Below are 56,072 nucleotides of genomic sequence, written 5' to 3'. Positions count from 1 at the left end.
CGCGGCGGCAGGTCCTTGCGCAGGAACACCGTGAAGGAGACGATCATCGCGAGCAGCGACAGGCTGACGCCGGCGCGCGAGCCGGTCATGAACATCGCCATCAGGCAAATCAACAGCGCTCCGAGATGCGGCAGGATCTGGCGCGGCGGGATCTCGGCCACGTCGCGCCAAACGCGCTGCCACTCGATGTGCCGCTCGGGCAAGCGCCGGCGGACATCCTCCAGGATCAAGAGCATCCAGATCACCGCACAAGACCCGAAATAGGCGGCGGCCGTGTTGCGGTTGATGAAGGTGCCGGTGACGCTGCCCATATAGGCCGTCTTGTCCCGCCACAGGATCATGGTGGGCTCGATCAGGAACGAAGCGACGCCATAAAGCGCGTAAAGGCTCCCGGAGACGGCGATAACCCAAAGCAGACGCCGGGCGCGCTCACGCTCGGCACCGACGGTGATGCCAAGGAGGATCGCCAGAATGTTGGCGAGCGGCGCGCCCAATGCGAAGAACGCCTCGTTCTTGACGATGGACGCCGACGGCGCAATCGGCACGCCGAGGAGGTCGGACGCCTGCTTCCAGATCGGATTGAACGGCGCGATCCAGGGATGATCGGACAGCTGCTCATGCAGCACGAAGGCGTATCCGGCCACGATCACCCCGATGCCCGCGATCATCCAGAAATGGGGCCGCCGCAAGTCGCGCGCGGGCGCCACGATCAAGGCGAGGCCCAGGCACAGGCACCAGAACGCGATCGAGAGGTCGTTGGTCGAGCCGAACGGGAACGGGGCGCCGGCGGCGACGAAGAACAGGATGAAGGTCGCAGGCCAGCTCCACGACCAACGTATATGGGGAAGAAGGCGCATCGTCAGTTAGCCGACCTCGGCTCTAGCTCTAGAGGAAGCAATCGATCGGATAGATCTTCAGATCCACGTTCAAGCGGCTGATCCGGGTCTGCGCCCGGAAGCCGTAGAATAGCCCAACGTTATCACTCCCCGAATCGAGTTTTATTCCAGGTGTTAATTCGTCGGGCGGGACCAGAAGGCCGATGTGACGGTTGATACCGGAAATCTCAACCCGCCCCTCCCCTTCGCCAAAGCGCCCCCGAAGTTGGGTGACCGTCACTTTCGGCAGGCCGCGCCGCTGATGGCAGACGTCCTCCTCCCACAATTTGGTCTGCTGGACCAGCGGCTTGTCAGTTTTGTCAGGGACAACAGCATCCGGGAAGGATGGATGCAGCATCCCGAAGAAGCGACTCTCTTTGGCGTTCGCCGACAATCGGACGGTGAATGAAACTTCGCCCTTAGCACCCCGGAGGCGCTGAAAGATCGGCGCATCGGGCTCGGCTGAGACCACCACGTCGATCCGGTGGCGGACTCCGAACTCCGCAGCCGCGCCGGCAGCCTGTTCGAGCAGAACAGGGCCCGCGATGATGAGCGTTAGAGAACGCCAGAATGCTTGCCGTCGAAAGAGCATGAAGCCTCGCAACCGCGCGGGGGTGACCGATCACCGGCGAACCTTGCTCGGTGGTGCCTTGATCCAAACTCGAACAGCACCCGCCTCGATCGCTAAACGAAAATGGCACCGGGACAAAGCCCCGGTGCCATTCGCTTCGAGCCGCCGATCGTTAAGGCGCCAACTTGACGTTGTTGCGGAAGATCAGAGCGTCGTTGGCGAGGTTCACGGCATCGCTGCCGGTCGCCATGATCACCCGCAGGTAGGTCAGGAACTTGGCCACTTCGACGTTGGTCGAGTTCGAGACGTAGATGATGTCCTGATTCTTCATCATGACCTTGGTGGCGAGGAAGAACCCGCCCGGATCGCGGAAGTTGACGTTGAAGATGACCGGGATCGTCTCGGTGGTGTACTTGCTGACGTCGATGCCAAGCTGAGCAGCGACCTCACGCGGCTCGCGGCGATAGAGGTACACGGCCGCCGGATTGGCCTGGCCGTCGAGAAGACCACCGGACTTGCCGACGGCCTCGCCGAGATTGATGCGCCAAGCGTCGAAGTTGAACTCGCCACTCTGGCCGCTGGCGCCGAACGCCAGGAACTTCTGCTGCTCGCGATAGACGTAGATGCTGTCGTCCGGGCGAACGTAAATGTTGTTCTCGGGCGTCATGACCAGGTTCTCGAACGGCACCGTCGCTCGCTTGCCGGCACGCTCCAGCATGACCCAGGTCTCAAAGCCCTGACCCTTGATGCCGCCAGCGCGGGTGATCGCGTCAAGCACCTTGTCCTTCGCACCCGCGGCGCTCGCCGGATAGCGCGCCGGCGCGTTGACTTCACCCAACACGCTGATGAGCTGCGTCCGCTGCGAGGACATCGCAACCACAACCTGCGGCTCGATGGCGCGGTTGGAGATCTTTTCAACAATTGCGCGCTGGATTTGGACCGACGTAAGGCCCGCGGCCTTGACCTGACCGGCATAGGGCACGGTGATGTAGCCGTCATTGTCGACCGATTGATCGGGAATGGTCACGAAGTTGCCGGGCCTGACGCCGGCTTCCGCCGGGATGAAGAGACCACCTGCCGCGGCTTCGAAGATGGTAACCGCAACAACGTCGCCAATCCCGAACACGATGCTGGCCGGCGGCCGCTTGTCCGTGAACGCACCCGCAAGACCCTTGGGCTCATGGCTGTGCAGTATGTTGACCGTGGCCGGATTGAGCGGCACCAGCTCATAGGCCGGCGCATTCTCGGTCTGGATCTTGTTGTTGACGTCATCTGTTAACGGGCCGGAGCCTGGATTGGTCGAGCACGCCCCGAGCGCCAACGCGACCGCCAGAAACGCCGGCTTGAATACATATGTCTTGGCAAAGGAATGCATGAATCGCCCCGATCGTCCCGAATTACCTCAAAGTGGTACGGTCTAGCGGGCAGCGCGACAAGAGTTCCAGGCTGAAACCGATGGTTAACGGCGCAATGAGTCCGCCGGTGTTGCGCCTGCGCCACTACTTCGGAACCTCGCTAACCCTTTGTGACTGTTTGTTGTAATTCGTGTGCCCGCTCAGCAGGCAAACGCTCAACCGAAGGGCGCGGCGTTCTCATCCCCGCGTGTCTCTGCTAATGCTCCGCTGTCTCATGAGGAGTTCCGGCGTTGCTCTTGTCGCTTCTTTCCCTTGCCCTGACAGGACGGTTGCTCGCCGGACCTGGATACGAACCCCCGGAGCGCCCCTTCGTTGAGATCGCAGCCTCCTCCTCGATTTGGAAATTCACCCGCACCCAAGGCCCCAAAGAGGGCGAGAGCTTCGCTTCCATCTCCAAAACAGCCGAGACGATGCAGTCCGCCCCGGAGTTCGCTGGCCTGATCGTCCGCTGCGCTCCCAAAGGCAAGATCGACGTCTTGGTGGCCTTGATCCGCCCCTTCCCGCCACGGAGCCACCCGCGAGTAACGATCTCCTCAACCGGCGGCGGTACCCAGACGTTCGAGGCCAGCATGGCCGCCGCGGGCGCGGCGGTGCTCTTGCCAGACGAAGTTTCGGCCTTAGCCGCCGGTAAGTGGCAGACGATGCCCTCGCTTTCCGTGGTGGTGAAGGAAAGCGACAGCGAAATCAAAGGCGTGGTGGCCCTGAGCGGGCTGCGGGAAGCCTATAATTCTCTGGCGGCAAGTTGCGGCCAATAGACAAAATTTAGCCATATGACTTAAGGGTCTTTTTAGGGTGCGGAACCTAAGGTCCGGAGCACGGAGTGTTTCGGATGACCGAGCTTTTGATCTTCAGCTTTCTGGTAGGCGCAGTTCTGGGCCAACGCTTTCGCGTCCTGGTGCTGCTGCCGCTGACCTTCGTCATGCTGCTCGCCGCGATCCCGGTCGGCTGGATCGCCAATCTGGGCTTCCTTGACGGCCTGAAGGGCGTAGTGCTCGCGGCCATCGCGCTCCAGGCCGGTTATCTTTTTGGCTCGGCCGCCCGCTTTGCTCTCGCCGCCGGTCGTGCCGCCCGCGTGTTTGCCCGTCCGCTCAAGACGGCCCGCTGACCTCTTTGGCGGATCAAGAGTCCCGTCTGATCCCGCAGGCGACGCTTCGTTGATGTGGGGTTGGGTCGCGTTGGATTGGAGCGGCGTCGGCTGCAGAGCTCTGTTTGAAAACTTGTCTCCGGCTTGTATGGTGACCTGACCCTTTCAGGATTCCTTCCAGGCGCACGTTTGTCCTTCGCTTATTTTGCCCTCATCGTTTGCCTTGTTTCTGCATCCGCTCTCGACATTGCCGGCGCCAAATTCGGCGTACAGCTCGGGATGACGGCTACGGCCCTGGGGCTATTGGCAGCAGTCTTCAGCGCACGAAAGGCCGACTACGAGCACTATTTGCGTGCCACGGTCTGGGGCCGCTGGGTCCTGATCGGCATTCCCCTTTGCGTCGCAACCCAGCTGGCGCCGCTGTGGCTGAGTTGGGCGCATCCGATCTGGGTGAGCAGCCACGATGCTCTCGGTGGCCTGTCGCTTGGGCCAGTGACGGCGGATCTCGGCCTCACCCTGAATGCGCTGTTTCAAGCCCTCGCAGCGATCTCGTTGCTCAGCGTGACAATCGTCGTGGTCCGTGATCGCAGCCGTGCCGAACTGGTGCTATTTGTGCTGAGCGGGGTAACAGCGGTGTCGGCTCTGACCCTGGATTTGCGTCCACTGTCGCCCGCCCTTGCAACCGCCGTTCCTTCCGACCTGGCGACAACGATGGCCGGTCTTGGCGTCATGCTTAATCTGGCCGTCATGCAGCTGGCCGCCGAGCGGGCCGAAACGCGCCACTCGCTCGTTCAGTCGGTGACCATCGGCCTTTGCGGCCTCGTGGGCGCTCTAACCAGCGCAGTTGCGGTTTTTGGCTTGTCCGGGACGAACAGCGCGATCGCCGCGGCCTTTGGCCTCGTGTTGATCTTGCTGATCCTTGTCATTCGAAGGATCGACCTATCGCCGTTGGCCGCAGGCGCGCTGTCCTTAGCCGCGCTGGTCGGAGCGATGATTGTCCTGAGCTTCCTGTTCGAAAAGAATGCGGGGCCGATTCTTTTGCGGCTTGTCCCGGATGTGGGGGCCGAAACCAGAGCCGCGCTGGAGCGCATGTTGGCCGACACCAGGTGGTTCGGTGCGGGCGCAGGCACCTTTTCTGCCGTCGGCAGGATCTACCAAAGCGATGCCGGCGCGGCTTTGATGGCACCCTCGACGGCTTTAGCCATCTTCGCGGATACCGGATGGGTCGGTTTTTCCGCCGCGCTGCTGGCGGGCATGATGACTTTGGGACGCTTATTTTTGGGGGCTTTGCAGCGCGGCCGCGACTCGTTCTTCCCTGCGGCGGCCGCGGCCTGCCTTGTCTTCGCGTTGGTTGAGAGCTTCGCTGGTTCGGGACTGCTGCATCCGGCAGCAATCCTTTGTTTGTCAACGATCGTGGGACTCGGATTGTCCCAAAGCGTCACCCAGTCCTCACGCGGCACGGCTCATTAGTCGCTCATCGTTAGACGTCGCGATCAGCCAGTGACGCCCAGTAGGTCGGGTTCTTGGGCATTTGGATGCGGACCCACCGGTAGGACTTCTTCGACCACGGCAGGATGTGCCCGGTGAGATTATCCAGCACGAGATCGCCGGAGAACGTGCGCACCACGACCACGAGATGATGCTCACCCCAGGTCGTCACGACCTCGCTGAGCAACACCGATCGCGCCGGGAAGCCCTTGGCGATCAGATCGTGGCGTTTTGTCACGGCATAGTCGTTGCAGTCGCCGCTGGCGGGATGCAGCAGCCACTTCTCGCCACGCAGCCCTTCCAAGTTGGGCTCGGGCCGGATCGCGCTGTTGACCCGCCGATTGACCTCCTGAAGCTGGGCCATGCGCTCGGCCGTGAGCTTGAGACGTCCGCCCCTGAACACGATTTGCTGCGGCCGCGGCTTACACTCGCCCACGTACTTCAGGCAAAAGATCGTGAATGCCATCGGCGCCAAGGTCGGCTGGTCGAACTTGATGTACTGGATGGCGCCGCGCAACGCCGACGGCGCACCAACGAAGGCGGCCTCGGCCTTGTGTTGAGCCGCCCCAGCCAATACAGCGGCGGCAATCGCCAGGAACTTTAAAGTCTTGCGCATGTCGCGCTCCCCATTCTTGTTGGGGAAACGCTACGCGAGACGTCTTGAAATCCGGCTCAAAAGCCGAGCAAGCCTTTAATCAAAACCGCCGCGCCTTCGTCAGAAACAATTAAGAATACCGACGCGTAACTTGTTCTGCTATGAGCGATCATGCCCTCTATTCATGATGCCAGACCCGATTCGACCAGCTGATGGGCCTTTCCAAACGCTTTCGTAACAACGTCAAGCCTCGGCTCCCCGACGGCGTGAGGATCTATGCCATCGGTGATGTGCATGGACGCGCCGACCTGCTTCAGTCGCTCTTAACCGTCATCGACGCCGACCTTGCCCGCTCCGCCCCCAAACGAGCAATTCAGGTCTTTCTAGGCGACTATGTCGACCGGGGCCCGGACTCGCGCGCTGTGATTGATCTCCTGATCGAGCGATCGAAGTCCCATGAGACAGTGTGCCTCAAAGGCAATCACGAGGTGTTCCTGCTTGAGGTCCTCAAGGACCCGGCACGGCTGGAGGAATGGCGCCGCTACGGAGGCCTGCTAACCCTCGTTTCCTACGGCATCAACCCGACGATGAATCCGACGCCGGAGCAGCAGATTGAATTGATCGAAGGATTAAGGCGCGCGCTCCCGCCGGAGCATCTTTCGTTTCTTCAGCAGCTCCGCCCGTCCTTCGCGTGTGGCGACTTCTTCTTTGTTCACGCCGGCGTCAAGCCGGGCGTAGCCCTGGAACGTCAGAAGGAGGAGGACCTGCTCTGGATCCGCGAGGAATTCCTCGAGTCAGAGAGACGCTTCGGCAAATATGTCGTCCACGGCCATACCCCGGTCAGCGTCCCGGATATCCGCTCGAACCGGATCAATATCGACACCGGCGCTTACGCGACCGGCAACTTGACCTTGCTCACGATCCAGGGCGATAGTCTGCTCGCAATTTAGGACTTTTGCAGAGTTGCTGGCCGACTCCCGCGCCCTTCCACGCGGACATCGAAATTCACCATGAGCCGCATGATCTTGCTTCGCATCATTGGCGCCTGCATCGCAGTGATGTTGCTGCTTTATGCAGGATTGGGGTTTTACGGCGATCTCACGCGGTCGAACTTTAGGGCGAGCGATTTGTTCTCGGGCGAGTTTCCGCCCGAGAAGGTCAACGTAGCTGCTTCGGGCGTTCTGGCGCCCCTTTCATTCGACGGCGACTTGCTGGCGAATTATGCGGCCGCCAAAGCCGCAGACTTTCTTCACCATCCCGCAGCCGATGCCAACAACAGGGCCACCGAGAACAAGGCGGCCCAAGACGTCGTTGTTGCGGCCCTGAAAGTATCGCCCATCCGGCCTGCGCTTTGGCTCACGCTCGGCACGCTGAAGGCGCAGGCGGGTGAGCTGGCGACGCCTGCAGTGAAAATGTCTTACCTGGCCGGCGCGGTGCCGATCGCCGTCGCATTCGCACGGCTCCAAACCGTCACATCGAACGCGGCAGCAGCCGACGAAGAGATCAAGCTGCTGGCGCAATCGGACGTCCGCGCGGCGCTTGCCAACCGCTCTCGCTACGAGCAGCTCCTGATCGCTGCCTACCTGCAGGCCACGCCGCAAGGCAAGTCGCTGCTCCTGGAGACTACCCAGGGGACCGATCCGAAGTTCAATCAGATTTTGCGGCGGTACTGACGTTCGAGCGCGACTTAGCCTGCTGGCTTGCCGTCAATATCAACGCGTCGCTTTTGGCGCGATCGGCACGAAATCCTGCTCGCGGCGCGGTTGATCCGGTCGCCCGTGGTAGACGAACATGCCCTTCTTGGTCGAGACGATGTCGCCGCGCTGCAGGCTGTCATCGTTGAGGAGACGTTCGGTCGCGACAAGATCCGGATCCTCCGGGACCGGTTTATAGAGCTCGGGATGATCCCGCCGCTCGCGCGAGAGCTCTTTGGATCTTCGCCGTGCATCTTCGATACGCTGACGCCACTCGTCACGGCTGACTTCCGGCTCGCTTGGTGGGAGATAGTCGTTGACCGAGGGCTCCGGCTCGGTCTGGGCAAAACACGAGGGCGGATTGGCGAGACCGAAGCCGATCGCACCGGCAACGGTCAGGACCGCTCCCGACAACGGCCCAAGCCGCCTTGCATGAGCTAGTGAGGTGTGGGGTCGCGCGGTTCGCACGCTGTAACTCCAGGGCAGAGCAACAAGAACGAGCAAGGGCCGGAAACTTCTCGTCTACTCCATTCAATGTATACGTTTGCCGATTGCACGAAAGCCAAATCGCGGGCAAGCTTTGTGCTTTAGCGCGCGAGGGTATTGACCAGTGGTCCGCAACATTACTTTCCTGGTTCTGGCGATCTTTTTGGGGACTCACTTTGCAGCGGCAGGCCAGATCGAATACCCGCAAGTGATCCATACGCAATACGAAGCTGTCGATCAGAAGGCCGGCGGTCACTTCGTGCTGTGGTCAGAGCGGGAAAAGATCTTCTATGGCCTCGACCAGAAGCTTTTCCCGGGAGCTCGGTTTGTCGACATCACCCAGGTAACCCCAAGCGTGGGTTCGATCACGCTGACCTATGTCGAGGTGCGGACCGTCAGCAGCACGACCTCGGATTATTTGTACCTGGCAGGAAATGTCCGCTTTCGCGTCAGTGGAATGGCGCTCAAATCCAGCAACTTCCCCAGCGGCGGCGGAATGACACCCAACGCACAGTAGCCAGACTAGCGCCTGCTCGACCCGCTGCCCCGCGTTCTGTTGCCATAATAGGGACGTGCGCGCCCTCCGCTGGCCAGAGGTGGCTGAATCTGGCTCGGAATATTCCGCGTAGCCGTGCTCGGCGAGGGCTGCGAGGGATTGACGATGATGACATTTCGGTTGGGCGTCGACGGATCATTGACACCCTGGGCCAAAGCGCTTGGGAGCCAGATGCTTGGGCCCAACGTACTTGCTGTTACAAAAAGCGCGACCGCGGTCAGGACTAATCGTTTCATGAGATGTCTCCCGAGCAAGAACATCGGGAGGCGATCACCGTTCCTTCACGCTTGCTTGGGCGTCATTGCCGAGGCACGGCGATCAGCTTGCCATCTCTCCAGACCCCCTGAGCCGCCATCCCGCTCGGCAGCTTGCCCGGCGCCAGGTTCCGGATGGCAGTGGGTCGGGAGGGGCTCTGGGCCGTTTGGGTTTTCTTCGTAGGGGTGGTCACGATGCTGGTGCTCGTCAAATTGGCTTTGTCCTTGGTCCCTTGTGCAAAAGAAGGTTGCACCAGGAGAGCCACAAACGTGAGTGCTATGAAACCGTCGCGCATGATCAAAATACCGGAAAGAGGAGCTCGTCGAACTGTCACAGCTTTCTGCCCAAAAGCAAGCCCCCGAAGCTGTCGACAAGGGCTCTTGCATGATTGGCGATCGGAGCGGCTTTCGTAGCAATGGGACTAGCGAAACAGCCTGTTCCGGGTTACTTGATCGGTCTTGATGACCGACCCTAGCGACACCGCCGCCGGCGCGCCAAATACGCACGCGATCAAGGCCGGGTTTGTGCGCCTCCTGTCCGGGCGGATTCGCGATATATCCGGCGACCCACGGCAGGTCCGCGAAATCGTATACGAGCTTGCCCGGATCAAGCTTCTGGAACAATGCACCCATGGCGACGCACGGGAGTCCCGCGAGCTCCAGCAAGTGCTCGAACGCGCCATTCGGGACGTTGAGCTATCATTTGAACGCAGCGAGCGCGACGCGCTGTCCAAAGCGCCGGACTCGGCTCTAGACGTCGCTTCGCATCCCTCGCCACCCGATCCCCCGGCTCCTCAGGTCGTTCCCCATCTGGCGCCCGTTCCGCCTTCGCCGCCCGTCCCGACGGCGGCGGAAACCAGGCGCGGTTCTGTCGCGCGGCCCAGACCGCTCGACCCATCTCGGCGAAGCCGCATCCTCAACTCCCTCATCCGATTAGCCGCCATCCTGGTCATCATTGCCGGCGCCAGCGCGGCGGTTACTTATTGGCCGCGGTTGAGGACGCAATCCCTCGCATTGTGGCAGTCCGCGACGTTGTCCAAGCGCACCTCGACAAGCCCCGAGCCTCAGCCCACCATGGCTGTGACTCCATCGGGCGGTGAGAGTGTCGAACGGACACCGGATCAACCGAAGGAGCCGACGCCGGCTGCGCAACCCTCGATGCCGTTGCCAACAGCGTTTGGCGTCTACGCCTTGAGCGAGGGCCAGCTCCAGGAGCTCAAGCCGGTCCCCGGAAAGATTCCAGACCGTCGTGTCGCGATCTCAGCGGCAATCACCACGCCCAGCGCGACGACCCTGACAAGCGGAGATGTCAGCTTCATTGTGTTCAGGCCCGACGGTGGCGTCGATGCAACCGGGACCGAGGTTCGGGTGGTCGCAAAAGTCTCCCGAGCGATGGGCGTCGATGCAACCGGCAAAGCGGCCATGGTCACTGCCGGCGACACCTGGGTCATCCGCAGCATGTCGTACCCTTACAAAGTAGGTCCGGTCGAGGATCAGCCGAGAATGCTATCGCTGCAGCCAGAGCAGGACGGCTTTACGCTTTCGCCGGGTCGCTACGTCGTGGTCGTCAAAGGTATGGGCTATGACTTCACGGTCGCCGGGACGCCGACTGATCCCAACCAATGCGTCGAACGCATCAATGCAACGAACGGCGCGTTCTACTCACCTTGCCCGCCACGACGCTAAGGTGGCGCGACGCGGTTCGTTTATTTTTTGGCCTTCGCGTCTTTAGGCGCATCTGCCGGCGCATCATCGACCTTGCCGTTGTTCGCGACGCATTTGCTCAAATATTCGCGCCGCTCCTTGACAGTCCCCGCGCTGCCCGCAGCGGGATTGCCGATTTGCTTGGGCGGAAAGGCCTTGGCCAAAGCTGCGTCGCATGCACGCGCGACTTCTACCGTGACGGCCGAAGCCGTGACTGGTGCGCCAATGGCCAAAACAAATGCCAATCCCATCGACCTTTGCAAATTTCTGGAGATCACGTGGCTCGCTCCTTCAATCCGTCCGAGAACAGGACGGGACCATATCAAAACCGGCAGAAGAGCCAACGGCAAAGCGGCGCCCGAATTGTCCCGTGGCAAAGCTGTTCAGCGAGAGATTATGCTTCTCGGACCGAGATATCCATCGTGTCTGGACCTGCTGCTTTTCACCAGACGGCAGATGCCGAGCCAAAGCCTCGATCCTAGCTATTGAGCTGCGGCGGCTTCAGGTTCGGAAAGCGCGTGAGCATCGCGGTCCTGATAAATCTCAAGTGAGTGATGGTGTTTGCCAATTCCTTGAGCCGCCGCTGGCCGTTGGAGATGTCGGCGGCAAAGAGATCTTGATGATGGCTGTCGATCGGCTCCCGTTCGAGATATTCATCGGTGCCGTTTCCGAAGGTGACGGATGCACGCGCAAGTGCGTCATCAACGCGTCGTCCGAGGCCGACCTGCTCCCTCTCTGCATCGCGCAATGCCGCATCGATCGCGACCATGACGGCATCGATTCGAACGCGGTCCGTCTCCGCATCGCGCTCGACGGTACGGGCCTTGAAGCCCTTGTCCTCACGGCGGGAGCTGAGAAAGTTGTGTGCGCGCGCTCTCAGGAACAGCTGAAACATTTGGGCCATCCCACGTTCGAGATTTGGACCGCTAACATCGGTCAGACATAGTTAACAAAGCTTGAACCTTGTGGCCGCTCCGCCTGGCTTTGTACGATCCACGCCCGCCAGGCTCCTTCGTGTTTGGAATAGAGCTCACGCCATCGAGCTTCGTCCGCCGCGGCGGCTCCGTCGCTCAGACCGATTTCGGCCGCGATTTCAACCGTCTCTCCCGATGTCACATCCAGCGCTTCGAACTCGGCCGTTTCCGGAAGCGACAGCCCTATCAGCACCCATTTCCCTTGCGCATCAACGAAATACCTTCGGGGCGCGTTGTGCCTTGGATCAGTCATTCGAATGAGCCTCGTCCATGATCCAGGGACCTGGACAATCTTTCAGATGTCGATCATAGGCGCGAACGAAAACGATCAAAATAAGGATGCAAATTGTCGCGCCCAGCAATGCAATCAGATACGTCATTTACGCCTACCCTAACGCGGGCCCCTGAAAAATCGGGGCGGCTAAACATTCGTCGTGAATCAATGTGTTCTAGGTGACGTTGGCTAAGCTCTCAAGAGTTGCGACAAGTTAACCTAACCGCACATGGTTATTTCGATCACGCCGCGCACATCGTCCGGCAAACAGGCCACGCGCGAGAGTCCACCATCACGACGGCGACCGACTTCGTCCCGCTCCTGTTGCCGCGGGAGTATAGGGCGCGTAGAGACGATATCTTGCCGATCGCTTGCGCGAGCGCCACGCCCTCGCACCATAGCCGCAAGCAAAACCGCCGGCGAAGATCGAACCCAAAACCACAATTGCCAACATTTGAACGTCCCATTTTTCCGGCGCGTTCCTCCCATTGCATTTCATCTTGTCGTTGTGACGACTTCAAGATCGGCGCCGCTGAAAGTTTTGTCAGGCGATGATGAAGTTTGTGCAAGAGCTGATCGAAGTTTGGTCGTCGCCCGACGGCCGGGGACCCGGAAAGACCAAAACGTCTCACTGTTGAAGTTAAATCCGGCCGGATGTTAATCCGAGTTCACGCCGACGGCCCCAGTCGATGCAGCCTTCAGAATCGCCGGTCGATAAGTTCGGCTTCGAACCACTCAAAACGCGGCGACGGCCGCTGCTGATCAGCATTGAAATCTCCGTGATAATACGGAGCCACGAAGTCCGGATTAGACGCGTTAAGGTTGAGCGGTTAGCTTAATCCGCGTTGTTTGTTGCGAAGTCTCACCGATCGCTTATCCCATCGTCTCACCGGGCTCCCCCAAGCTCGGCCCCACCCAAGCAAAGCCGTCGAGCGACATGGGTCCGCTTGGCGGCTTTGTCTTTGTCTCGACGAGAGGATGATTTCGGTTATGGCGCGCAAGCCCTGGTCGTTCAAGGAAGACCGCCGGCTGATGGAGTTGGCCAAGTCTTCGGCTTCATTGGAGGAGGCGGCGAAACAGCTCGGACGATCGCCCGATGCGATCAAGCGCATGGCCTTGCGCCTTGGTCTTTCGTTGAAAACGAAGGCGAGGAAAAAGGCCTAGGCGTGCGGCGGTGTTTCGCCAACGACGTCATGGATGACCGCGGGCGCGCGATCTCCGATTCTGACGAAGAACGAATGCGACGTGTTGCTGATCGGACTGGAGCCAGGACTCAAGCCAAGGTGAGACCACCGTCCGCTCGAAAGCCTCGAATCCAGCTGCATGAAATAAATGCGCTCTAACCCTGTTCGCCAGGGAACCGAACCAGCGCGCTCGCGTTGACCTCAACTGCATCGCGAGGTCTGGCCGTGGCACATCTTGCCATTTCCGTCGTTCTGGTCTGGTTAGCTATCAATATCGCCTTCGTGGTTTTGCGCTTGCGAGCCACCCGGCCACAGCATGGTGGCAGCACCCGGCAGACTTCCATCGCGCCCTACAATCCCGCACCCGCTTCCCTCCGCCATCGAATGGGCCGCCAGAACTTGGGAGCGGAAGGTTAAGAGGCATTTTTCGATAGGGCCCCCGGTCCGGGGCAGACGGGTTTCTCGCCTGCCCACCCCCCAAAGGCCGGTTCCACATGCCTCGTCCCGCCATTAAACCCTATCTTAGCGCGTCCTGACTAGGATGGGCCGACGCTTCCCTCTGTTCCGCCGGGCCGAATGAGATTGCAGCGACCGACTTTCGCATTTGCGGCGCTCGTGCTCGCGAGCATGGCCGCGTTCGGCGTGGCCGGCCATTTTGCGGCGACTTCGTTCATTCGATACCAGCAGACCCATCAGCTCGACGAATTGACGGAAGTCGTTCTGCGTCGCGCCGAATTTGCGGTCGATTTTGCCGGCGCGAGCCTGGGCGAACTCGCGCGGCGCGATCTTGCCGATTGCGGGCCCGCGACGCTGCAGGCGATCCGGCTCCACGTCTACCAGCGTTCCGCAATCAAGGATGTGCGCCTCGTCAACCCTGATGGCTCGGTGATCTGTTCGGCCTATTCCGAAACGCTCGAATTCGACAAGGGATGGATCGACCGCCGCGATATGCTTCCCTCGCACGACAAGAGCCTCTCGCTCTTCCGTGTTGAGCAATTCGGCGGGGATGCTCTGGGCGTACTCAAAGACGTCAACGGCAATGCCGCACTGGTCGCCATTCTTGGCGTCAACGCCAGCCTGTTCGACATCATGCCCGCCGAGTTGCGCGCCCATAGCGAAGTGATCCTCGCCTTGAGCAACGGCGAGAAACTTGGCGAATTCCTGCTCGATCCCGACAAAGCCTTGCAGGCCCCGATCGATCTCGACAAAAATTCCGCTCGATTCCCTCTCCATGCGACCATCCGCCTCGAACGCGGCATCCTCTCGACGTGGAACAGCGAGGCCTACTGGCCGGCGTTGGCCGTAGCGTTTGCAATCGGCGCGCTTTTCGGCGGGCTTTTGGCGCGGAGCCGCCGCATGGAAGGGCCCGTCGCCGATCTCGATCGCGGGCTGGCCGCGAACGAATTCAAGCCGTACTACCAGCCAATCTTCGAGCTCAAGACCGGTCGGATCCGGGGCTGCGAGGTATTGGCTCGGTGGCTACTCAAAGACGGATCGGTCGTGCCTCCGATGAACTTCATCCCGCTCGCGGAATCCAGCGGCCGCATCGAGGTCATGACCTGGCAGATCCTGCGATCGGCGCTATCGGATCTGCAACCGTTGCTGAAAGCGAACAAGGATTTTAAGCTCTCCCTCAACGTCGTGCCAAAGCATCTCTTGAGTGCAGGCTTCATTGAAACGCTCCGCCGCACAGTCATGGCGGCGCACGTCTCCGCGCGCCAGATCGTCATCGAGGTGACCGAGCGCGACGAGCTCGACGATCTCGCACGCGCCGCAGCTGTCGTCAGCGAACTCAGGGACTACGGGTTTCGCGTCGCCATTGATGATGTCGGCGTCGGTCATAGCGGGCTATCTCGGCTCAAGGGCCTGGGCGCCAATACAATCAAGATCGACAAATTTTTCGTCGACACGATCACCGTGGACGCATCGACTGCCACGATCGTAGAGATGCTGGTCGCACTTGCGAAGGACCTCCAAATGACGGTGGTCGCGGAAGGCATCGAGACGGAAGAGCAGGTCCAGGCGCTTATTTCATCCGGCGTAGAGGAGGGGCAGGGCTATCTGGTCTCCGCCCCACTGCCCTTCCCGCGATTCAGCGAGTTGGTCGAGTCACGCTGCTTGCCGCAGAGCGCTAAATTGCCGACCGACGCGGTGTTGGTGGCCTGACTGGATTGAGCCGTTAACCCGAGACGGCAAGACGCTCCGCACCGGGCGCCCTGCTCAATCAGCCTTAACGATACTCTCATCTTTCAACGCGGCCCGGCTCCCATCCAGCTATGGTCGTCCAATGCGCCGCAACCACCTTATCGCAGCCGCTGGAATCTGCTTCGCGCTCATCGTCTATGCCACGCTTGCGAGACTGGCGGGGAGACCCGTACTTATCGGTCATCACGAGGCTTATTGGGTCGTCGTGATCGAACGCTTCAGCGCCTACGGGTTGCTGGGATTTCTCTTGTCCTTCCTGTTGCCCGGTCGGCTCACCTTCGCCTGCTCGCTTGTCGTGGCCGTCGCGATGGGGCTCGAAATCCTGCAAGCAATGACGCCCGATCGTGATCCGGGTTTCCTGGACGTGCTGCAAAAAGCAGCAGGCGGGACCGTCGGGGTCCTCCTCGCTCAAACAATCCTGGCCTTCTTACCGAGGCCTCCCTCCTGAGCAGATGCATGGCCTGCACGTCTGCATTGGGAAGCTGCCGTCGCTATTTCGTCATTTGTCCGCGTAGTTCACCGCCCGGGTTCGCGGCCGTATGAATGTTCGCGTACCATTTCCCGGCCAGCAGATCCGCAGCCTGAGCTTCGGTGAGCGTTGCGCTCCCCTGAATCGGACTTTGCACCGTCTTGAACGGCAGCACGATGCCGGCGTTCTTGCCGGGCTCCACGGGGCCATGGAAATGTGCCCCCATGACTGCCCCGGTCAAGCCGGAAAAGCTGACCGTATAGGTGAGGGTCTTCGCCTCGGTATCGTAGGTCGCCTCGGCCTTGCCTGTTCCGGGCGAGTTGTTCGGAGGCACTTCATTGCTGCCTTTTAAATCGGCCTGCAACTTCACAAGCTCTGCGTTTGCCGTTGCGGCTGTCATGATGATCAGCCCGCCCAGCATCGCCGCTCCCAACAGTGTCGCGTAGCCTCGATCGCTGTCGTTCCTCATGGCATCCTCCTGCAGGCTCTGCGGCCCGCTGCGGTTAACCCGGCCTGCAATGGAAATTCCGGATGGAGATTTATGCCTGATTCGGAACAATTATCGCGAGAATCTCGGCTCCTCGCGCCCGGAGCGTGATCGATGCGTGCGCGGGCTAAGCCGACCGGCGCCGGCCCTGGAACTGGTTCGGCGACAGGAGTTCTGCCATCTGCCGATGGGTGGCCTGGAGCGCCTCGATGGCGCCGTCCAGATCAAAACCGGCGTCCCGGACAGATGCGAAAAATTTAGCCGTCAGCGCCAGATCGAGCTTAACGCGGGTTGCGCCATCGCGGCTTTTGCGGCGGTCAAGTGACAAATGGATGGCCCGCACTCTGGCCTCGGCAGGCGTGCAGCCACTAAGCCCGGCGAGTTCGTCATAAGTCATCCAGATCTGTGCCATGTTTCCGTCACTCCTTTACTCGGCATCAGCTTATTTTTCGTGCTTAAAGCTTCGGTTGCCGCGATGCGCGCGCCCACCGTTTCGCAGCGATAGAGTCAATGCGAGCTAAACGAAGAAGGACGATCGTGCCGAGCCCCCGGTGGGTTGCATACAGCGAAGATCGATCTATGCTCACCGGATCGATCAACTGTCGAACTGAGGCAATCACATTGGGACAGATCACTTCGGAAGCCCTCTCCTTGAGTGATGTCCTGTCCCATGGCGCCACTCGACATGTCCCCGCCTTCGGCAAGCGTTTCGAATGGTTGACGCTTGCGGTGCTCGTGCTGTGTGCCGATTTGGTGCTGGCCACGGGCGCATCGATGATCGTTGATTTCACCTCGAGGTAAGCTGACATGACCGACCGACCGACTGTCCTCATTACGGGAGGCGCGGGCTATATCGGCTCGCATGCCTGCCGCGCCCTGACCGCGGCCGGCTATCAGCCCGTCGTTTATGACAATCTGTCGACAGGTCATCGCGGCTTCGTCGCCGGCCCGCTGGTAACGGGCGATCTGCTCGACGGCGCCACGCTGGCGCGCGCCTTCGCCGAGCACAAAATCACGGCGGTCATGCATTTCGCGGCGGCGAGCCTCGTCGGCGAGTCCATGACCGACCCGCAAAAGTACTACGTCAACAATGTGCAGGGCACGCTGTCGCTATTGCAGGCGATGCGCAATGCGGGTTGCCATCGTATCGTGTTCTCCTCGACCGGCGCCGTCTACGGCAATGCCGATTCCAAGGAACTGCCGGAAGACTTCCCCTGCGCGCCGATCAACCCCTATGGCGCATCGAAGTGGATGATCGAGCGCATGCTCGCCGATTACCGCGCCGCTTACGGCTTCGGCGCGTTCTGCCTGCGCTATTTCAATGCCAGCGGCGCCGATCCTGCCGGCGGCATCGGCGAATTGCGTGACAATGAAACCCATCTCATTCCGCGCGCCATGATGGCGTTACAGGGCCATGTCGATTTTGCCGTGTTCGGTGAGGACTACGACACGCCCGATGGCACCGCGATCCGCGACTACATCCATGTCACCGATCTCGCCGCAGCGCATGTCGCGGCGCTGAAGCTGCTGGAACAAGGGCATGCCGGCGGGAGCTTCAATCTGGGCACCGGCTCCGGCTTTTCGGTGCGGGAAATTCTGACTGCCATCAGGCAGGAGACCGGGCGCGAGGTGCCCCACACCGTCAAACCGCGCCGCGCCGGCGATCCCACCTATCTGGTCGCCGATCCCTCCGCAGCGCGAAAAGTGCTGAATTTCGTGCCGCGACATTCGGATCTGCCGACCGTGATCCGCACCGCCTGGGCCTGGCACCAGAGGGCTCATCCGCTTAAGCAGCCCTGACGACATCGTCGAAGTCGATCAGGCGGGATGAGACGTGGCCTTATGGTCTATTCCGTTCTGAGCCGAGCGATCCCGGCGCAAACGGATGGCGCGATCGCGAGCGGCCGTCGAGCCCCTTGGGCAGCTTGTCTGCGTTGAGCTTCACGACCGCACCTCTGGCCTCAACGGCGGGCACCTCGTCCTGGCTGTAGATCAGCGTCGCCTCGAAGGTCACATCGGGCGCCTGCTCGGCCGTTCCGGAACAAGTCGCCATCGCGCCGCTGCACACGCCCGAGAGCTTGACCTCGACTTCGTCGAGCCCGAACACGGTCGGCGGCCCCTCGGCATGTCGCCGCGTGGTCAGAACCGCCGTGAAGCGCTGCTCGTCGATTCGGTAAGAGCCGCCATACGTGAAGAAGCTGTCGCTGCCGGAGATTCGTCCCTCCGCCAGATGCACGACGCCCGTGCCCTGACCGCGCGGGGTCCTGAACCAGGCCGCATATTTGCCGTCTCTCAGCATGAAAACATCCACCGTAAAACTCAAACGTATTTGCAACCAACTCTGGGGCGCGACAATGACCCGCGCGGGGAGCATTCCGCCACGGTTAACGCCCTGCAAAGCGAGCCAGTCAAATTGCTGCCGACGCGCAGCGACGCGGGCGGGCGCACGCTCCCCCGTGCAGCGGGCAAGAAAGATGGAGCTCGTTGCATACCGCGCTAAAAACGATCGGCGTGCCGACCTCGTTTGGCAGCACGCATATAACCGCTATCAACTCCAGCCAGCTCGTGACAGCTAGCCTTCCTGTCGCGCTGGGAGGAAGTGGTCGAGATCGCCGACGGTCAGCAGGCGACGCCGTATCAGAAGACCGAGGCCACGCTCGCGCCCATTATTGATATAGAGAGTGCAGCGGAGGGCTACCCGGTCGAGGCCGTCCCAGCCGAATGAAATTATCCATCCGGTCGCCGGTTTGAACCTCTTCCTGATAGAGTGCACCAATAGCTGAGAGTGATTCCGGTCACACTTACCTGGGCGTTTCGCTGCTAAGCATCGGGCCTGGACGGGGACCGGGCAAGTATCGGTCGAATTGGATGAGAATTCCCATGAAAAGCCTGATCGGCGCTGTTGTCGGCGCGTGCTGTCTTGCTGCCCCCGCTTTGGCGGAGACCCCGGCCGCCATCGTCGAGGAGGTGCAAGGCAAGGTCGACGGTGTCGCGTTCATGGATTATGTGGCGCCGGGCAAGATCATCAAGCTGGGGCCCAAGGCAACCATTACGCTCAGCTATCTCAAATCGTGCCAGCGCGAGACCATCAGCGAAGGCGTCGTCATGGTCGGCACCGAGCAGAGCACCGTGCAACTCGGCGAGGTCAAGCGTGAAAAGGTGCCCTGCGATACCAACGCGGCAAAACTATCGGAGCGCGAGGCGAACCAGAGTGCCGCGACGACCTTCCGCACCATGCGGTCGGACGCCAAGGGCAACGCTCCGGCCAAGCTGCCGACGCTCTACGGCGTCGCGCCGTTGGTGCAGGCCAAGAGCGGCAGCACCCTGGTGATCGAACGTACCGATGGCAAGGAGCCCACGATCAGCGTTCCCCTCAAGAGCGAGACGATGGTCGGAGGCAAGTTCTATGACTTCGCCAAGGCCGGGAAGTCGCTGACGCCGGGCGGCAGCTATCTCGCCATCCTCGGCACCAAGCGTTACGCCTTCCAGGTCGATCCCAGCGCCACGTCGTCGCCAACGCCGATCGTCGGGCGCCTGCTGCGGCTCGAATAGGCAGCTAGCGGCGGGGCGATGCGGCGGATCGGCAGACGGGACATCGTTGCAGCGATCCTGATTGCGCTTCTTGCAGGCGCCGTCGTGACGTCTCCACCGTTCCAGACGCTGCAGGGCCTGTCGCTCGATATCCTCACGGCACTGCGCAGCAAGTTCGTCGGCGACCAACGCGATCCCGCGACATCCCCGGTCGTCGTCGTGGCCATCGACGGCGAGACCTACGACACTCCGCCGTTCAAGGGATCGCCAACGCAGACCTGGACGCGCGAGATCGGCCGGGTTCTCGGCAGCATCGACGACGGCGGCGCCCGGGCGATCGGCTTCGACGTCATCTTCCCGAGCTCGATCGAGCAGTCTGAGATTCCCTTCGGCGACGCGTCGCTGGGCACGCGACTCAAGGGATTCGATCGGGACTATCTCATCGCCCTGCGGAAGCTTTCCGACAGCGGCAAGCTGGTGCTCGGCGAGATCCTGAGCAACGACCATCAGGAAAGGCCCGACCGCGCGCAGCAATTGGTGGTGAGAAACAATATCCGCGCCCTCAACGTCCATACCGACACCGACGACGTGATCCGGCGGATGCCGCTGAGCTTCTCGATCGACGGCAAGCCGGTCCCCGCGATGGCGGTCGAGCTCGCCGCGCGCGCGCTCGCTGTAAAGCCCGAGATTGCACCGTCCGGAGCGACCGAATTGTCCGGTTATGCAATTCCGAGTGCGGTACCGAATACACTGGCGCTCAATTTTCGAGGACTGGGCCGCGACATTCCGACTTTCTCCTTCGCCGATCTGCGAGCCTGCGTCGAAAAAGGCGACCGCGATTTCTTCCGTCGCGCCTTCGGCGGCAAAGTCGTGCTGCTCGGCACCGCCCTGAATTTCGATGATCGCAAGCTCACCTCGATGCGACTGTCCGGCGGATATGACGGAACGCCGGGTCCACGATGCGCCCAGCCTGCCCCGGCGAGCACCGTACAAAAGGCCCGCAGCGACATCGCCGGTGTCTTCGTTCATGCCAACGCGGTGCGAAATCTGATCGAACGCGATGCGGTGACCGAGCTCGGCTTTCCACTGCGGAGCATTCTCACCATCGTGTTCGCAGCGATCGTGGCCTGCGCGGCCTGCGTGCTCGCACCGGGTGCCGCACTGATCGCCTGGTTTGGCCTCACCGCCGTATACGCCGCTGTGGCCGTCGGTGCATTCGTCCATGCCTTGGCGCTGCCGCTGACCGAGCCGGCACTCGCAAGCCTTGCCGCACTCGCGATGATGATCGGCTACCGTTTCGTGCTGGCCGATCGTGACGAGCGTTTCCTGCGCAAGAGCTTTGCGTTCTATCTCGCCCCCGAAGTGATCGAGACGATGGTGGCCTCCGGCAAGATGCCGGCGCTCGGCGGCGAAATGCGCAACGTCACGATGTTCTTCTCCGACCTGAGCGGCTTCTCCTCCATCGCCGAGACGATGACGCCGGGCGAACTGGTGACGCTGATGAACGAATATCTGTCGGCCATGACCGACATCATCGAGAGCCATGGCGGCTATGTCGACAAATATATCGGCGATTCCATCGTCGCCATGTTCGGTGCGCCCGCCGACGATCCCGCGCATGCGCGCCACGCCGTCCATGCCGCGCTGAAATGTCACGCAAAGCTGGCGGAGCTTAATGCCGCCAGCGCCGCTTTCGCCGGCCGCGGCCTGTCGCACCGCATCGGGCTCAACAGCGGCGAGGCCGTGGTCGGCAATATCGGCTCCCGCCGCCGCTTCAACTACACCGTGATGAGCGACACCGTGAACGTCGCCTCGCGGCTCGAAGGCGCCAACAAATATTATGGCACCACCATCATGGCCTCAGAAACGACTGTCGCGCAGACAGGCAATACTTTCACCTGGCGCGAGCTCGACGCCATCAAAGTGATAGGACGCGGCGAGGCGATCAAAGTGTTCGAGCCCCTCGCGGAGAAGGGCACGGAGAGTGCCGGGCAGGCGAAGATTGCCGCCGCGTATGCGGAAGGGCTGGCGTGCTGGCGGGCAAGGGAGTTTGCGAAGGCGGCTGATGCGTTCGGGCGAACGGCGGAAATGGATCCGGCGTCAGCGCTTTTTGACAAGCGCGCGACTGCGCTCGCTACAAATCCACCGGGGTCGGATTGGACTCCGGTGAACATCCTAGAAGGAAAGTAGCGCAGCGTCGCACCGCTTTCGGGTTCACTCCACGCTAGAACGGCAACCCCACATAATTCTCCGCCAGCAGACGCTGCGCCGTCTCGGACGACAGCAGATACTCCAGCTCCGTCTGCTGAAGCCTGTTTTCATACTCGGAACGGTCGGGGAAGCGATGCAGCAGCATCGTCATCCACCACGAGAAGCGTTGCGCCTTCCAGATCCGCGCCAGTGCGTTGGCGGAATAGCCCTGAAGCCCGGAATCATCGTCGTTCTGATAGTGCGCGAGCATGGCGTGGTAGAGATAATAGATGTCGGAGGCAGCGCTGTTCAGCCCGCGCGCGCCCGTCGGCGGCACGATGTGGGCGGCATCGCCGGCGAGAAACAGGCGGCCGTAGCTCATCGGCTCGGCGACGAAGCTGCGCAACGGCGCGATGCTCTTTTCGATGGACGGTCCCGTGATCAGGCGGCCGCCGACCTCGTCCGGCAGACGACGCTTCAGCTCGGCCCAGAACGCATCGTCGCTCCAGTCCTCCACCTTGTCGGTGAGCGGCACCTGGACGTAGTAGCGGCTCAGCACTTGCGACCGCAAGGAACACAACGCGAAGCCGCGCTCATGCTTCACATAGATCAGCTCCGGCGACACCGGTTTCGTACGCGACAGCACGCCGAGCCAGCCGAACGGATAGATCTTCTCGTATTCCCGCAGCACGTCCTTCGGGATCGACTTGCGACTGACGCCGTGAAAGCCGTCGGCGCCGACGATATAATCGCAATCGACTCGGACGGTCTCGCCATTCGAACGATAGGTCACGTAAGGCCGGTCGGAGGTCAGGTCATGCGGCGTCACGTCCTCGGCATTGTGCACGACGTTGCCGCCGAGGCGGTCGCGCGCCTCGTAGAGGTCGCGCGTCAGCTCGGTCTGGCCGTAGACCAGCACCGAATTGCCGTCGGAATGCTTGTGGAGGTCGATCTGGGAGAGCACCCCATCATGGGCGATCTCGAATCCCTTGTGGATCTCACCCTCGCGGTCCATCCGCTCGCCGCACTGAGCCTCGCGCATCAGCCTGGCGAAGCCGTGTTCGAGCACGCCGGCACGGATCCGGGCAAGCACGTGGTCGCGGCTGGATTTTTCCAGCACGACCGTGTCGATACCCTTGAGGTGCAGGAGCTGGGACAACAGCAGCCCGGACGGCCCGCCGCCGATGATACAGACCTGAACTTTCATTTTTGCGTCCTCCTCGGCACTTTCTTGCAGATTCAGCGCCGCTGACCGATGGAGGCTTTCGTCTTTGTCTTGTACTATTCGAACATGAGACGCGCAGCCCCCGCCCCGGCGATCCGGGTCTACAATTTGTTCGGCGAGTCCGGCGATCTGCCCGATGTCGTGCATTGCGAGACGATTGCCTCGCGCTCGGTGCTGCACGACTGGACGCTGGCCGTGCACCGCCATGCCCGGCTGCACCAGGTGCTGCTGATCGAGCGCGGCGGCGGCGAAGCCACGCTCGACGGGCGCGTGGTGCAGCTGAAGCCGATGCAGATCGTCAACGTGCCTGTCGGCCACGTCCATGGCTTCCGTTTCGTGCCTGATACCCAGGGCTGGGTGCTGACCATCGCCGCGGAAATATTGGACGAAGCGCTGCTCGCCTCTGAAGGCCTGCGAAGTGCCTTGTCGCGCTCGGCCGTGATACGCGGCACGCCGCAGATCCGGACCACCATGAAGCAGATCTTTGCCGAACACGCCGCGCGCGATTTCGGCCGAGCGCATGTGCTGCGTGCACTGTCGGCGGCGATGATCGGGCTGGTGGCCCGCGCGCTCACTGGCGAGAGCGGTGGCAACGGCACGGCTGAAAGCGGACTATTCCGCCGCTTTGAGGCGCTGCTGGAACAGCATCATCTGGAACGCTGGAGCGTCGCGGACTATGCGGGCGCGCTGTCGATCACGCCGACCCATCTCAACCGGGTGACGCGGACGGCAACCGGCGACACCGCCTCGCACCTGATCCTCAACCGGCTGATCCGCGAGGCGCGGCGCAACCTCGTCTATACCAATTTGCCGGTCTCGACGATCGCCTATGCGCTTGGCTTCGAGGACCCCGCCTATTTCAGCCGGGTCTATGCCGCCGCCACGGGCGTGTCGCCGCGCGCCTTTCGCGCGCAGCTCCACGGCGAGGAAGGCTGACACATCGGCCGATCGATCAGGCGCGCCTGTGGTCGAAGGCCACGCTGGGAACCGCAATGGCCTTTGTTGCCAGCGCTGCCACTTAACCTTCGTATATGGGGCCCTATCCTTTGGATAGGCGCCCTTTACCTCAGTACAATTGAGTAGGGAATGCGCGCGCCTTAGCCTGGCTGCATTCGGCGCCCTGGCGCCGGTGGGCATTGTATCCTCCCTAACCTGGGCGCAAGACGGCCGCCCCTGTCCGGTCGTCTGCGCTGCTTTTTCGGCAAGCCATCGGTGGCTTCAATGTTTTTCCGGCCGACACACCGCCCCCGGCGGTTGGACCGGCCACCTTTCGCGTACAACTGGAGATTTGTGCATAATGTCTTCGATTGAGAAGATCGCACTCTTTATCGATGGCTCCAATCTCCATGCCACCTCCAAGGCGCTCGGCTTCGACATCGACTACAGGCGACTGCTCGGCGAATTCCAAAGCCGAGGTGCGCTGTTGCGGGCCTTCTACTACACGACCGTCGTCGAGGATCAGGAGTATTCGTCAATCCGTCCGTTGATCGATTGGCTCGACTATAACGGATACACCGTCGTCACGAAACTCACGAAGGAATTCGTCGACGCCATCACCGGCCGCCGCAAGGTGAAGGGCAGCATGGATGTCGACCTCGCCGTAAATGCGATGGAACTCGCCGAGCACGTCGATCAGATCGTGTTGTTCTCGGGCGATGGGAATTTTCGTTCGCTGGTGGAAGCCCTGCAACGCCTCGGTGTCCGCGTGACGGTCGTCTCCACACTCTCCACTCAGCCAGCCATGGTCGCCGACGAGCTGCGCCGACAGGCGGACATATTCATCGATTTGGCAGAACTGCAACCAAAAGTGGGGCGCGATCCGGCCAATCGGCCGGGATCGCGCGAGATGCGTCAGTCACCGCAATTCCGCGCGCGCGTAGCGATCGATCGCGGCGACCAGGTGGAGTGAACCTTCGGGCGGCGGCTCTCACACGTCGAAGAACACCGTCTCTTCCGGCCCCTGCAAATTGATCGTGAAGGCATACACGATCTTGCCGCCACGCTCGCTGCGCTTTGCGATCAGCGTCGAACGTCGCATCGGCTGTTCGATCAGGCTGAGCACGGGGTCGGCGGCGTTGGCGGCCTCTTCGTCCGAAAAATAGAGGCGCGTGTTGAGACCGATGTTGATACCGCGCGCGACGGTCCAGACATTGATGTGCGGCGCGCCTTTGCGGCCGGTCTTGTCGATGATCGCGCCCGGCTTGATGGTCTCGAAGGTGACGAGACCGCTCTCGAAGTCGGAGCCGGCGCGACCCCAGCCGCGAAATTCCTCGTCAAGCGGGCCGGTCGACCGATCGGCCGGATGGTTGTAGCGGCCGGCCGCGTTCGCCTGCCAGATCTCCAGCAGCACGTCACGCAGCGGCGTGCCGCTGCCGTCGATCACCTTGCCCTCCAGCGTGATGCGTTCGCCTTGCGTGTTCGGCGTCACCAGCACATTGGAGAAGTTCTTCTCGAAAATGTCGAATCCGGCCATGGCCGGGATCAACCCGATATGCACGTAGGGCCCGGCCGTCTGCGAGGCGGTTTCCTTGAGGTAGTTGAGCGGCTGCGGCATGGACCTAGTTCCCTGCGGTGCGATTTTCAAAGTAAGTGGAGCGCCGGCCGCGCAAGACGATGTCGAAGCGGTAGGCGAGCGAGTCGAACGGGGTCGATGCATTGAGGTCGAGCGGCGCGACCAGGCGCTCCAGCGCATCCTTGTCCGGGATCGTCGTCAGGATCGGGCAGGCCGGGATCAGGGGATCGCCCTCAAAGTACATCTGGGTGATCAGACGCTGTGCGAAGCCCGAGCCGAACACCGAGAAGTGGATGTGAGCGGGACGCCAGCTGTTGACGTAGTTGCGCCACGGATAGGGCCCCGGCTTCACCGTGCGGAAATAATAATAGCCGGTGTCGTCGGTCAGCGCGCGACCGCAACCGCCGAAATTCGGATCGATCGGCGCCAGATACGTGTCCTTCTTGTGCCGGTAGCGGCCGCCGGCATTGGCCTGCCAGAACTCGACCAGCGTGTCCGGCACGCCGCGGCCCGTCTCGTCCAGCACGCGGCCGTGGACGATGATGCGCTCGCCGACGGGATCGCCGTCCTTGGCGTAGTTGCGGATCAAATCATTGTCGAGCGGGCCGAGGTCGTTGTGACCGAATACCGGCCCCGTGATCTCCGAGACCGAGGTCTCAAGCGACAGCAGCGCCTGGCGCGGCGAGCGCAGCACCGAGGATTTGTAGCCTGGCGCGTGCGCCGGCGGATGCATGGAACGGTCGCGCTGGAAGAAGCCACCGTCACCGAGCGGAGGCGTGAACGGCTCGGGGCGGTTGAGGCGGGGATCCCGCAAGGCTGGCGCCTGGGCATGCATCGGCGTTGTCTCTCCCTCTGGCGCCCGTTGGGGCGCACGATTTATCGGGAGATGATGGCGCGAGCTATTCTCAAGATAAATAGATCGATTATAATGAATTCCATGAAAAAAATCGATCATTTGGCGCTCGATGGCCACGCGCTGGAGCTGTTCCTGGCGGTGCTGGAAGAGGGCTCGGTGACGGCGGCCGCAACGCGGCTCGGCCTGACGCAATCCGCGGTCAGCCACGCCCTCAACAAGCTGCGGCGGATCGTCGGCGATCCGCTGTTTGCCAAATCCGGCCGCGGCATTGTGGCCACGGCGCACGCCCAGGCGCTCGCGGCAAAGGCGCGAGCACTGATCGACGAGATGCGGAGCTTTGCCGGCGGCGTCACGTTCGAGCCGGCGAGCGCGCAGCTTTCGCTGACAATCGCCGCGAACGACTTCCAGCGCGACCTGCTGCTGCCGCGGTTCTTCGATCATGTCGCCGCGCAAGTGAGGAGCCTGAACCTGCGCGTGATCCCCTCGCAGTCGCCGTCGCCAGCGATGCTTCGGGAAAACCGCTGCGACCTGCTGATCACGCCGCTGCCGCCGTCCGGCATCGACATCGTGCAGAAGCGCCTGCTGCAAGACCATTACGTTTGTTACTACGACCCCAAAGCGCGTGCCGCGCCGGCTACGCGCGGCGCCTATCTCGCGGCGCGTCACATCACGGTGGTCTACACTGACAATGAGCGCCTCGACTTCGATCGTCGGCTTGCAGCCAACGGCTTCCACCGCGACATCGCGATCTCCGTGCCGAGCTTCTCCGGCGTGCCGTCCTTCCTGCGTGGCTCGCAAATGCTGGCGAGCATGCCGAGCCTGCTGGCGCCCGGCGTGATGCACGGCTTCGCGCAGGTGCGGATACCGCTGGCCTCGCGCACGCGAACCCTGGCCGAGCTGCCGATGTTCATGGTCTGGCACCAGCGCTATCAGAAAGATCCGGCCCACCGCTGGCTCAGGAACCAGCTCGAGATCATCGCGGCGACGGCCGCGGGCCGCTGAACGCGCCGGCTGTGACGCATAAGCCACACCCAAGTCCTGTGTGATTCCGCAAGGAAAACGCCGCCTTGCGCGCGAACCAGCAGTTGCACGAAGAAAATACGGGCTGAAATCGTAAAATTGAAGCACAGTGCAACCTACGGGTCGTCCTGGCGAAAGCCAGGGCCATACCGCGTGACCTTTCGATAAGAATCCCCCCGCGGTGACAGACTGGATTGCTTCGCTGCGCTCGCAATGACGGAGCAAGGGCGAGCATCCCCTTCTCCAACTCGCATTTCAAATCGCAGACACGCCTTCGCGTCCTCGCGGCGCAATATTGTGAAATGGGATTGACGGCGTGGCGGGGTGTTTTACGCGACGGGACGATGGGCCGATTGACAACACACTCACATCTCCGGACGCGCTGCAGCGTAAAACGCTGCTACGCAGGGCCGGGACCCAGGGGCGACACGGCGTAACGCCAAGATATGCGCCCCGGCTCTGCAGCGCACCGCTGCACCGGATGATGCTTCGCATCGCCGGGGAAGCGCTGCGCTGCATCCGGGGCACGAGACCTTGCTACGCCACCGCAGCATCCGGCACGCGGGCGGCTTCCATCGGCTGCTTGCCGCGGATGAGGTCCGAGGCGCGGTCAGCGATCATCATGGTCGACGCATTCAAATTCGCCGAGATCATGCGCGGCATCACGGAGGCATCGATGACGCGGAGGCCTTCCAACCCGTGAACGCGGAGCTGGTCGTCGACCACCGCCCAGGTCGAATCCGCCGGGCCCATGCGGCAGGTGCAGCCGGGGTGGAAGGTGGTGGTGCCACGTTCGGTGGCGGCGGCCAAAAACTCGTCGTCGGTATTGATGTTGGGTCCCGGGAAATCCTCGTAGGCGTAATAGGGCGACAGCGGCGCGCTCTTCAAAAGCCTGCGCGCGAGCTTCATGCCGCCGACGATGACGCGACGGTCGAGCTCGGCGTCGAGATAATTGGTCTGGATGATCGGCGGCGCGAACGGATCAGACGAACGGATGCGGACATATCCGCGGCTCTCGGGGCGCTGCTGCCAGGAGGCCACCGTCATGCCGGGCTCGTCCTCAAGCTGGCCCTGCACGCCTTCCTTGTAGCTCGCCGGTGTGAAGGTGAGCTGGAGATCGGACGAATCCGCACTCTCGCCGGAGTGCCAGAAGCAATAGACCATGGTCGGCGACAGCGAGAGCAGGCCGCCGCGCGTGGTGGCCCATTTCAGCGCTTCGACCCAGAGCGACAAACCACGGCGGAGCTCGTTGATGGTCCTGATGTCTTTGACGCGCGCGACCGTGCGCGGCGCGTAGTGATCTTGCAGGCCCTCGCCGACCGGGAGCGCGTGACGCACGGCGATGCCGTGGGCCTGCAACAGATCCGGTGAGCCGATGCCGGATAACTGCAACAGCTGCGGCGAATTATAGGTGCCGCCGGACAGGATCACTTCCTTGTTGGCGCGAACCTCGACCGGCGTGCGGCCAGAGCCGCCCTTCATGTAGCGCACGCCGACGGCGCGCTTGCCCTCGAAGATGATCTCCGTGGCGTGCGCGTGAGTGTGGACATGCACGTTCGGCCGCTTCATCGCCGGCTTGAGGAAGGCGGTGGCGCCGGAGACGCGCAAGCCCTTATCGATGGTGCGCTGGCAATAGGAGACGCCTTCCTGCTTCGCGCCGTTGTAATCGGGGTTGCGGGGGATACCGAGCGAGACCGCTCCTTCCATGAAGGCTTCGCAGAGCGGATCGCGCCAGTTCATGGTGGTAACGGTGAGATTGCCGTCGCGGCCGCGGTAAACGTCCTCGCCCTCGCCGACGCGCTTCTCCAGCCGCCGGAAGTAGGGCAGCACGTCGGCATAGCCCCAGCCCCGATTGCCCATCTGCGCCCAGGTGTCGAAATCCATGCGCTGGCCGCGATTGTAGATATGGCCGTTGATCGAGGACGAACCGCCGAGCGTCTTGCCGCGCGGCGCGTAGATGCTGCGCCCGCCGGTCCAGGGCCCGACCTCCTGCTGGTAGGCCCAGTTGATACTCTTCATATGGAAGGTCTTGATGAAGCCCGCCGGCAGATGGATGTAGGGATGCCAGTCGCTCGGGCCCGCCTCGAGCACGCAAACGCTGGTAGCGGGGTCTTCACTCAGCCGGCTGGTGAGCACGCAACCGGCGGAGCCCGCGCCGACGATCACATAATCAAATCTGTCCATGGTGCCTCGGCCGCCTCTAGCGCGGCTTGTCGTTGAGTTGATAATTCAAATGCGTTCGCACCGTCGGCCATTCGGCCGCGGTGATGCTGTAGACCACAGTATCGCGCAGCGTGCCGTTCGGCGCGACCTGGTGGCTGCGCAGGATGCCGTCCTGCTTGGCGCCCAAACGCTCGATGGCGCGGCGGCTCTGGTGATTGAAGAAGTGGGTGCGGAATTCCACCGCGATGCAGTCCAGGGTTTCGAAGGCGTGGGTGAGCAGCAGCAGCTTGCACTGCGTGTTGAGTGGGCCGCGCTGCGCGCTCTTGCCATACCAGGTCGAACCGATCTCCACGCGGCGGTTGGCGGCATCGATGTTCATGTAGGTCGTCATGCCCACGATCTTACCGTTGCTATCGAACACGGTGAAGGGGAGCATCGAGCCCGCGGCCTGAAGACCGAGCCGCCGGTCGATTTCCTTGCCCATGTTGTCCGGCGTCGGAATCGCGGTGTACCAGATGGTGGAGAGCTCACCATCCTTCACGGCCTCGATCAGCCCCTCGCGGTGCTGATGCGACAGCGGCTCCAGACCGGCATGCTGTCCGCGCAGGGTGATGGGATCAGGCCAGGGCATTGCAGGTCTCTCTCTGTTGTCATTGCGAGCGAAGCGAACCAATCCAGGCTGTCAGCTCCTCATCCTGAGGAGCGCGGCACGCGCGTCTCGAAGGATGAAGGCCCTGCTGGTGGCCTCGCCCTTCGAGACGCGCGCGAAGGGCGCGCTCCTCAGGGTGAGGGTCTGCCGGATTGCTTCGCTCCTCGCAATGACGGCTTGGCTCACTTGTTCAGGAAATTCAACGGCAAACCGCCGCGCGGCCAGTCCATGGCGATCAGCTCGCCCTTGCCTGAGAGCGTGATGTAGGCGGTCTTCAGCTCGGGGCCGCCGAAGGCGATGTTGGTGGTGACGCGGTCGCCGGTCGGGACCTGCTCGACCAGGGTGCCATCGGGCGCGATCACCGAGATGCAGCCGGAGACGAGGGTGGCGACGCAGACATTGCCGTTCGCTTCGACCGCCAGCGAGTCGAACATCTGGTAGCCGCCGAGGCCGCAGATCGGTTTGCCCCGCTCGCCGCGATAGATCACGTCGCGCGGCTTCAGCGTGCCGGGCGCGGAGAGCTCGTAGGCCCAGAGCCGGCCCGTCGGCGTCTCCGCGATGTAGACGGTGGCCTCGTCCGGCGACAGGCCGATGCCGTTTGCCGGCAACACGCCGTGGACGATTTCGACAATCTCTTTCATGCCGGGCTTGAGATAGTACATGCCGCCGACGTCCATCTCGCGCGCGCGGCGCTTGCCGAGATCGGAGAACCAGAGGCCGCCCTGCTTGTCGAACACCAGATCGTTCGGCCCACGCAGATCGTGCTCGCCGCAACGCGTCACGACGGTTTCGATCTGGCCCGATTGCAGATCGACACGCTGGATCGAGCCGCCGAGATAATCGTCGGGCTGCGGACCCGGCATGATCATGTTGCGGGTCGGGATCCAGGAAAAACCGCCATTGTTGCAGATGTAGATCTTGCCGTCGGGGCCTAGGGCTGCACCGTTCGGGCCGCCCGGAATCTTCGCGACGATCTCCTTGCGCCCGTCGGGATGGATGCGGGTCAGGCGCTGGCCGCGGATTTCCACCAGCACGACCGAGCCGTCCGGCATCACGACCGGCCCTTCGGGAAATTCGAGGTCGGTGGCGAGAACGCGGACGTTGGACATGTGGGACCCTCCCGGCTGCTTGTTATGACTTGCACGGGATGTCCGGCACGGGCCCCACACGCAAGATTGCCTGCGGTTATGACAAAGTCGCCGGGGCTTGCCAAGCAAGCGGGATGGTATGCCAGCGTTGCGCGCTAATCTCGCACGGGTATCCAAATCTCCAGGCCGCCATTGCCGGTGGCGGGATCGAAGTTCTCGTCGTAGCGCTCGAAATTCGGTGCATCGGCAGCCTTCAGGCCGGAGGCCGGCAGCCACTGATTCCAGATCGCGTTGACGGTACGCCTGATCGAGGCGACGTGGTCGGCGTGGGTGAACACCGCGTAGCGCTGCTCGGGGATACGGATACGGCCGAAGCGGCGCGGCAGCTCGGAGAAATCGGCGACCTCGACGCCGGCGATGTAGTCGAAATTGCCGGCATCGTCGCCGTTGCAGCAGACGCCATAGGCGACGGGTCCAACGCGCGCGGGAATGTCGGCGACCTCCTGGTGGAAGCGCTGCCACAGTCCAGGAATGGCCGCGCCGTTGTCGCAGGAAATGCGCTCGTTGATGCCAGCGACGAGGAAGGCCCTTGTGGTTTCGAAGCGCGGGGCGGCGAGCTTGTCTGCGATGGTTGAGTCCATGAGGATCGGCTCCTGAAGCTTGAGATGGCCGGTGCATTGCGCGGCCCGCACCGCTTCGGGCGTGGTGCCGAACTGGTCGCGGAACGCGCGGGTGAATGCTTCGTGCGAGCCGTAATCCGCCTCCAGCGCCAGCGACAGGATGTCCGGCGCGCCGTTCGCAAGACTGCGCGCCGCTTCGCTCAGCCGCCGCGCGCGCACGTACCGCATCACCGGCAGGCCGGTAGCCGCGGCAAACGCGCGCACGATGTGGAACCGCGACACGCCCGATATCGCAGCGATCTCGTCGAGCGTCATCGGCTCGGCCAGATGGCTCTCGACATACCAGAGCGCGCGCTGGGCTGGGTTCATGGCGTTTCTCTCGTTCGAAGCGCGACCATGATGCACGGAAGTCCGCGGGTTTCGCTTGATCGGCGTTGCGGTCCCGCAGGAGGATAACGCCGGACCAGCCTCTGGCAACGTCCGGGCGTTCATGGCTACACTCGGGTTGTTCTTGAAACCGCTCATAAGAAAGCAGGAGGAACCGTGTCATGAAGATCACCGATGTGCGGCCGCACCATATCCGCATCCCCTATGACGCCGGTGTCGCGAGCTTCCGTCAGGGCGCCTCCGCCATCACCGCCCTCGACATGGTGATCGTCGAGGTCACCACCGACGCCGGGCTGACAGGCTGGGGCGATGCCTTTGCTTATGTCTGCCCCCGCACCACGCGCAGTGCCGTCGAGGAAATGATCGCACCACAGGCCCGCGGGCTGGAAGTTCCCGATGCCGCCGGCATTCCCGCGGTCATGGAGCAGATCCAGCGCAATCTGCATCTGTTCGGGCGTTACGGCATCACCATGTTCGCGATCTCCGGGCTGGACATCGCGCTGTGGGACCTCGCCGCCAAGATCAAGAGCGTGCCGCTGCACCGCCTGCTCGGCGGCACCAGGCGCCCGGCCATTCCGGCCTATGCGAGCCTGTTGCGGATCAGCTCGCCCGACAACATCGCCGCCGAATGCAAGAAGGCGCTGGCGCTCGGCTATGGCGCCATCAAGCTGCACGAGACCACGGCGCCGGCGGTGTTTGCCGCGCGCGCGGCGATCGGGCCCGGCATTCCGCTGATGGTGGACATGAACTGCCCGCTGTCGGGCGAGCAGGCGGTCGCATTCGCCAGGACATGCCGGGACGCGCAGCCGATGTTCCTGGAGGAGCCGGTCTGGCCGCCGGAGGATTTTGCGGCGCTCGCCGAAGTCCGCAGCAAGGGCGGGCTCGGCGTCGCCGCCGGCGAGAACGCCTGCACGGAATATCAATTTCGCCAGATGATGGATGCGGGCGCGGTCAGCCACGCCCAGCCGTCGGTGATCAAGGTCGGCGGCATCACGGAATTTCTGAAAATTGCGGCGCTCGCGGATCGGCTCGGCGTCAAAATCGTTCCGCACTCCCCGTATTTCGGCCCCGGCCTGCTGGCGACCTTGCATCTTTTGGCGGGGCGCGCCGACGGGCTGGTCGAGATGTTTTATCTGAAGCGCGAGGCCTGCCTCTGGGGCGGCCGCGCCGATGTCGATGCCGCCGGCCATGTCGCGGTGCCGACCGGACCGGGACTCGGCTACGAACCCGACCGCAGCGTGATGGAGCGATATCGCGTCGCCTGAGCGCGGCGGCTATTTCGCCGCATCCTTTGGCGGCGGCGCATCCTGTTTCTTCTTCACATCCTCGGCGGTCTTCGCCTGCGCGGCCTGGAGATCGCCGAGCGTCTTCTGCAAACCGGCCACGGTCGTCTTCAACGCATCGATCTGGCGAGCCGCGGCGTCCAGCTTCTGCTGGTGATCGAGGTTCAGCTTGGTGATCGTCTTCTGGAGGAAGTCGACATTGCTCTGGAGGCAGCTGGTGCGGCGCTCCATGGTCTTCTCGACCGTGCAGATCTCGATGCCGGGCACGTCCTGCGCGCGGACCGACACAATCGCCAGCGTGGCGAGTACCATCGCGAAACAAGCGCCGGTGCTTCGAAGCAGCATGCAGGTTCCTCGTCAAATCAATCACGGCAATGTGCGCTTTTTGCACGCAGCCTGTCGAGGCTACCACACTCGCACCGCATTCTCGCGTTGAGCTTGCGGCTGTTCCCTCGGACGGGGAGCGATGATCTGCACGCGGAGGAAATGGGCGCTCCTTTCGCGGCTTTGTTTAGGGGAGTTTTTGATGGCAACGCGCGACAGACGACTGGCGGAATTCGACGGCGCCGGAGAACCGCCGCCTGGCCTTGCAGTCGAAGTGCTGTGCGAGGACCACAGCGGGACTTATCAGCTGCCGTTCGCCTGCCGCTATGTCGAGGGACGCTGGCAGAACCACACGGCTGGTGTCGCAGTCGAAGCTACCGTTATCGGCTGGCGCGTCCCGCGCATGAAGCATTCGGGCGTGGCCTGAGCACTGATTTCTGTCTCAAAATGCAACGGGGCCGCGTCCCGTCTTAACCTTCGGAACGCGGCCCGAACGAATCACGTCCGAATCAGCCGCAGGGCCCCGTACGCGCCTGTTCACGGCTAGATGTCGCAACTGGCCACCAGGCGCACACAATATCTGCGCAGCGCCTGAGCAGGGCCAGCCGGCCACCGGCGTCAAAAGTTAACGGCTTCAATGACATGACGGCTGGGTGCGGCGGCTGGATGCTCGCTCCCAAAACAGGCAGATGGCAGCCGGCCTGCCTAATATTCGACCTCGAGCTCCTCGATCTCGGCCGGCTCATCCCTTGCCGCCGCGATCCATTCCTTCATCTCCGGCATGGCCATGATGGTATCGGCATAGGCCTGCAGTTGCGGCTCGAGCTTGACGTTATAGGTCACGAAGCGCGTCACTACCGGTGCGTACATCGCGTCAGCCATGGTGCGGGTCTCGCCAAACAAGAAGGGCCCGCCCGATTTGTCCAAGCAGTCGCGCCAGATCGCCCAGACGCGATCGATGTCGGCCTGCGCGCGCGACCAGATCTTGAAGCCGGGGAAGTGCCCCTTCAAATTGACCGGCAGCGAGGCGCGCAAGGTGGTGAAGCCGGAATGGATTTCGCCGCAGATCGAGCGGCAATGCGCGCGCTGGAGGCGATCCGCGGGCAACAGCCCTGCATTCGGCATCGCCTCGTTGAGATATTCGCCGATCGCCAGCGTATCCCAGACGACCGCGCCGTCGTGCCGCAGGCACGGCACCAGGATCGATGACGACAACAACAGGATCTCGGCGCGCGCCGACGCGTCGTCCGGCGCGGTGACGATCTCCTCGAAATCGAGCCCGGAAAATTTCGTCAGCAGCCAGCCACGCAGCGACCAGGACGAATAGTTCTTGCTGCTGATGGTCAGTGTCGCCTTCGCCATGTGGCCTTCCCTCACGCCTGTGACTCACGCCTAAGACATGCACCCCGCCCGGACTGCGGGAGTGCGCAGCGCCTGTGCTTCCCGCAAAAAGAGCAGCAAGCGACGTGCCAATCTTGAGGGCGGCCCATCCCGGGTTTGGCTCCGATATTGCATAGCAGCACGGGACAGGTGGGCGTTTCAGTATGATGTCGATGTATTATCAGGCCTTTCAGAACCAAATGGACCTGACGGCGCCGTGGCGGTCGGGCGCTTCGTCCGCGCTCAAATTCCTCAATCTGGTGCCGCAGGGCTTGTCGGATCAGGTCGTCGGCCGGCTGTCGGCCGCGCTGGAGCTGATCTCCCGCTCCACCCTCACCTATCACCGTCCCGCCTACGGCATCGACAGCGTCATGGTCGGCAATCGCGAGGTCGCCGTGACCGAGGAGATCGCTTACGCGACCCCGTTCGGCTCGCTGCTGCGTTTCAAGAAGGAGGGCGTGGGCGAGCAGCCGCGCATGCTGCTGGTGGCGCCGATGTCCGGCCATTTCGCGACGCTGCTGCGCGGCACCGTGAAGACGCTGCTCCAGGACCACGACGTCTACATCACCGACTGGCACAATCCGCGCGACATTCCCCGCAGCGAGGGCCGTTTCGGGCTCGACGACTACACCGAGCATCTCATCGACTTCCTCGGCCAATTGGGCCCGCGCCCGCATATGGTCGCGATCTGCCAGCCCTCGGTCTCGGCGCTCGCGGCCGCCGCGATCATGTGCGAGGGCAACCATCCTTCGCGGCCGGCGACGCTGACGCTGATGGCCGGCCCGATCGACACGCGCATCCAGCCGACCAGGGTCAACGAATTCGCCAAGAGCAGGCCAATCGACTGGTTCGAGCAGAACCTGATCAACTACGTGCCGATGCAGTGCCGCGGTGCCTTGCGGAAAGTCTATCCCGGCTTCGTGCAGCTCACCGCCTTCGTTTCGATGAATCTCGAGCGCCACATCAAGCAGCATATCGATCTCGCCGATCACATCGCCAAGGGCGAGAAGGAGAAGGCGGCCAGCATCAAGACCTTCTACGACGAATATTTCGCCGTGATGGATCTGCCCGCGGAATTCTACATCGAGACCGTGCGCGACGTGTTCCAGGAGCATCTTCTGCCCCAGGGCAAGCTGATGCATCGGGGACGTCCGGTGGACACCAAGGCCGTCAGCCGCATGGGGCTGATGACGGTCGAGGGCGAGAAGGACGACATCTGCTCGATCGGCCAGACGCTGGCCGCGCAAGACCTCTGCACCGGCGTGCGCGCCTACCGCCGCGTTCACCACATGCAGGCCGGCGTCGGCCATTATGGCGTGTTCTCGGGCAAGCGCTGGAACAACGAGATCTACCCGCTGCTGCGGGATTTTGTGCACGTGAATTCGTAACCCGTCAGCCCCTGGCCCGTACGTCACGAGCGAACTTCAACGCGCATTGCAGTGAGGCGACCGGAGATGCTGGGGCAGGATCTCGACGCCTCTCCTGACCAAACGGCCAGCTAGAGAAACCGCACGTGCCTAATGCACTTGCTTGAGCAGCTCTCTGGCTTCAAGGACTTCGGGAAGATTGCGCTCCGCATCGAATTCAGCGAGCACGGGAGCGAGCACCTCGGATACCGCGCCCGCTCGGCCATTTGTCTTGTGCAGGCGTGCAAGTCCAAGGGCGCTGCGCAGCTCGAAAGTCTTCACCTGTTGGTGCCGTGCGATTTCCAGCGCTCGGTTTAGCGCATTTTCGGCACTGGCTAGGTCCGAAGGATCATGACGCAACAAAAGCTCCCCGTAGACGCGATGCAGCTCGGCATCAAGCCAATGCTGACCGGATTGCCCCGCCCATGCGATCAATCCGCTCAAGATTTCCAGCCCGTTTTCGAGTCGGCCCGACTCTGCATCCGCCATCGCGACATGCATCCCCCAAAACGGCTCACAGAGGTAGCAGTCATTCTCGTGCAGCAAGGTCCAGCCGCGACGCATTTCCGTTAGCCCGGCCATTCCGTCGCCGGCACGCCACTTGGCCAGGCCATTCAGGTAGGTGCCGGCGGCCACATACAGCGGCATCGTGTGGTCGCGAGCGAGACCGAGCGCCAGGATCGTCTCTGTTTGCTGCAACATGCCCCCGCATAGTCCGTCGAACACAGCTCGATGAACAAGCGCATTGGCCTGAGAAAGCGCCCGTTTTTCTCCGGAAGCACTTATCGCTTCCACGGCGAGGCGACGTGCGCGAGCGATCCTGCCAAGCGGCCAAAGCACCAGGGCAAGAAACCTCATGATCACGAATGGGAGATCCAGTGCCGAGCCCCTAAACGTCGCGGGATCCGGCTCGTCACCATAGATCTCTAGTGCCTTCTCAAGATGTACTCTCGCGTTCAAGTAGTCGCCCCCGAACCAGCAGGTAACCCCGCCCGTCCAATGTGCAACGACGGCGGCCACCGGTGAGTCCGGTCGCCGTTCAGCGGCGTTCACGATGGCATCCACCAGCGCCCGCATCGGCGCGAGTTCGCCGTGTGTCAGGCAGGCATTGAAGAGACCCGAATGGACTGGCGCAAGTTCAACCGGATCATTGATGTCGGCTGCGAACTGTCGGGCGCGCGTCCATGCGGCTACCGTTTCGGGAGCGCTGTGCCCGAGGCTGCCCCGTAATGCACGGCCATATGCGATTTGAAGATGTAGCCTACTCATCATCCGGTCGTGCTCATCGGGCAGCTCATCGGCGACGGCAATCGCCTTGCCGAGATGTGCAATCGCCTCGGAATAGGCGGAGCGTTTCAGCGCCTGCAGGCCCGCCTTGCGCCACCATTCGAGGGCGACCTCGTTCAGCCCCGCCTCAGTGAAGTGGTGTGCCAGAACTTCCGGCTCAGTCTCGGCGACGACTGGAAACTTCTCGCGCAGGACATCGCCGATGCGCTTGTGAAGCACCTGCCGTTTGCTCTTGAGCAGGCTCTCGTAGGCCGCTTCCTGAACGAGAGCGTGCTTGAAACTATAGTTTGCTTCGGGCGGAGCCCCGCGACGCACCAGCAGTTCGGCCTCTTCGAGTTGCGCTAGCGCAGCGCTCAGCGTCAGATCATCGCGTCCCGCCACATATCTCAGCAGCGCGTATGAAAAATCGCGACCGATGGCGGCGCCTATCTGCGCCAACTCCTTGACCGGGGCCAGCCGGTCAAGCCGCGCCATCAGCGAATCCTGCAGCGTCGCGGGAATAGCGAGCGGCGGGAGCGGATTATCGAGGCGATAGCGCCCGGCATCTTCGACGAGTAGCCCGGACTCCAGCACCATCTTGGTCAATTCCTCGACGAATAGTGGGATGCCATCCGTCCTATCGATGATCTGCTTCATCATCTCGCGTGGCAGCTGACGACCAACGGCCACCTGTTCGACCAGCGCGCGCGAGTCCTGCCGATCGAGTCGGTCGAGCCGCAACAGACTAACGTTGGCAAGGCCCGACCAGGAGGGCTCGAACTCTGGCCGGGATGTCATGAGCACGAGTATCGGCAGGCCTCTGATCCGATCGACCGCGAGATCGAACAGCTCAAGTGTCGTGGCATCGGCCCAATGCATATCCTCGCAGATAATCAGCAGGGGTTGCTCTCGCGCCAACCCCTCAAGCTGATCCAGAAGGGCGGCAAATGTCTGTCGCCGCTGCTGCGCCGGGCTCAAACTCAGCGGCGGACAATGGTCGTCGGTGGGAATCGAAAGGAGAGCCGCAATGAGCGGTGTCGCTTGGGCGACCTGCTGTGTTCCAAGCGCCAGCATTGCCTCGAGCTTGTCGAGCTTTTGCCCAGGCGTGTCGTGCGACCTGATGCCGGCGGCGCGCTCGAGCTGCGCGACAAAGGGATGGAGCGCACTGTTGATATGGTAGGGCGAACACTGATATCGCACCCGGCGGTGAGCCCCCAACGAGGGGCTTTCGGACAGCGTTGCGACAATGCGCGACTTGCCGATGCCCGCTTCGCCAGAAATCAATACCATCTGCCCCTGCCCCTGCCATGCCAGCCGCTGGCGCGAGAGAGTGAACTCGATCTCGTCCCTGCGGCCGACAAAACCGATCGAGCGTACCGCGCGGACCGCCTCGAAGCGACTCTCGGATGCGATCGCTCCCTCCACCGCCCAGACTGCGATGGGTTCGGCTATGCCCTTGACCTCACGGCGGCCGAGATTGCGAAACGTGAAGAGATCACCAAGCAGCCGGCGCGTCGACGAAGCAACGACGACCGCGCCCGGTTCCGCCAGGCTCTGGAGCCGAGCGGCAAGGTTTGGTGTGTCGCCGACGGTTGCCTGTTCCTCTGACGCATCTCCGCTGATGAGGTCACCGACCACCACAAGCCCTGTCGCAATTGCGATGCGCAGTTCAACCCGTTCGTCGGCGCCTGTTTTGAGCTGCCCAATTGCGGAGATAGTGTCGAGACCCGCTCGCACTGCGCGCTCCGCATCATCCTCGTGGGCGCGAGGATAGCCGAAATAGACGAGTATTCCGTCGCCGACGAACCTGGCTATCCTGCCGTCATAAGCCGCAACGACGCTCGCGCAGGCGGCGCGGTAGGCCCGGATCACTTCCCACATATCCTCGGGATCGAGACGCGCCGAGAGCGCGGTCGAGCCGACCAGATCGCAAAACATAACGGTGAGGTGGCGCCGCTCGGCGTCCTGAGGAGGCGTCGGCGATGCGATCAACGCGGCTGGATCGAGGTCGGCAATAGCACGCAGCATTTTGCGGCGATGGCCTAGCAGGACTCCGAGCTTATCAAAGTCCTCGTCCATCAGTTCGGGGAGGATGCCCACGTCGATTGCATTCTGGGCAAAACGCTCTGCGTATTGCCCAAGCCCCAGTTTGTCGAGCCACTCCGCAATCTGCATTGGCTCCACCGATCGTGTGGCTGGCGGTTAGCAGGATTTTGGACCACGGCGCGGGGACGATATCCCAACATCGCCATGATGGCACGTCTTGTTTGTTGTGCGATAATTTAGGTTACTCAGTACCGACACGGCTTCCAAGCCGGGTCGCCGCCCGATGCGAACGACTGCGCTACCCAACATCGTCTTCACGCAGCGTTGCACGACAGAGGTTGCGATGAGTGATCACGACTCACTCGGGACCTGAAGCCGAATCCAACGCTGCGGCTTGTGCTCTCGTCATGACGCCAAGCAGACGTTACTGGGTGAGCACAATTCCTTCATTGCTTGTCCATGCGTGCTTCGTAGTTGCGAGCCATCGTGCCCGCCGCGACTTGGAGCGAAGAACCAACCACCCAACAGCCGGCAACAAAGGCTATCAGCCCATTGGCTGGGTTATGATCAAGGACAAGGATGCTGACGGACAGAGTTGCGGCAATCGCGGCGCCGAACGTTCCGGCCGCACTCATGATCTCAGCCGGCTCGGAACCATTCCACTCTTCCGAGGTGCTCGAAATCGACTTCCGCGCGACACTGCGAGACAAATCAATTCCGACGTAATAGCTAAGAGCTCCGTAGAGCATCGTTATCAGCACGATCCAGCCGCTTTCAAACAGTCCGCCTTTCTCACGCAACAGGGCCGCACCCACATAGAGGCCGCAAGAGGCCCCAACGGCTGCGAGCCCAATTCTTTCAAGAAGATGGGCCGACCTGATCAGACCGGAACGAGCGATCCGAAGATTGCCGGAGCCCCTCGTTAGGGAAAATGCGCTGGAAATTGCATCACTAATTTTCATTGGGGGTCTCCTTCTTAGGTAAGTAGCGACCTACCGGCCGACCCCGAATAGAGGCAGCCTCGTGGACGCGTTTTGCGATTGCCTTGATTCCAACTTCTGAAAAATCTGTGCTGAGTGATGGGGCTGGCTTGCTCGTGAGCAAGACGAGAGCCAATCCAAAGCTGCGAGCACGCGGCTACGCAGGCATTGCATCTCACCCGTGCCTGTCAGTTAAGTCCGGGTGCGGCAATTTCTTGCGGGAGTGATAGCTCGAAAAGAGAGTGGTGAAATATGAGACGGTTCACATAACGCGGTTCCCCGTTGCTCTATCCGATCACAATTTCCGGAGGACAAGTCTGCATCGTCGCGAGACCCGGGAGCGCGGGAGCTGAAAGAGCCATCAGTAAACAAGTTGTCCCGCGTCTCGCCGACATCAGATCTATCCACTCATACCATGTTTTGCCCACGTGAATTCCCGAAGCGCGAGCAAGCAATCAGCAGGATCGGACAAGGCAGCGCGGCTTTGGGAAAGACGCCGGCGCTGCACCAGACCTAAAACCTGGCCATGCCGCTCGCGCCGGAGGCCAAGCCATGTCCGAACTTCCCACCCCCGCTGCAACACCCGCCGCGGTCGTCGATGCATTGAAGGCGGTCGCAGGCAATCCGCCGAAGGTGCGCGCGAGCTTCGCCAAGGGTCGATGTGTGCGCGGGACCTATGCCCCGTCCGATCGCGCGGCAGAGATTACGCGATCGCTGAGCTTCACAAAGCCGTCGCGGGTGCTCGCGCGCTTCTCCGTTGGCGGCGGCAATCCCGGGGTGACCGACACCAACAATCTCGTCCTGCGCGGCTTCAGCTTCAGGCTTGGCGACGACGCGCATCGCTCGGACATCCTGACGGAAACCGCTCCGGTGCATTTTGCACGGACGCTCGACCAGATGCTCGCCTTCCTCGAGGCGCGCATCCCAGGCGCGGACGGCAAGCCTGACATCGAGAAGGTCCGGGCCTTTTCCGCGGCCAATCCTGAAACACTGAACCAGGCGAATTACGTCGCGGCACGCCGGCTGCCCGGCAGCTTTGCCGGCACGACCTATTGGGGCGTGCACGCCTTTCCCGCGACGAACGCCAAGGGTGAAACCCGCTTCATCAAGTTCAAGGTCGCGCCTGTGGGCGGTGACGTCACCTTGAGCGAGGACGAAGCGAGGGCGAAGTCGGCTGATTTCCTGCATGACGATCTCGCGCGGAGGATCGCAGCCGGCGATGTCCGCTTCAACGTGATGGCCTTGCTCGACCGTCCCGGCGATCCCACCATGGACGTGACCCTGCGATGGCCGGACGAGGACAACCGTGAGCAGGTGCGGCTAGGGACGATCGTCATCACCAGCCTCGAGGCCAACGAGGCCTGCGACGGCTCCATCTTCAATCCTGCCAATCTTGCCGACGGCATCGGCCATCCGCCGGACGAGATCTTTGCGGCGCGCCGCACGGCCTACACGATCTCGCTGGCGAAGCGCCGGTAAATTCAAGTCTTGTCCCGTCCGCCATCCGTTTCGCGGCGCCATGCGCCCGGACTGACGCCGACGATGGACGAGAACACCCGCGTGAAATGGCTCTGATTGGCAAATCCGGCCGAGATGGCAATCTCGGACAACGGCAGGTCGCGAACTGTCATAAGTTGCTTGGCCGCCTTCACGCGCTGCTGAAGCAGCCATTGATGCGGCGGCAGTCCGGTGGAGATCCGGAACGCGCGTGAGAAGTGGCTGACTGACAGACCAAGCTCGGTCGCGATCAGCTGCAGCGCGATCTTGCCCGAGAGATCGGAATCGAGCCGGTCACACGCACGTTTCACCTGCCATGGCGCGAGACCGCCGCGGCTCGGTTCTGCGGCTGGCTTCAGCCCACCATAGGTCTGGGCGACATGGGCGGTGAGCGCAAGCATCATGTGATCGACGAAAAGCTGGTTGGTCTCGTCGGGCCGGCACAGTCCTTGCCGCAAGGAGGCACCGACATGTCGAACGACCTCGTCGTCATGACCGACACCTGGCTCGTAGCTGAGCTCGCCAACGCGCGGCCCGCCCGGTTGCCTGGCAATGCCGTTGAGCGCCGAGCGCGGCAAATAGAAGAAGAGCGAGTGAAACGGCTTGTCGATCACATAGCGCGGGTCGCGCTTGAGGTCGTACAGATAGGTCGCACCTGCGCGAACATCCGCCTTGGTGACACAGCGGCCCTCCTCCCAGCATTCGCAATCCGGATAGTCGCGGAGTTTCAGGCTGAGGAGATAGGCATCTTCCGCAGCCAGGGAACCGGAAATATCCGGCGTCGGATCGTCATTGCGAACCTCGGTGACCGCGAGTTCGGCGCTGTGCAGCGAACGCGTGATCAGGACCGGTGCTTGCTCGGAGCGAAGGCCCTGCCCGAGCCTCTGCCCGTAGACGCCTGCTTGTGTCATTCTAGTAAATCCATCCGTAAAGGCACGCCTTCGCCGGCCTTCCCGAGATCCGCGCATTATCGGAGATCGACGGCCAACGGTCCAGCTGCAGCGCATAGCACGAAGCTGGCGCGGCCGGCCGTCGCACCGGGTCGCGACGCGATGATTTCATTGTGATTTCAGCGTGATGTCACAGGCCCGGCAGGGCGAAGGACACAACCGTTGACCTGCCCGGCAGATCGCTGCGCGACCTCATCGTGCATTTTGGAAAGGATTTGCGGCCTGCGCACGTCAGTTGGACCATTCCTCGCCCCAGACCTGGACGACGTGGCCCGGCGACACCTCGCGATATTGGCGCACGGGCGGCTGGTAATCGGGCGAGCGCACCGGGCTTCTGATCTCGTCGTTCGCTACCTGGCGCCTGGTGCCGCGGCGCGCTGGATCGGGCACCGGCACGGCCGCCATCAGCTTCTTCGTATAGGGATGCTGCGGATTGCCGAACAGGGCCGCGCGCGGGCCGGTCTCGACGATCTCGCCGAGATACATCACCGCGACGCGATGGCTCATGCGCTCGACCACAGCGATATCATGGGAAATGAAGAGATAGGCAAGTCCCATGCTGGCCTGAAGATCGAGCATCAGATTGACGACCTGCGCCTTGACCGAAACATCGAGTGCCGAAACCGCTTCGTCCGCGACGATCAGCTTCGGTCCGAGCGCGAGCGCGCGGGCAATGCAGATGCGCTGGCGCTGGCCACCGGAGAATTCGTGCGGAAAGCGCGCGGCCATGTCGGCGGTGAGACCAACGCGAACGAGCAGGTCGGCGACCTTCTCCCGCGCCTGCGACGACGTGGCGAGCCCGTTCGCGAGCAATGGGGCCGCAATCGCCGTTCCCACCGACATGCGGGGGTTGAGGCTCGCGAACGGATCCTGGAACACGATCTGCATCTGCTTGCGAAAGTCACGCAAGGTGCGGGCATTCATCGCCAGCACATCCTGCCCGTCGACCAGAACGGTGCCGCTGTCGGGCTCCGTCAGCTTGAGAATGGAGCGGCCCGTCGTCGACTTGCCGCAGCCGGATTCGCCGACCAGCGCCAGCGTCTCCCCGGCGCGCAAGGAGAAGGAGATGTTCTCGACCGCATGGACGCGGCCCGAGACCTTGCCGAACAGGCCCGAGCGGATTGGAAAGCGCGTCGTGAGGTTGGAGACCTCGAGCAGCGGTCGCTCGGCAATCGAGACCGTATCGGGCGTCTCCGCCGGCTCGTCCGAGGTTCCCGCTTGCTTGTCCACGATCGGAAAACGCATCGGCCGCGTCCGCCCATCCATCGAGCCGAGGCGCGGCACGGACGCGAGCAGTGACCTCGTATAGGGATGCGAAGGGGCTGCGAAGATGCGCGAGGTATGGTCGGTTTCCACCGCCTGCCCGCCATACATCACCACGGTGCGGTCCGCGATCTCGGCAACCACGCCCATGTCGTGGGTGATGAAGAGGATCGACATCTCCTCTTCCTGCTGAAGCTCCTTCAGAAGCTCCAGGATCTGGGCCTGGATCGTGACGTCGAGCGCCGTGGTCGGCTCATCCGCGATCAGCAGCCTCGGCTTGCAGGCCAGCGCCATCGCGATCATCACGCGCTGGCGCATGCCGCCGGAGAAGCGATGCGGATGCTCGTGGAAGCGCGATTTCGCCGCGGGGATGCGAACACGATCGAGCAGGCGGATGGTCTCGACCTCCGCCGCCGCACGCGACAGACCGCGGTGCTGGATCAGCGCTTCCGCAATCTGGAAGCCGATGGTCAGCACCGGATTGAGGCTCGTCATCGGCTCCTGGAAGATCATGGCGACTTCGTTGCCGCGAACGTCCTTCATGCTCGCTTCGGCCAGCGTCAGCAGGTCGCGGCCGGCAAGCCGGACGCTGCCTTCGACGCGGCCGTTCTCCTTCGGAATGAGCCGCATGATCGAGAGCGCGGTGACGCTCTTGCCCGAACCGGACTCGCCGACGATCGCCACGGTTTCCCGCGAGGCAATATCGAACGACACGTCGCGGACGACGGGACTCCATTGCCGTTCGCGCATGAAGGACGTCGTCAGGCCGGAGACCGACAGCACCGGCGACGTCGCGTTGGCAGCGACGTGGTCAGGTATCCTTGCGCCGCTGCTCATGCCAGTGTCCTAATAGCCACGACTACGATCGACACGCCCCGGCAATTCTTCACCGCGGCGGTGGCGCGCGATCACATCCAGCACGAAATCGACCGCCGTATCCGGCGTGGTCATGCTGGCATTGTGCGGCGTGACCAGGATGCGCGGATGGCTCCAGAAAGGGTGACCCGCAGGCAGCGGCTCCGGCTCGGCGACATCGAGGACGGCACCCGACAACGCGCCGCTGTCGAGCGCCGCGAGAAAGTCGGCTTCGACCAGATGCGGGCCACGCCCGACGTTGACGAGCGACGCGCCGCGCGGCAGGCGCGCGAACAGATCCGCGTTCAGGATGCCGCGGGTCTCATCGGTCAAAGGCAACAGGCAGACGAGAATGTCGGTCTGCACAAGGAAATCCGGCAACGTCTCCATGCCTGCGTAACAGGCGACGCCCTCGATCTCGCGCGGCGAGCGATTCCAGCCGAGAAGTGGAAAATCGAAAGCTCTGAGCCGTTCGAGCACGGCCTGGCCGAGTTGGCCAAGGCCCATCACGCCGACGCGCCGACGTTTGGCCGGCGTGATCCGGATCTCGCGCCAGACCTGTTCCTTCTGCTGGGCAATGAAGGGCAGGAGGTCGCGATGCAGCGCGAGCACCGCCATGGTGACGTATTCGACCATCGTCTCGGCAATGCCCGGCTCCAGCATGCGCACCAGCGGAATGTGCGGCGGAACTTTTGACGCGTCGAACTGGTCGACGCCCGCACCGACCGAGAAGACGAGCTCGAGATTTGGGAAAGTCGTCGCGATGTCGTCCGGCGGCACCCACGCCACGAGATAGCGGACGTCGGCGGGATCGCCGATGTCGGGCCAGAGCCGGAACGGCATATCGGGCGCGCGCTCGGCGAAGAAGCGCGCCCACTCCTCGCCGCGAACCATGTTGGCCTTGTAGAGAACCGTCATGCCGCAAGGCCCTCAGAACGGGCTGACCGGCGCGAGCCGGCGGCCGTCAATCAGGCGCTTGTGGCTATAGGCCGCGGGATCGACCAGCGGCGTCGCGCCCGTCACGATGTCGGCGGCGAGCTTGCCGGCCGCAGGACCGATGCCGAAGCCGTGGCCGGAGAAGCCGGTGGCGAGGAAGAAGCCGGGCATGGCGTCGACCGGCGAGATGACCGGGATGGTATCCGGCGTGCAGTCGATCGTGCCGCCCCAGGCTTCCGCGATCTCGATGTCCTTCAATTCAGGATTCGACTTGATCAGCGAAGCCAGCGCGGCATTGACCAGCGACATGTCAGGCGCGGGATCGCGCACGCGCTCGGTCTCGAACGGCGACGGCTTGTCCAAGCTCCAACTGGTGCCCCGCGTGAGCTGGTCGAAGAAGGATTTGCCGAATGACAGTTTCAACCCGTTCTTGCGATGCAGATAGGTCGGCCAGAAGGTTCGCGCGTAGCGGAACAGATCGGGCGACAGTTCGACCGTGCCGCGGTTGCGCAGCGCCAGCGTAAAGCCGCCGTCGAGGCGGCGGCGGATGCAATAGAAATCGGTGCCGAGCGCACCGGAGGTAATCTCCGGCCCGGGCGTGGTCCGGCACGCGGTCGCATTGACAAGGCCGATCGGCAGCTCGATGCCGTGGCGGCGGCAGAATAGCGACGACCAGGCGCCGCCGGACAGCAGCACCGATTGCGTGCGAATGGTGCCCTTCTCGGTGACGACGGCACTCACCCGTCCGCCTTGCGTCTCCAACCCACGCGCGGCGCAGCCCTGATGAATGGTGACGCCGTGTTTTCGCGCGGCGGTCGCAAGCGCAGGCACGGCCATCGAGGGCTCGGCGCGCCCGTCGCTTGGCGTGTGCAGGCCGCCGACCCATTTTTCGGCGTTGCCGGGCAGACGCTCGGCGACCTCCGCCGGCGTCAGGACCGTGGAGTGGACCTGCATCTCGCGCGCCGTTGCGGCCCATCGCTCCCAGCTGGCGAGCTCGTCCTTGCTCTTGGTCAGGAACAGCACGCCGGTGCGGCGGAAACCGGCATCGACACCGGCATCGTTCTGCATGTCTTCCCACAGACGCAGCGCCTCGCGGGCCAGCGGGATCTCCTCACGCGCACGGCCCTGCTGGCGGCACCAGCCCCAATTGCGGCTCGACTGCTCGCTGCCGACATGGCCCTTCTCGACCAGGGCGACGGAGAGGCCCCTCTTCGCGAGATGATAGGCCGCGGAGACGCCGATGACGCCGCCGCCAATGACCACGACGTCCACCTGCGCCGGCAGGCGTTCATCGCTGTTTATACGGGTGAGCGGCGGGGACATGGGCACTCCAGATATTCAGTTCGATCGGAGCAAGCTTGCTCATCGCTAGTTTGCAGATCATGGGATGTTCATTCGCGGATCGAGCGCGTCGCGCAGGCCGTCGCCGAGAAAGTTGAAGCTCGTCACCGCCAGCGTGATGGCGAGGCCCGGCGCAATCGCAAGCCAGGGCGCGCTGGTAAGATAGATCTGCGCGTTGTTGAGCATGTTGCCGAGGCTCGCGGCCGGCGGCTGGATGCCATAACCGAGATAGCTGAGATAGGATTCCAGCAGGATCGACTTGGCGACGTTCAGCGTCGCCGCCACCACGATGGGCGCGATCGCATTGGGCACCAGTTCGCGGAACATGATCCGCAGGTTCGACGAGCCGAACGCGAGTGCAGCTACCGCAAACTCGCGTTCCCGCAGCGAGCGCACCTGGGCCTCGACGACGCGGGCCACCCACATCCAGGCAGTTGCCGCGATCAGCACGGTGGTGGTGACGAAGCCGGGCTCGATGAGCGCCGCGAGCGCAAGCAGCAGGAAGATGGTCGGAAAGCAGAGCATGGCATCGACCAGCCGCATCAGCACCGCGCCGACCACGCCGCCAAAGAAGCCGGCGAAAGCGCCGACGACGATGCCCACCGCCATCGCCATCACCATCGCGACGAAGCCGATCGACAGCGAGACGCGCGCGCCCATCATCAGCCGCGCCAGCACGTCGCGACCGAGCTCGTCGGTGCCGAGGATGTGCGCGCCGGAGAACGGCGGCGCGAACCGCTTCATGATATCGATATAGGTGTCGTCGAACGGCAGCAGATAGGGACCAAAGGCCGAGCCGAGGACGAGCACCAGAATGATCACGGCGCCCGCGAGCGCGAGCCGGTGCCGGCGGAAGCGCCGCCAGGCGGCATGGCCCGGCGCGAGCTGAACGGTCGAGAGGGCTGCGCTCGTCATCGCCTAGCCCACCCGTATCCTGGGATCGACGACGGCATAGAGGATGTCGGCGAGCAGCGAGCCGATCAGCACCATGATCGCCGAGAACATCAAAATGCCCATCACCACGGGGTAGTCGCGATAGCCGATGGAATCGAGAAACAGGCGCCCCATGCCGGGCCAGGTGAACACAGTTTCGGCCACCAGCGCGCCGCCGAGCAGCGTCGGAAACTGAAGGCCGGCAACGGTGATCATCGGCAGCAGGGCGTTGCGCAGCGCATGCACGGTGAGAATGCGCCATTCCGGCATGCCCTTGGCGCGCGCGGTGCGAATGTAGTCCTGGTTGATGACCTCGAGCATCGAGGAACGCATGAAGCGGCCCCACATCGCGGTCTCGACCAGCGCCAGCACCAGGGCCGGCGCGATCAGATGATGCAGAAGGTCGAGGAAGGAGCCGTCGCCGACGGTCTCGCGGTTGCCGGCCGGCAGCCAGCCGAGCTTCACGGAGAAGATGTAAATCGTGACGAGTCCGAACCAGAAGGTCGGGATCGACAGCGCGATCATGGCGCCGACGGTCGCGAGCGAATCGAACAGCGAATAGCGGCGCAGCGCGCCGAGCACACCGATCCAGCAGCCGAGCAGGACCGCGATGATGGTCGCCGTCACCATCAGCTCCAGCGTGGCGCCGAGATGCGACGAGATCACCGACAGCACCGCCTCGCCGTCGCGATACGAGTGGCCCCAATCCCCCCTCATCATCCGGCCGAACCAGTCGAGATACTGGATCGGCAGCGAACGATCGAGGCCAAGCTGCCTGGTGACGCGATCGAGATCCTCCTGCGTCATCTGCGCGGAGGCCGCGAATTGCGAGAGCGGACCGCCGGGCGCCAGATGCAGAATGGCGAAGCCGATCGCGGACACGATCACCAGCAACATGATCGCCTGCGCCAGGCGATTGGCGACGTAACGGGCCATCTCAGGCGATCTCGCGCACCTGAACCATCAGGCCCAATACCATTCGCGGATGTTCCAGCAGTTGATCGACATGTTGACGTTGGGACGGAAACCCTGGAGGCCTTCCTTCACGCCTTCGGCGATGAAGCCCTGGAATAGCGGCAGGATCGCGAGGTCGTCCCGGATCAGCTTTTGCAGATTGCCATAGGTCGTCTTGCGCTGCGCCAGATCGAATTGCTTGGCGCCTTCGGCGAGCAAGCGATCGGCCTCCGGGTTGCGATACTGATAGGTGTTGTAGCCGCGGCCACCCTTGGCAGGAATGGCGCCGGAGCCGAAGCGGGGCGTCACGTCGGGGTCGCTGCCGAGCATGAAATTCACCCCCACGATCACCGAATTGAATTTCGATTGCTGCCAGAAGTCGCCCCAGATCACCGCGGCCGGCATGTTGTTCACGCGCATCGCGGCACCGATCGCGCGCCAGTCCTGGATCAGCAATTGCTGGGTCTGCTCGCGCACCGCATTGCCCGACGTCGTTGAATTGGTGAATTCGAGCTTGACGCCGCCCTTCTCGCGCACCCCGCCAGAGCCACGCACCCAGCCGGCCGCATCGAGCAGCGTGTTGGCCTTGGCCGGATCGTATTTGTGCTGCGGCAGCCCCTGCTGGAATGACCAGGCCTGCTGCGGCACGAAGCTTTCAGTCTGCGTCGGCAAGCCGTAGTTCAGCGCATCGATGATCGCTTGCTTATTAATCGCGAGATAAAGCGCCTCGCGCACGGTGCGGTCCGCCAACGCGCCGAACTCCAGATTGGGAGCGATGTGCTCCACCGACGACGTCGAGGAGACGAAGATCTTGCGCCCCTTCAGCGTCTTCGCCTCCTGCACGAAGTTCGGCAAAATGCCTTGCAGGCCGGTGTAGTCGACCTGCCCGGTGCGGAACTGGGTGTAGAGCACGGTCAGGTCGGGAATATACTTGAACACCACGCGCTCAACGTAAGGTCCCTTGCCGTGATAGCCGGTATGGGCATTCAGCTGAATGTGGTCGCCGGGCACGCGCTCGCCCCAGCGGAACGGTCCGGTGCCGACGGGCGCATTGTGGAACGGCGAGGCGTTCGGATCTGTCACCTTCTCCAGGATGTGCTTGGGCACGATGAAGGTCAGCGATCCCAGGATCGACATGTAGGGCGAATAGGGAGCTTCCATGCGCCAGTGAACCTCGTCGGGCGCGACGACCTTGATGTCCTTCACGAGACTATGGCCGACGCGGCTGCGCGCGCGGAAATCGGGATTGTTGATCAGCTCGAGCGAGAACTTCACGTCCTCGGCCGTGAACGCCGTGCCGTCGTGCCATTTCACGTCGCTGCGGAGCTTGATCTTCCAGGTCAGGCCGTCGGCCGACAGGCCGCCATTCTCGATGGTCGGGACTTCGCGGGCGAGGTCGGGAACGAACTTGCCGTCGGGATCGATGAACCAGAGCGGCGAGAACACCTGCCACCAGATGCCCTGATCGACTTCGATGCCCGGCATCAGGGGATGAAAGACCGTCGGCTCCTGCGACAGCGCCGCGATCACCTGCCCGCGCGGCTTGTCCGGCGGATTGGTCGGGCGTTCGGTCTGCGCAAACGCGTGGCCCGAAAGCGTCCATCCCGCCGCGGCGCCCGCACCGAGCTTAAAGATCTGACGGCGATTCGGATTGCCGAGATGCATTGCCCCAACGCCGAACTGCCCGGTGTCGTCCGCCATGACCACTCTCCGTTGTCGCACGCGGCACCGTCTCCCGCGCCCCCGAGATCCCCGGCAAAGGGACAGGAGTGGGCTTTAGTGCTTCTAAATTTTTCTATCAAAAGTTCATCACGACTAAATACAGCTGTCAATCGGATTGCTAGGATGCGCGACCTTTTCACTCCGACTGAAGCTCCAGACCGCCATTGTCCGGGGCTGAGATGATGTATGGGAGAGCGACATGGATGGTCGCGGCGAGATCAACGATCCGAAGGACGCACCGGCGATAGAGGCCGACGATGCGGTCGACCAGCGCCTCGGCGAGACCGTGCGGCTGCTGCGCCAGCGTGCGGGCCTGTCGATCCAGGACGTCGCCAACAAGACCGGCCTCTCCAACGGCATGATCAGCCAGCTCGAACGCGCGCGTGCCATGCCGTCGATCCGCACGTTGCGCCTGCTCAGCATCGCGCTCGACGTTCCGATCTCCTATTTCTTCGAGACCACCGATCCCGCCGACGTGCAGCGCTACATCGTGCGCAAGAACAGCCGGCGCCTGCTGCGGCTCACCGCCAGCGGCGTCGTCAAGGAAGCGTTGACGCCGGCAGACAAAGGCCAGCTCGAACTCTACGAGCTCACGCTCAATCCCGGCGCCTCGTCCGGCACCGATTTTCTGCAGCACACCGGCGAGAAGGCGGGCTATATCCTCTCGGGCAGCCTGCGGCTGTGGCTCGACAACCAGGCCCATCTGCTCGAGGCCGGCGACAGCTTTCGCTTTCCGAGCATCGTGCCGCACATGTTCGACAACCCGACCCAGCAGACGGCCCGCGTGATCTGGGTGACGACGCTGCGCCAGACCGATTCGCCGGCAGGTTGAAGCGCCGCCAACCCGGCACCACCGCAAATTGCCCCTCGACGCCGCCGCGCGGAATCTGTAGCTCACATCTGTAGCTCACGTGGAGCCGGTCATTGACAGGGCGGACACGAGGGTCTGCGACTGACGCGTTGGTGTGAGACCATGAAACTCAGGGGGCTTCTGACACTCGCGATGGCCGCGCAGGTCATCGTGACCGCGGCGGCTCTCCTCGTCTCCTATGCCGCGATCGGCACCGGGTTCGGCATTGCCCAGATCGTCGCGCTGCTCGCAAGCGGCGCCATTGCGGCCCTGCTGGCTCGTCTGTGCACGCGCGCGATCGAAACGGCGCAGGACAAACGCGCCGCCGCGCAACTGACCGAGCAGGCGCGGGCCAGCGCACAGCTGACGCAAGCCGTCATCAAGACCGCGCTCGATGCCTTCGTCCAGACCGACCAGAACGGCATCGTGCTGGAATGGAGCATTCAGGCCGAGGCCCTGACCGGATGGACGCGCAAGGAGGCGCTCGGCACCGACGTCGTCAACCTCCTCATCGCCGAGCCGCTGCGCGACGGCTTCAGGCAACGCATGATGCGGCTGCTGCCGGAATTGTCGGATACGCCGATCGGCATCCGGTTCGAAGCGACCCTGCTGCACCGAAACGGCGATGACATCCTGATCGAGGCGTCCAGCACGGCGCTCCACCTCGGGGGACGCACCCTCATCAACAATTTCGTCAAGGACGTCACGCGGAAGCGCGCCGCCGAGGAGCAGCTGATCCAGGTCCAGAAGATGGAGGCTGTCGGCCAGCTCACCGGCGGCATCGCGCACGAATTCAACAACATGCTCACCGTGATCACGGGCACGATCGAGATCCTCGCCGACGCAGTGAAGGACAATCCGCCGCTCGCCACCATCACCAAGCTGATCAGCGACGCCGCCGACCGCGGCGCCGCGCTGACGTCGAGCCTGTTGTCCTTTGCCCGCAAGCAGGCGCTCAAGCCGGCCGAGAGCGACATCAACGAACTGCTCGAAGAGCTCGCAAAGCTGCTGCTGGCAACCTTCGACAAGAAGATCGAGATCGTGACCCGGCTCGACGGCAACGTCTGGCTCGCCCTGGTCGATCGCGGCCAATTGAGCTCGGCGCTTCTCAACCTCGCAATCAACGCCCGCGACGCGATGCTGGATGGCGGCAGACTGACGTTGACGACGCGCAACGTCGTGTTCGGCGTCCGCGAGGCGGTGGCGGTCGGGGCCGGCTATGCCGGCGACTATGTCGAGATCGAGATCGCCGACACCGGCACCGGCATTCCACCGGCCATTCTGGAGCGAATCTTCGATCCCTTCTTCTCGACCAAGGGCGTCGGCAAGGGCACGGGGCTCGGGCTCAGCATGGTGTTCGGATTCATCAAGCAGTCCGGCGGCGGCATCAAGGTCGCTTCCGAAGAAGGACGCGGCACGACTTTCACGATCTACCTGCCGAAGGCGGAGGCGAGCACGCTTCGCCCCACCGGCTATGACGAGCGCAAGGTCGTGGGTGGGACCGAAACCATTCTTTGTGTCGAGGACGACCGCGACGTCCGCCAGTACGTCACGGTCCAGCTCGAAAGCCTCGGCTACAAGGTCATCCCGGCCGCCAATGCGGCCGAGGCGCTCGCCATCGCCGCCGAAGGAACGCCCTTCGACCTGCTTTTCACCGACATCGTGATGGCCGGCAGCTTGAATGGACGAGAGCTCGCCGACGAGATGGTGGCAGCGCGCCCCTCGCTGCGGGTGCTGTTCACGTCGGGCTATGCCTACGACGCCCCGCATGCGCAGGGACGCGCCACCAAGGGCGCGCCGCTTCTGACAAAGCCCTACCGCAAGGCCGAGCTCGCACGCATGCTGCGCCGCTCTCTCGATACCGCTGTCGACGACGCGGGTGATCCGATCCCGACGCCCTATTCCGTGCAGGCCGATCTCGAAGGCTTTCTGCGCAGGCAGGCGGCTGAACACGACGGGCGTTAGGGCGCGTCTTGCGCATGGACAGCGCATGGCTGCTGCGCAACACTCCGTCTCGGTTACAATCCCATTGGAGGCGAGCCATGACTGCACTCGAAAAGGGCATCACCGCGAACGGTACGGGCTATGGCGGCAAGACCTGGAACATCCTCGGCCAGGTCTACTTCCCGAAGGCCGTCACCGAGTCCACTTTCGCGTTCGAGACCAACAGCGATCCTGGCCAGTTCGTGCCGGTGCACATCCATCCGACCCAGGACGAATTCATCCTGGTGCAGGAAGGCACGCTCGACCTCAAGCTCGACGGAAAATGGGTCAAGGCCCATGCCGGCGATCTCGTGCGCCTGCCGCGCGGCATCCCGCACGGCTATTTCAACAAATCCGACAAACCGGCCCGCGCGTTGTTCTGGGTCTCGCCGATGCAGAAGCTGGAGGCGCTGTTCAATCAGCTCCATGACCTGACCGACCCGGCCGAGGTCGTGCGCATCTCGGCGCTGCACGAGGTCGACTTCCTGCCGCCCGAAGCCAACGACTAGGCTACGATCCCCCGACCGACGAATCGTTGGGGGAACCGGCCATGACTGCACGACGTCAACTCCTCGCCATCATCGCGGCGCTTGGACTGCTCCTTACGACGTTCGTTCCGAGCCAGGCGCAAACGCTTACGGCCAGGCAAGCGGAAGCGGTTGCGACCTACGAGCGTGCGCTCGGCGATTTCAAGGCAATCCTGGCCGAGCGGCGGCGCCAGATCGAGGCGAAGCAGCCACTGCCGAACCTGCCGGGCCAAGCGCTGTATCTGGCACGCGTCGCCGTGATCAGTGCTTACAAGGATCTCACCGACGCCATGCCGTCCCGGATCGGCAGGCCCAACAAATTCGAAATTCCTCCAGCCTATTTCGACGCCGATATCGAACCGTTGATCGACGAATACTCAATACTGTTCGACATCATGGAAGCGCCGCCGGCTGGCGCGCAGAACTCGGCGACGCCGTTCAAGGACGTGGTCGATCTCGCGGTCGCGATCGCACGCGCGAAGGGGCTGGCGCCTGACCACGCCGAGGCCGCGGGCCGGATCAGCCTCGGGCTGTTCTTCGCCGAAACCAACGGCAAGCAGAACGTCCGCAACGGACGCTCGAACACCTATATGGGCAGCTTCCAGACCGGCCCGTCCGAGGACCGCAACGGCCGCAGGAAGTGGGAAGCCATCAAGGGCGAGATCGCGGCGGCCGATCCCGGGTTGAGTGCGCGCGACGACAAGGAGGAGGCGCGGGCCAGCGGTACCGATCATCGCTTCAATCACTGGACCAACGTACGCGATGGCCTGATGAACGCGCATGCGGATGTTTTCCGGGAGATCCCGGGAATCGTGAAGACGCTGCCCGACCGGATCGAGCAGATGAAGCTGTTCGAGCTGATCCAGATCGTTCCTACGCCGACACGGTCGGCGCTCAAGTCCGGCGATCTCCTGAACTACAGGGTGTCCAGTCCGACGATCATGAAGCACCTGCGCAACAACAGCATCTTCGCATTCGGACAGGCCGACCGGGCGCGCACCTCGGCAAGCTTCCGCGAGA

General features: G+C 62.8%; 55 protein-coding genes (2 of these 55 only partly in view). 26 read left to right on the top strand and 29 right to left on the bottom strand.

From position 1 onward, the window contains the following. From ABIB90_RS22480 to ABIB90_RS22470, 3 genes are all read right to left on the bottom strand, one after another. Positions 1-857 carry the 5' portion of an O-antigen ligase family protein gene (locus ABIB90_RS22480; RefSeq protein ID WP_354201390.1) on the bottom strand. The gene continues 628 nt to the left of window position 1, outside the view, so the window shows 857 of its 1,485 coding nt (coding positions 1-857); the start codon lies at positions 855-857; the stop codon falls past the left edge of the window. A 28-nt stretch (positions 858-885) separates the two neighbouring features. Continuing rightward, entirely contained in the window at positions 886-1,467 is a 582-nt protein-coding gene (locus ABIB90_RS22475; protein ID WP_354168129.1) for a hypothetical protein, read from the bottom strand. A gap of 151 nt (positions 1,468-1,618) precedes the next feature. Further along, positions 1,619-2,821: a polysaccharide biosynthesis/export family protein gene (locus ABIB90_RS22470; protein WP_354168131.1), complete on the bottom strand. Its 1,203-nt coding sequence runs from the start codon at positions 2,819-2,821 to the stop codon at positions 1,619-1,621. Between the two features lie 270 nt (positions 2,822-3,091). Between ABIB90_RS22470 and ABIB90_RS22465 the strand changes: the two genes are divergently transcribed. From ABIB90_RS22465 to ABIB90_RS22455, 3 genes are all read left to right on the top strand, one after another. Further along, positions 3,092-3,616 (top strand): hypothetical protein, encoded by a 525-nt coding sequence (locus tag ABIB90_RS22465; protein WP_354168133.1) that lies wholly within the window; start codon positions 3,092-3,094, stop codon positions 3,614-3,616. Between the two features lie 74 nt (positions 3,617-3,690). Continuing rightward, positions 3,691-3,966: a hypothetical protein gene (locus tag ABIB90_RS22460; RefSeq protein ID WP_007595516.1), complete on the top strand. Its 276-nt coding sequence runs from the start codon at positions 3,691-3,693 to the stop codon at positions 3,964-3,966. 168 nt (positions 3,967-4,134) lie between these two features. After that, positions 4,135-5,415 (top strand): hypothetical protein, encoded by a 1,281-nt coding sequence (locus ABIB90_RS22455; RefSeq protein WP_354168135.1) that lies wholly within the window; start codon positions 4,135-4,137, stop codon positions 5,413-5,415. A gap of 10 nt (positions 5,416-5,425) precedes the next feature. On the opposite strand, the gene ABIB90_RS22450 is transcribed toward ABIB90_RS22455, so the two are convergent. Next, entirely contained in the window at positions 5,426-6,049 is a 624-nt protein-coding gene (locus ABIB90_RS22450; protein WP_354201389.1) for a transglutaminase-like cysteine peptidase, read from the bottom strand. Between the two features lie 191 nt (positions 6,050-6,240). Between ABIB90_RS22450 and ABIB90_RS22445 the strand changes: the two genes are divergently transcribed. Both ABIB90_RS22445 and ABIB90_RS22440 read left to right on the top strand, forming a co-directional pair. Next, positions 6,241-6,978 carry a metallophosphoesterase family protein gene (locus tag ABIB90_RS22445; protein ID WP_354168138.1) on the top strand — a complete coding sequence of 246 codons (738 nt, stop codon included), beginning with the start codon at positions 6,241-6,243 and terminating at the stop codon, positions 6,976-6,978. A 177-nt stretch (positions 6,979-7,155) separates the two neighbouring features. Next, complete coding sequence (locus ABIB90_RS22440) at positions 7,156-7,701, top strand: hypothetical protein (protein ID WP_354168140.1); 546 nt, start codon at positions 7,156-7,158, stop codon at positions 7,699-7,701. A 39-nt stretch (positions 7,702-7,740) separates the two neighbouring features. On the opposite strand, the gene ABIB90_RS22435 is transcribed toward ABIB90_RS22440, so the two are convergent. Next, positions 7,741-8,136, bottom strand: a complete 396-nt coding sequence (locus ABIB90_RS22435; RefSeq protein WP_354168142.1) for a hypothetical protein — start codon at positions 8,134-8,136, stop codon at positions 7,741-7,743. A gap of 196 nt (positions 8,137-8,332) precedes the next feature. On the opposite strand from ABIB90_RS22435, the gene ABIB90_RS22430 reads away from it, so the two are divergent. Together ABIB90_RS22430 and ABIB90_RS22425 are read left to right on the top strand one after the other, a co-directional pair. Beyond that, on the top strand, positions 8,333-8,725 hold the full coding sequence (locus tag ABIB90_RS22430) for a hypothetical protein (protein WP_354168144.1): 393 nt from the start codon (positions 8,333-8,335) through the stop codon (positions 8,723-8,725). Positions 8,726-10,050: 1,325 nt separating this feature from the next. Then, entirely contained in the window at positions 10,051-10,704 is a 654-nt protein-coding gene (locus ABIB90_RS22425; RefSeq protein ID WP_354201388.1) for a hypothetical protein, read from the top strand. Between the two features lie 20 nt (positions 10,705-10,724). On the opposite strand, the gene ABIB90_RS22420 is transcribed toward ABIB90_RS22425, so the two are convergent. From ABIB90_RS22420 to ABIB90_RS22410, 3 genes are all read right to left on the bottom strand, one after another. Then, the gene (locus ABIB90_RS22420; protein ID WP_219684228.1) at positions 10,725-11,000 is read right to left on the bottom strand and encodes a hypothetical protein; all 276 of its coding nucleotides are present in this window, start codon (positions 10,998-11,000) and stop codon (positions 10,725-10,727) included. Positions 11,001-11,200: 200 nt separating this feature from the next. Further along, the gene (locus tag ABIB90_RS22415; protein WP_007595535.1) at positions 11,201-11,617 is read right to left on the bottom strand and encodes a hypothetical protein; all 417 of its coding nucleotides are present in this window, start codon (positions 11,615-11,617) and stop codon (positions 11,201-11,203) included. A 41-nt stretch (positions 11,618-11,658) separates the two neighbouring features. Further along, positions 11,659-11,949 carry a hypothetical protein gene (locus ABIB90_RS22410; RefSeq protein WP_354168149.1) on the bottom strand — a complete coding sequence of 97 codons (291 nt, stop codon included), beginning with the start codon at positions 11,947-11,949 and terminating at the stop codon, positions 11,659-11,661. Between the two features lie 1,011 nt (positions 11,950-12,960). On the opposite strand from ABIB90_RS22410, the gene ABIB90_RS22405 reads away from it, so the two are divergent. The 3 genes from ABIB90_RS22405 (at position 12,961) to ABIB90_RS22395 (ending at position 15,807) form a co-directional block, all read left to right on the top strand. Beyond that, positions 12,961-13,134, top strand: a complete 174-nt coding sequence (locus tag ABIB90_RS22405; protein ID WP_162847250.1) for a hypothetical protein — start codon at positions 12,961-12,963, stop codon at positions 13,132-13,134. A gap of 596 nt (positions 13,135-13,730) precedes the next feature. After that, positions 13,731-15,320 carry an EAL domain-containing protein gene (locus ABIB90_RS22400; protein ID WP_354201387.1) on the top strand — a complete coding sequence of 530 codons (1,590 nt, stop codon included), beginning with the start codon at positions 13,731-13,733 and terminating at the stop codon, positions 15,318-15,320. A gap of 121 nt (positions 15,321-15,441) precedes the next feature. Next, positions 15,442-15,807 (top strand): VanZ family protein, encoded by a 366-nt coding sequence (locus ABIB90_RS22395; protein WP_354201386.1) that lies wholly within the window; start codon positions 15,442-15,444, stop codon positions 15,805-15,807. 43 nt (positions 15,808-15,850) lie between these two features. On the opposite strand, the gene ABIB90_RS22390 is transcribed toward ABIB90_RS22395, so the two are convergent. Together ABIB90_RS22390 and ABIB90_RS22385 are read right to left on the bottom strand one after the other, a co-directional pair. After that, positions 15,851-16,297, bottom strand: coding sequence for a CHRD domain-containing protein (locus ABIB90_RS22390; protein WP_354168154.1), 447 nt, complete (start codon positions 16,295-16,297; stop codon positions 15,851-15,853). 145 nt (positions 16,298-16,442) lie between these two features. Beyond that, the gene (locus ABIB90_RS22385; protein ID WP_354168156.1) at positions 16,443-16,727 is read right to left on the bottom strand and encodes a hypothetical protein; all 285 of its coding nucleotides are present in this window, start codon (positions 16,725-16,727) and stop codon (positions 16,443-16,445) included. Between the two features lie 167 nt (positions 16,728-16,894). Here ABIB90_RS22385 and ABIB90_RS22380 point away from each other — a divergent pair, with 167 nt between their 5' ends. Continuing rightward, complete coding sequence (locus tag ABIB90_RS22380) at positions 16,895-17,116, top strand: hypothetical protein (protein WP_354168158.1); 222 nt, start codon at positions 16,895-16,897, stop codon at positions 17,114-17,116. Positions 17,117-17,122: 6 nt separating this feature from the next. Beyond that, a complete protein-coding gene (gene galE, locus ABIB90_RS22375) occupies positions 17,123-18,115 on the top strand; it encodes a UDP-glucose 4-epimerase GalE (protein WP_354168160.1) in 993 nt (330 codons plus the stop codon). Positions 18,116-18,155: 40 nt separating this feature from the next. Here the strand turns inward: galE and ABIB90_RS22370 are convergent, their stop codons facing one another. Further along, complete coding sequence (locus ABIB90_RS22370; protein ID WP_007595548.1) at positions 18,156-18,614, bottom strand: hypothetical protein; 459 nt, start codon at positions 18,612-18,614, stop codon at positions 18,156-18,158. 300 nt (positions 18,615-18,914) lie between these two features. Between ABIB90_RS22370 and ABIB90_RS22365 the strand changes: the two genes are divergently transcribed. From ABIB90_RS22365 to ABIB90_RS22355, 3 genes are all read left to right on the top strand, one after another. Further along, positions 18,915-19,040: a hypothetical protein gene (locus ABIB90_RS22365; protein ID WP_256375805.1), complete on the top strand. Its 126-nt coding sequence runs from the start codon at positions 18,915-18,917 to the stop codon at positions 19,038-19,040. A 155-nt stretch (positions 19,041-19,195) separates the two neighbouring features. After that, positions 19,196-19,867, top strand: a complete 672-nt coding sequence (locus ABIB90_RS22360) for a hypothetical protein (protein ID WP_007595550.1) — start codon at positions 19,196-19,198, stop codon at positions 19,865-19,867. 18 nt (positions 19,868-19,885) lie between these two features. Beyond that, on the top strand, positions 19,886-22,036 hold the full coding sequence (locus ABIB90_RS22355) for a CHASE2 domain-containing protein (protein ID WP_354201385.1): 2,151 nt from the start codon (positions 19,886-19,888) through the stop codon (positions 22,034-22,036). A gap of 34 nt (positions 22,037-22,070) precedes the next feature. Here the strand turns inward: ABIB90_RS22355 and pobA are convergent, their stop codons facing one another. Beyond that, positions 22,071-23,243: a 4-hydroxybenzoate 3-monooxygenase gene (gene pobA, locus ABIB90_RS22350; RefSeq protein ID WP_007595554.1), complete on the bottom strand. Its 1,173-nt coding sequence runs from the start codon at positions 23,241-23,243 to the stop codon at positions 22,071-22,073. 48 nt (positions 23,244-23,291) lie between these two features. Here pobA and ABIB90_RS22345 point away from each other — a divergent pair, with 48 nt between their 5' ends. Next, positions 23,292-24,197, top strand: coding sequence for a helix-turn-helix domain-containing protein (locus ABIB90_RS22345; RefSeq protein WP_354201384.1), 906 nt, complete (start codon positions 23,292-23,294; stop codon positions 24,195-24,197). A gap of 361 nt (positions 24,198-24,558) precedes the next feature. After that, a complete protein-coding gene (locus tag ABIB90_RS22340) occupies positions 24,559-25,170 on the top strand; it encodes a LabA-like NYN domain-containing protein (protein ID WP_007595558.1) in 612 nt (203 codons plus the stop codon). An 18-nt stretch (positions 25,171-25,188) separates the two neighbouring features. Here the strand turns inward: ABIB90_RS22340 and pcaG are convergent, their stop codons facing one another. Together pcaG and pcaH are read right to left on the bottom strand one after the other, a co-directional pair. Next, on the bottom strand, positions 25,189-25,815 hold the full coding sequence (pcaG, locus tag ABIB90_RS22335) for a protocatechuate 3,4-dioxygenase subunit alpha (RefSeq protein ID WP_007595560.1): 627 nt from the start codon (positions 25,813-25,815) through the stop codon (positions 25,189-25,191). Between the two features lie 4 nt (positions 25,816-25,819). After that, positions 25,820-26,608: a protocatechuate 3,4-dioxygenase subunit beta gene (gene pcaH, locus ABIB90_RS22330; RefSeq protein ID WP_007595562.1), complete on the bottom strand. Its 789-nt coding sequence runs from the start codon at positions 26,606-26,608 to the stop codon at positions 25,820-25,822. A 93-nt stretch (positions 26,609-26,701) separates the two neighbouring features. Here pcaH and ABIB90_RS22325 point away from each other — a divergent pair, with 93 nt between their 5' ends. Beyond that, positions 26,702-27,631: a LysR family transcriptional regulator gene (locus tag ABIB90_RS22325; protein ID WP_035993424.1), complete on the top strand. Its 930-nt coding sequence runs from the start codon at positions 26,702-26,704 to the stop codon at positions 27,629-27,631. A 555-nt stretch (positions 27,632-28,186) separates the two neighbouring features. Here the strand turns inward: ABIB90_RS22325 and ABIB90_RS22320 are convergent. The 4 genes from ABIB90_RS22320 to ABIB90_RS22305 form a co-directional block, all read right to left on the bottom strand. Next, positions 28,187-29,833: a GMC family oxidoreductase gene (locus ABIB90_RS22320; protein ID WP_354201383.1), complete on the bottom strand. Its 1,647-nt coding sequence runs from the start codon at positions 29,831-29,833 to the stop codon at positions 28,187-28,189. Between the two features lie 16 nt (positions 29,834-29,849). Continuing rightward, positions 29,850-30,443 carry a GNAT family N-acetyltransferase gene (locus ABIB90_RS22315; protein WP_219684248.1) on the bottom strand — a complete coding sequence of 198 codons (594 nt, stop codon included), beginning with the start codon at positions 30,441-30,443 and terminating at the stop codon, positions 29,850-29,852. Positions 30,444-30,643: 200 nt separating this feature from the next. Continuing rightward, positions 30,644-31,570, bottom strand: a complete 927-nt coding sequence (locus tag ABIB90_RS22310) for an SMP-30/gluconolactonase/LRE family protein (protein ID WP_007595571.1) — start codon at positions 31,568-31,570, stop codon at positions 30,644-30,646. 134 nt (positions 31,571-31,704) lie between these two features. Further along, positions 31,705-32,538, bottom strand: a complete 834-nt coding sequence (locus tag ABIB90_RS22305) for a GyrI-like domain-containing protein (RefSeq protein ID WP_354201382.1) — start codon at positions 32,536-32,538, stop codon at positions 31,705-31,707. 179 nt (positions 32,539-32,717) lie between these two features. On the opposite strand from ABIB90_RS22305, the gene ABIB90_RS22300 reads away from it, so the two are divergent. Then, positions 32,718-33,821, top strand: a complete 1,104-nt coding sequence (locus tag ABIB90_RS22300; RefSeq protein ID WP_354201381.1) for a mandelate racemase/muconate lactonizing enzyme family protein — start codon at positions 32,718-32,720, stop codon at positions 33,819-33,821. Positions 33,822-33,830: 9 nt separating this feature from the next. Here the strand turns inward: ABIB90_RS22300 and ABIB90_RS22295 are convergent, their stop codons facing one another. Next, positions 33,831-34,184 carry a hypothetical protein gene (locus ABIB90_RS22295; protein WP_007595592.1) on the bottom strand — a complete coding sequence of 118 codons (354 nt, stop codon included), beginning with the start codon at positions 34,182-34,184 and terminating at the stop codon, positions 33,831-33,833. Positions 34,185-34,365: 181 nt separating this feature from the next. On the opposite strand from ABIB90_RS22295, the gene ABIB90_RS22290 reads away from it, so the two are divergent. After that, positions 34,366-34,590: a hypothetical protein gene (locus ABIB90_RS22290; RefSeq protein WP_007595594.1), complete on the top strand. Its 225-nt coding sequence runs from the start codon at positions 34,366-34,368 to the stop codon at positions 34,588-34,590. A 278-nt stretch (positions 34,591-34,868) separates the two neighbouring features. Here the strand turns inward: ABIB90_RS22290 and ABIB90_RS22285 are convergent, their stop codons facing one another. Next, positions 34,869-35,525, bottom strand: a complete 657-nt coding sequence (locus ABIB90_RS22285; protein WP_354201380.1) for a glutathione S-transferase family protein — start codon at positions 35,523-35,525, stop codon at positions 34,869-34,871. Positions 35,526-35,707: 182 nt separating this feature from the next. Here ABIB90_RS22285 and ABIB90_RS22280 point away from each other — a divergent pair, with 182 nt between their 5' ends. Continuing rightward, entirely contained in the window at positions 35,708-36,931 is a 1,224-nt protein-coding gene (locus ABIB90_RS22280; RefSeq protein ID WP_007595596.1) for a polyhydroxyalkanoate depolymerase, read from the top strand. Between the two features lie 129 nt (positions 36,932-37,060). Here ABIB90_RS22280 and ABIB90_RS22275 read toward each other — a convergent pair whose 3' ends face one another. Together ABIB90_RS22275 and ABIB90_RS22270 are read right to left on the bottom strand one after the other, a co-directional pair. Next, a complete protein-coding gene (locus tag ABIB90_RS22275) occupies positions 37,061-40,390 on the bottom strand; it encodes an adenylate/guanylate cyclase domain-containing protein (RefSeq protein ID WP_354201379.1) in 3,330 nt (1,109 codons plus the stop codon). A 317-nt stretch (positions 40,391-40,707) separates the two neighbouring features. Further along, complete coding sequence (locus ABIB90_RS22270) at positions 40,708-41,223, bottom strand: hypothetical protein (protein ID WP_007595598.1); 516 nt, start codon at positions 41,221-41,223, stop codon at positions 40,708-40,710. 570 nt (positions 41,224-41,793) lie between these two features. Between ABIB90_RS22270 and ABIB90_RS22265 the strand changes: the two genes are divergently transcribed. Beyond that, positions 41,794-42,720 carry a catalase family peroxidase gene (locus tag ABIB90_RS22265; protein WP_354201378.1) on the top strand — a complete coding sequence of 309 codons (927 nt, stop codon included), beginning with the start codon at positions 41,794-41,796 and terminating at the stop codon, positions 42,718-42,720. Positions 42,721-42,722: 2 nt separating this feature from the next. Here ABIB90_RS22265 and ABIB90_RS22260 read toward each other — a convergent pair whose 3' ends face one another. The 7 genes from ABIB90_RS22260 to ABIB90_RS22230 form a co-directional block, all read right to left on the bottom strand. Further along, positions 42,723-43,649, bottom strand: a complete 927-nt coding sequence (locus ABIB90_RS22260; RefSeq protein ID WP_354128914.1) for an AraC family transcriptional regulator — start codon at positions 43,647-43,649, stop codon at positions 42,723-42,725. A 270-nt stretch (positions 43,650-43,919) separates the two neighbouring features. Next, positions 43,920-45,788: an ABC transporter ATP-binding protein gene (locus ABIB90_RS22255; protein ID WP_354201376.1), complete on the bottom strand. Its 1,869-nt coding sequence runs from the start codon at positions 45,786-45,788 to the stop codon at positions 43,920-43,922. Positions 45,789-45,797: 9 nt separating this feature from the next. Further along, entirely contained in the window at positions 45,798-46,724 is a 927-nt protein-coding gene (locus ABIB90_RS22250; RefSeq protein WP_354201375.1) for a 2-hydroxyacid dehydrogenase, read from the bottom strand. Between the two features lie 12 nt (positions 46,725-46,736). Further along, positions 46,737-48,065: an NAD(P)/FAD-dependent oxidoreductase gene (locus ABIB90_RS22245; protein ID WP_354201374.1), complete on the bottom strand. Its 1,329-nt coding sequence runs from the start codon at positions 48,063-48,065 to the stop codon at positions 46,737-46,739. Positions 48,066-48,122: 57 nt separating this feature from the next. Further along, positions 48,123-48,998, bottom strand: a complete 876-nt coding sequence (locus tag ABIB90_RS22240; protein WP_354168190.1) for an ABC transporter permease — start codon at positions 48,996-48,998, stop codon at positions 48,123-48,125. Between the two features lie 3 nt (positions 48,999-49,001). Then, complete coding sequence (locus ABIB90_RS22235) at positions 49,002-49,952, bottom strand: ABC transporter permease (RefSeq protein WP_354201373.1); 951 nt, start codon at positions 49,950-49,952, stop codon at positions 49,002-49,004. A 27-nt stretch (positions 49,953-49,979) separates the two neighbouring features. Then, a complete protein-coding gene (locus ABIB90_RS22230) occupies positions 49,980-51,671 on the bottom strand; it encodes a peptide ABC transporter substrate-binding protein (RefSeq protein WP_354201372.1) in 1,692 nt (563 codons plus the stop codon). Between the two features lie 220 nt (positions 51,672-51,891). On the opposite strand from ABIB90_RS22230, the gene ABIB90_RS22225 reads away from it, so the two are divergent. From ABIB90_RS22225 to ABIB90_RS22210, 4 genes are all read left to right on the top strand, one after another. Then, positions 51,892-52,524 carry a cupin domain-containing protein gene (locus ABIB90_RS22225; protein ID WP_007595614.1) on the top strand — a complete coding sequence of 211 codons (633 nt, stop codon included), beginning with the start codon at positions 51,892-51,894 and terminating at the stop codon, positions 52,522-52,524. Between the two features lie 141 nt (positions 52,525-52,665). After that, a complete protein-coding gene (locus ABIB90_RS22220; protein ID WP_354201371.1) occupies positions 52,666-54,507 on the top strand; it encodes an ATP-binding protein in 1,842 nt (613 codons plus the stop codon). A 77-nt stretch (positions 54,508-54,584) separates the two neighbouring features. Then, on the top strand, positions 54,585-55,034 hold the full coding sequence (locus ABIB90_RS22215; protein ID WP_007595617.1) for a cupin domain-containing protein: 450 nt from the start codon (positions 54,585-54,587) through the stop codon (positions 55,032-55,034). Positions 55,035-55,075: 41 nt separating this feature from the next. Beyond that, positions 55,076-56,072 carry the 5' portion of a hypothetical protein gene (locus tag ABIB90_RS22210; protein ID WP_354168198.1) on the top strand. Its footprint extends 77 nt past the window's final position, so the window shows 997 of its 1,074 coding nt (coding positions 1-997); the start codon lies at positions 55,076-55,078; its stop codon lies off the right edge, out of view.

Origin of the sequence: Bradyrhizobium sp. JR4.1 (genome assembly GCF_040548605.1) — a bacterium.
Classification (GTDB): domain Bacteria; phylum Pseudomonadota; class Alphaproteobacteria; order Rhizobiales; family Xanthobacteraceae; genus Bradyrhizobium; species Bradyrhizobium canariense.
This window is presented reverse-complemented; position numbering and strand designations above follow the sequence as displayed.

Excerpts from the sequence above, each read along its gene's own strand:
- ABIB90_RS22390 (WP_354168154.1), bottom strand. The coding sequence starts at position 16,297 with ATGAGGAACGACAGCGATCGAGGCTACGCGACACTGTTGGGAGCGGCG.
- ABIB90_RS22280 (WP_007595596.1), top strand. The coding sequence starts at position 35,708 with ATGATGTCGATGTATTATCAGGCCTTTCAGAACCAAATGGACCTGACG.
- ABIB90_RS22260 (WP_354128914.1), bottom strand. The coding sequence starts at position 43,649 with ATGACACAAGCAGGCGTCTACGGGCAGAGGCTCGGGCAGGGCCTTCGC.
- ABIB90_RS22400 (WP_354201387.1), top strand. The coding sequence starts at position 13,731 with ATGAGATTGCAGCGACCGACTTTCGCATTTGCGGCGCTCGTGCTCGCG.
- ABIB90_RS22240 (WP_354168190.1), bottom strand. The coding sequence starts at position 48,998 with ATGACGAGCGCAGCCCTCTCGACCGTTCAGCTCGCGCCGGGCCATGCC.
- ABIB90_RS22345 (WP_354201384.1), top strand. The coding sequence starts at position 23,292 with ATGGAGGCTTTCGTCTTTGTCTTGTACTATTCGAACATGAGACGCGCA.
- galE (WP_354168160.1), top strand. The coding sequence starts at position 17,123 with ATGACCGACCGACCGACTGTCCTCATTACGGGAGGCGCGGGCTATATC.
- ABIB90_RS22300 (WP_354201381.1), top strand. The coding sequence starts at position 32,718 with ATGAAGATCACCGATGTGCGGCCGCACCATATCCGCATCCCCTATGAC.
- ABIB90_RS22315 (WP_219684248.1), bottom strand. The coding sequence starts at position 30,443 with ATGCCCTGGCCTGATCCCATCACCCTGCGCGGACAGCATGCCGGTCTG.
- ABIB90_RS22245 (WP_354201374.1), bottom strand. The coding sequence starts at position 48,065 with ATGTCCCCGCCGCTCACCCGTATAAACAGCGATGAACGCCTGCCGGCG.
- ABIB90_RS22265 (WP_354201378.1), top strand. The coding sequence starts at position 41,794 with ATGTCCGAACTTCCCACCCCCGCTGCAACACCCGCCGCGGTCGTCGAT.
- pcaG (WP_007595560.1), bottom strand. The coding sequence starts at position 25,815 with ATGCCGCAGCCGCTCAACTACCTCAAGGAAACCGCCTCGCAGACGGCC.
- ABIB90_RS22475 (WP_354168129.1), bottom strand. The coding sequence starts at position 1,467 with ATGCTCTTTCGACGGCAAGCATTCTGGCGTTCTCTAACGCTCATCATC.
- ABIB90_RS22405 (WP_162847250.1), top strand. The coding sequence starts at position 12,961 with ATGGCGCGCAAGCCCTGGTCGTTCAAGGAAGACCGCCGGCTGATGGAG.
- ABIB90_RS22225 (WP_007595614.1), top strand. The coding sequence starts at position 51,892 with ATGGATGGTCGCGGCGAGATCAACGATCCGAAGGACGCACCGGCGATA.
- ABIB90_RS22270 (WP_007595598.1), bottom strand. The coding sequence starts at position 41,223 with ATGAAAATTAGTGATGCAATTTCCAGCGCATTTTCCCTAACGAGGGGC.
- ABIB90_RS22450 (WP_354201389.1), bottom strand. The coding sequence starts at position 6,049 with ATGCGCAAGACTTTAAAGTTCCTGGCGATTGCCGCCGCTGTATTGGCT.
- ABIB90_RS22445 (WP_354168138.1), top strand. The coding sequence starts at position 6,241 with ATGGGCCTTTCCAAACGCTTTCGTAACAACGTCAAGCCTCGGCTCCCC.
- ABIB90_RS22235 (WP_354201373.1), bottom strand. The coding sequence starts at position 49,952 with ATGGCCCGTTACGTCGCCAATCGCCTGGCGCAGGCGATCATGTTGCTG.
- ABIB90_RS22410 (WP_354168149.1), bottom strand. The coding sequence starts at position 11,949 with ATGACTGATCCAAGGCACAACGCGCCCCGAAGGTATTTCGTTGATGCG.
- ABIB90_RS22295 (WP_007595592.1), bottom strand. The coding sequence starts at position 34,184 with ATGCTGCTTCGAAGCACCGGCGCTTGTTTCGCGATGGTACTCGCCACG.
- ABIB90_RS22250 (WP_354201375.1), bottom strand. The coding sequence starts at position 46,724 with ATGACGGTTCTCTACAAGGCCAACATGGTTCGCGGCGAGGAGTGGGCG.
- ABIB90_RS22220 (WP_354201371.1), top strand. The coding sequence starts at position 52,666 with ATGAAACTCAGGGGGCTTCTGACACTCGCGATGGCCGCGCAGGTCATC.
- ABIB90_RS22230 (WP_354201372.1), bottom strand. The coding sequence starts at position 51,671 with ATGGCGGACGACACCGGGCAGTTCGGCGTTGGGGCAATGCATCTCGGC.
- ABIB90_RS22415 (WP_007595535.1), bottom strand. The coding sequence starts at position 11,617 with ATGTTTCAGCTGTTCCTGAGAGCGCGCGCACACAACTTTCTCAGCTCC.
- ABIB90_RS22385 (WP_354168156.1), bottom strand. The coding sequence starts at position 16,727 with ATGGCACAGATCTGGATGACTTATGACGAACTCGCCGGGCTTAGTGGC.
- ABIB90_RS22320 (WP_354201383.1), bottom strand. The coding sequence starts at position 29,833 with ATGGACAGATTTGATTATGTGATCGTCGGCGCGGGCTCCGCCGGTTGC.
- ABIB90_RS22340 (WP_007595558.1), top strand. The coding sequence starts at position 24,559 with ATGTCTTCGATTGAGAAGATCGCACTCTTTATCGATGGCTCCAATCTC.
- pcaH (WP_007595562.1), bottom strand. The coding sequence starts at position 26,608 with ATGCATGCCCAGGCGCCAGCCTTGCGGGATCCCCGCCTCAACCGCCCC.
- ABIB90_RS22325 (WP_035993424.1), top strand. The coding sequence starts at position 26,702 with ATGAATTCCATGAAAAAAATCGATCATTTGGCGCTCGATGGCCACGCG.
- ABIB90_RS22255 (WP_354201376.1), bottom strand. The coding sequence starts at position 45,788 with ATGAGCAGCGGCGCAAGGATACCTGACCACGTCGCTGCCAACGCGACG.
- ABIB90_RS22275 (WP_354201379.1), bottom strand. The coding sequence starts at position 40,390 with ATGCAGATTGCGGAGTGGCTCGACAAACTGGGGCTTGGGCAATACGCA.
- ABIB90_RS22290 (WP_007595594.1), top strand. The coding sequence starts at position 34,366 with ATGGCAACGCGCGACAGACGACTGGCGGAATTCGACGGCGCCGGAGAA.
- pobA (WP_007595554.1), bottom strand. The coding sequence starts at position 23,243 with ATGAAAGTTCAGGTCTGTATCATCGGCGGCGGGCCGTCCGGGCTGCTG.
- ABIB90_RS22370 (WP_007595548.1), bottom strand. The coding sequence starts at position 18,614 with ATGCTGAGAGACGGCAAATATGCGGCCTGGTTCAGGACCCCGCGCGGT.
- ABIB90_RS22215 (WP_007595617.1), top strand. The coding sequence starts at position 54,585 with ATGACTGCACTCGAAAAGGGCATCACCGCGAACGGTACGGGCTATGGC.
- ABIB90_RS22360 (WP_007595550.1), top strand. The coding sequence starts at position 19,196 with ATGAAAAGCCTGATCGGCGCTGTTGTCGGCGCGTGCTGTCTTGCTGCC.
- ABIB90_RS22355 (WP_354201385.1), top strand. The coding sequence starts at position 19,886 with ATGCGGCGGATCGGCAGACGGGACATCGTTGCAGCGATCCTGATTGCG.
- ABIB90_RS22305 (WP_354201382.1), bottom strand. The coding sequence starts at position 32,538 with ATGAACCCAGCCCAGCGCGCGCTCTGGTATGTCGAGAGCCATCTGGCC.
- ABIB90_RS22395 (WP_354201386.1), top strand. The coding sequence starts at position 15,442 with ATGCGCCGCAACCACCTTATCGCAGCCGCTGGAATCTGCTTCGCGCTC.
- ABIB90_RS22380 (WP_354168158.1), top strand. The coding sequence starts at position 16,895 with ATGCTCACCGGATCGATCAACTGTCGAACTGAGGCAATCACATTGGGA.
- ABIB90_RS22310 (WP_007595571.1), bottom strand. The coding sequence starts at position 31,570 with ATGTCCAACGTCCGCGTTCTCGCCACCGACCTCGAATTTCCCGAAGGG.
- ABIB90_RS22460 (WP_007595516.1), top strand. The coding sequence starts at position 3,691 with ATGACCGAGCTTTTGATCTTCAGCTTTCTGGTAGGCGCAGTTCTGGGC.
- ABIB90_RS22285 (WP_354201380.1), bottom strand. The coding sequence starts at position 35,525 with ATGGCGAAGGCGACACTGACCATCAGCAGCAAGAACTATTCGTCCTGG.
- ABIB90_RS22470 (WP_354168131.1), bottom strand. The coding sequence starts at position 2,821 with ATGCATTCCTTTGCCAAGACATATGTATTCAAGCCGGCGTTTCTGGCG.